The sequence below is a fragment of the uncultured Dysosmobacter sp. genome, from assembly GCF_947631635.1.
Lineage (GTDB): Bacteria > Bacillota > Clostridia > Oscillospirales > Oscillospiraceae > Oscillibacter.
Genome location: NZ_CANRMB010000001.1, coordinates 1 through 57,671, shown reverse-complemented (window position 1 = coordinate 57,671; position 57,671 = coordinate 1). Strand labels below are relative to the sequence as shown.

At 55.5% G+C, this 57,671-nt stretch carries 49 protein-coding genes (1 of these 49 running past the window's edge); 15 read left to right on the top strand and 34 right to left on the bottom strand.

Annotated elements, in window-relative coordinates; translation table 11 throughout:
• The 18 genes from Q0Z71_RS00245 to Q0Z71_RS00160 form a co-directional block, all read right to left on the bottom strand.
• Positions 1-1,270 carry the 5' portion of a molybdopterin-dependent oxidoreductase gene (locus tag Q0Z71_RS00245; RefSeq protein WP_298016479.1) on the bottom strand. It extends 1,049 nt beyond the left edge of the window, so the window shows 1,270 of its 2,319 coding nt (coding positions 1-1,270); the start codon lies at positions 1,268-1,270; the stop codon falls past the left edge of the window.
• Positions 1,271-1,648: 378 nt separating this feature from the next.
• Positions 1,649-2,110, bottom strand: coding sequence for a 3-hydroxyacyl-ACP dehydratase FabZ family protein (locus Q0Z71_RS00240; RefSeq protein ID WP_298016477.1), 462 nt, complete (start codon positions 2,108-2,110; stop codon positions 1,649-1,651).
• A gap of 15 nt (positions 2,111-2,125) precedes the next feature.
• Entirely contained in the window at positions 2,126-4,147 is a 2,022-nt protein-coding gene (locus tag Q0Z71_RS00235; protein ID WP_298016475.1) for an FAD-dependent oxidoreductase, read from the bottom strand.
• A gap of 66 nt (positions 4,148-4,213) precedes the next feature.
• The gene (locus Q0Z71_RS00230) at positions 4,214-4,648 is read right to left on the bottom strand and encodes a PaaI family thioesterase (protein WP_298016473.1); all 435 of its coding nucleotides are present in this window, start codon (positions 4,646-4,648) and stop codon (positions 4,214-4,216) included.
• Positions 4,649-4,979: 331 nt separating this feature from the next.
• Positions 4,980-6,152, bottom strand: a complete 1,173-nt coding sequence (locus tag Q0Z71_RS00225; RefSeq protein WP_298016471.1) for a thiolase family protein — start codon at positions 6,150-6,152, stop codon at positions 4,980-4,982.
• Between the two features lie 77 nt (positions 6,153-6,229).
• Positions 6,230-7,573 (bottom strand): butyryl-CoA:acetate CoA-transferase, encoded by a 1,344-nt coding sequence (locus tag Q0Z71_RS00220; protein WP_298016468.1) that lies wholly within the window; start codon positions 7,571-7,573, stop codon positions 6,230-6,232.
• A gap of 27 nt (positions 7,574-7,600) precedes the next feature.
• Positions 7,601-8,680, bottom strand: coding sequence for an NADH:flavin oxidoreductase (locus tag Q0Z71_RS00215; protein WP_298016465.1), 1,080 nt, complete (start codon positions 8,678-8,680; stop codon positions 7,601-7,603).
• Between the two features lie 231 nt (positions 8,681-8,911).
• Positions 8,912-9,784, bottom strand: a complete 873-nt coding sequence (locus Q0Z71_RS00210; protein ID WP_298017287.1) for a FadR/GntR family transcriptional regulator — start codon at positions 9,782-9,784, stop codon at positions 8,912-8,914.
• A gap of 105 nt (positions 9,785-9,889) precedes the next feature.
• Complete coding sequence (locus tag Q0Z71_RS00205; protein ID WP_298016462.1) at positions 9,890-11,164, bottom strand: TRAP transporter large permease; 1,275 nt, start codon at positions 11,162-11,164, stop codon at positions 9,890-9,892.
• Positions 11,161-11,670: a TRAP transporter small permease gene (locus Q0Z71_RS00200; RefSeq protein ID WP_298016459.1), complete on the bottom strand. Its 510-nt coding sequence runs from the start codon at positions 11,668-11,670 to the stop codon at positions 11,161-11,163. Before Q0Z71_RS00200 ends, Q0Z71_RS00205 begins: the two co-directional genes overlap by 4 nt.
• A 100-nt stretch (positions 11,671-11,770) precedes the next feature.
• Positions 11,771-12,835: a TRAP transporter substrate-binding protein gene (locus tag Q0Z71_RS00195; RefSeq protein ID WP_298016455.1), complete on the bottom strand. Its 1,065-nt coding sequence runs from the start codon at positions 12,833-12,835 to the stop codon at positions 11,771-11,773.
• A gap of 244 nt (positions 12,836-13,079) precedes the next feature.
• Positions 13,080-13,856 (bottom strand): enoyl-CoA hydratase/isomerase family protein, encoded by a 777-nt coding sequence (locus tag Q0Z71_RS00190; protein ID WP_298016453.1) that lies wholly within the window; start codon positions 13,854-13,856, stop codon positions 13,080-13,082.
• A gap of 40 nt (positions 13,857-13,896) precedes the next feature.
• On the bottom strand, positions 13,897-14,667 hold the full coding sequence (locus Q0Z71_RS00185) for a 2-keto-4-pentenoate hydratase (RefSeq protein WP_298016451.1): 771 nt from the start codon (positions 14,665-14,667) through the stop codon (positions 13,897-13,899).
• Between the two features lie 18 nt (positions 14,668-14,685).
• Positions 14,686-15,954 carry a LeuA family protein gene (locus Q0Z71_RS00180; protein ID WP_298016448.1) on the bottom strand — a complete coding sequence of 423 codons (1,269 nt, stop codon included), beginning with the start codon at positions 15,952-15,954 and terminating at the stop codon, positions 14,686-14,688.
• Between the two features lie 14 nt (positions 15,955-15,968).
• Positions 15,969-16,952 (bottom strand): electron transfer flavoprotein subunit alpha/FixB family protein, encoded by a 984-nt coding sequence (locus Q0Z71_RS00175; protein WP_298016444.1) that lies wholly within the window; start codon positions 16,950-16,952, stop codon positions 15,969-15,971.
• A gap of 17 nt (positions 16,953-16,969) precedes the next feature.
• Complete coding sequence (locus tag Q0Z71_RS00170) at positions 16,970-17,746, bottom strand: electron transfer flavoprotein subunit beta/FixA family protein (protein ID WP_298016441.1); 777 nt, start codon at positions 17,744-17,746, stop codon at positions 16,970-16,972.
• Between the two features lie 16 nt (positions 17,747-17,762).
• On the bottom strand, positions 17,763-19,193 hold the full coding sequence (locus tag Q0Z71_RS00165) for an FAD-binding oxidoreductase (protein ID WP_298016438.1): 1,431 nt from the start codon (positions 19,191-19,193) through the stop codon (positions 17,763-17,765).
• A gap of 202 nt (positions 19,194-19,395) precedes the next feature.
• Entirely contained in the window at positions 19,396-20,532 is a 1,137-nt protein-coding gene (locus tag Q0Z71_RS00160; RefSeq protein WP_298016435.1) for an acyl-CoA dehydrogenase family protein, read from the bottom strand.
• A gap of 466 nt (positions 20,533-20,998) precedes the next feature.
• On the opposite strand from Q0Z71_RS00160, the gene Q0Z71_RS00155 reads away from it, so the two are divergent.
• The 8 genes from Q0Z71_RS00155 to Q0Z71_RS00120 all read left to right on the top strand — a co-directional run bounded on the left by Q0Z71_RS00155 (position 20,999) and on the right by Q0Z71_RS00120 (position 30,912).
• Positions 20,999-21,829: a cysteine hydrolase family protein gene (locus Q0Z71_RS00155; protein WP_298016432.1), complete on the top strand. Its 831-nt coding sequence runs from the start codon at positions 20,999-21,001 to the stop codon at positions 21,827-21,829.
• 614 nt (positions 21,830-22,443) lie between these two features.
• Positions 22,444-23,712, top strand: coding sequence for a DUF3798 domain-containing protein (locus Q0Z71_RS00150; RefSeq protein WP_298016429.1), 1,269 nt, complete (start codon positions 22,444-22,446; stop codon positions 23,710-23,712).
• 136 nt (positions 23,713-23,848) lie between these two features.
• Positions 23,849-25,444: a sugar ABC transporter ATP-binding protein gene (locus Q0Z71_RS00145; protein ID WP_298016427.1), complete on the top strand. Its 1,596-nt coding sequence runs from the start codon at positions 23,849-23,851 to the stop codon at positions 25,442-25,444.
• Positions 25,445-25,567: 123 nt separating this feature from the next.
• Positions 25,568-26,650: an ABC transporter permease subunit gene (locus Q0Z71_RS00140; RefSeq protein WP_298016424.1), complete on the top strand. Its 1,083-nt coding sequence runs from the start codon at positions 25,568-25,570 to the stop codon at positions 26,648-26,650.
• Positions 26,647-27,774, top strand: a complete 1,128-nt coding sequence (locus tag Q0Z71_RS00135; RefSeq protein WP_298016421.1) for an ABC transporter permease — start codon at positions 26,647-26,649, stop codon at positions 27,772-27,774. The genes Q0Z71_RS00140 and Q0Z71_RS00135 overlap by 4 nt, the downstream gene beginning before the upstream one ends.
• A complete protein-coding gene (locus tag Q0Z71_RS00130) occupies positions 27,771-28,283 on the top strand; it encodes a DUF6672 family protein (RefSeq protein ID WP_298016417.1) in 513 nt (170 codons plus the stop codon). The genes Q0Z71_RS00135 and Q0Z71_RS00130 overlap by 4 nt, the downstream gene beginning before the upstream one ends.
• A gap of 389 nt (positions 28,284-28,672) precedes the next feature.
• The gene (locus Q0Z71_RS00125) at positions 28,673-30,136 is read left to right on the top strand and encodes an aminoacyl-histidine dipeptidase (protein ID WP_298016415.1); all 1,464 of its coding nucleotides are present in this window, start codon (positions 28,673-28,675) and stop codon (positions 30,134-30,136) included.
• Positions 30,137-30,771: 635 nt separating this feature from the next.
• The gene (locus tag Q0Z71_RS00120; RefSeq protein WP_298016412.1) at positions 30,772-30,912 is read left to right on the top strand and encodes a phage tail assembly chaperone; all 141 of its coding nucleotides are present in this window, start codon (positions 30,772-30,774) and stop codon (positions 30,910-30,912) included.
• Positions 30,913-31,916: 1,004 nt separating this feature from the next.
• Here the strand turns inward: Q0Z71_RS00120 and Q0Z71_RS00115 are convergent.
• Entirely contained in the window at positions 31,917-34,124 is a 2,208-nt protein-coding gene (locus Q0Z71_RS00115) for an extracellular solute-binding protein (RefSeq protein ID WP_298016409.1), read from the bottom strand.
• A 255-nt stretch (positions 34,125-34,379) separates the two neighbouring features.
• Here Q0Z71_RS00115 and Q0Z71_RS00110 point away from each other — a divergent pair, with 255 nt between their 5' ends.
• The 4 genes from Q0Z71_RS00110 to Q0Z71_RS00095 all read left to right on the top strand — a co-directional run bounded on the left by Q0Z71_RS00110 (position 34,380) and on the right by Q0Z71_RS00095 (position 39,253).
• Positions 34,380-35,456 carry an ABC transporter substrate-binding protein gene (locus Q0Z71_RS00110; RefSeq protein WP_298016406.1) on the top strand — a complete coding sequence of 359 codons (1,077 nt, stop codon included), beginning with the start codon at positions 34,380-34,382 and terminating at the stop codon, positions 35,454-35,456.
• A 102-nt stretch (positions 35,457-35,558) separates the two neighbouring features.
• Complete coding sequence (locus Q0Z71_RS00105) at positions 35,559-37,208, top strand: iron ABC transporter permease (RefSeq protein WP_298016403.1); 1,650 nt, start codon at positions 35,559-35,561, stop codon at positions 37,206-37,208.
• A gap of 16 nt (positions 37,209-37,224) precedes the next feature.
• Positions 37,225-38,313: an ABC transporter ATP-binding protein gene (locus Q0Z71_RS00100; protein WP_298016400.1), complete on the top strand. Its 1,089-nt coding sequence runs from the start codon at positions 37,225-37,227 to the stop codon at positions 38,311-38,313.
• On the top strand, positions 38,300-39,253 hold the full coding sequence (locus Q0Z71_RS00095) for a ComEC/Rec2 family competence protein (protein ID WP_298016397.1): 954 nt from the start codon (positions 38,300-38,302) through the stop codon (positions 39,251-39,253). Before Q0Z71_RS00100 ends, Q0Z71_RS00095 begins: the two co-directional genes overlap by 14 nt.
• Positions 39,254-39,551: 298 nt before the next feature.
• Here the strand turns inward: Q0Z71_RS00095 and Q0Z71_RS00090 are convergent, their stop codons facing one another.
• The 9 genes from Q0Z71_RS00090 to Q0Z71_RS00050 form a co-directional block, all read right to left on the bottom strand.
• A complete protein-coding gene (locus Q0Z71_RS00090; protein ID WP_298016394.1) occupies positions 39,552-40,607 on the bottom strand; it encodes a hypothetical protein in 1,056 nt (351 codons plus the stop codon).
• A complete protein-coding gene (locus tag Q0Z71_RS00085) occupies positions 40,604-41,326 on the bottom strand; it encodes a glucosamine-6-phosphate deaminase (protein WP_298016391.1) in 723 nt (240 codons plus the stop codon). Before Q0Z71_RS00085 ends, Q0Z71_RS00090 begins: the two co-directional genes overlap by 4 nt.
• 12 nt (positions 41,327-41,338) lie before the next feature.
• Positions 41,339-42,238: a sugar phosphate isomerase/epimerase gene (locus Q0Z71_RS00080; protein ID WP_298016388.1), complete on the bottom strand. Its 900-nt coding sequence runs from the start codon at positions 42,236-42,238 to the stop codon at positions 41,339-41,341.
• Positions 42,235-43,332, bottom strand: a complete 1,098-nt coding sequence (locus Q0Z71_RS00075) for a Gfo/Idh/MocA family protein (protein ID WP_298016385.1) — start codon at positions 43,330-43,332, stop codon at positions 42,235-42,237. Before Q0Z71_RS00075 ends, Q0Z71_RS00080 begins: the two co-directional genes overlap by 4 nt.
• 2 nt (positions 43,333-43,334) lie before the next feature.
• Entirely contained in the window at positions 43,335-44,018 is a 684-nt protein-coding gene (locus Q0Z71_RS00070; RefSeq protein ID WP_298016382.1) for a YesL family protein, read from the bottom strand.
• Positions 44,019-44,035: 17 nt separating this feature from the next.
• Positions 44,036-45,139, bottom strand: a complete 1,104-nt coding sequence (gene ugpC / locus Q0Z71_RS00065; protein ID WP_298016379.1) for an ABC transporter ATP-binding protein — start codon at positions 45,137-45,139, stop codon at positions 44,036-44,038.
• 16 nt (positions 45,140-45,155) lie between these two features.
• Complete coding sequence (locus Q0Z71_RS00060; protein WP_298016376.1) at positions 45,156-46,001, bottom strand: carbohydrate ABC transporter permease; 846 nt, start codon at positions 45,999-46,001, stop codon at positions 45,156-45,158.
• A 15-nt stretch (positions 46,002-46,016) separates the two neighbouring features.
• Positions 46,017-46,898, bottom strand: a complete 882-nt coding sequence (locus Q0Z71_RS00055) for a carbohydrate ABC transporter permease (protein ID WP_298016373.1) — start codon at positions 46,896-46,898, stop codon at positions 46,017-46,019.
• A 93-nt stretch (positions 46,899-46,991) separates the two neighbouring features.
• Positions 46,992-48,305 carry an ABC transporter substrate-binding protein gene (locus Q0Z71_RS00050; protein ID WP_298016370.1) on the bottom strand — a complete coding sequence of 438 codons (1,314 nt, stop codon included), beginning with the start codon at positions 48,303-48,305 and terminating at the stop codon, positions 46,992-46,994.
• 295 nt (positions 48,306-48,600) lie between these two features.
• On the opposite strand from Q0Z71_RS00050, the gene Q0Z71_RS00045 reads away from it, so the two are divergent.
• Entirely contained in the window at positions 48,601-50,325 is a 1,725-nt protein-coding gene (locus Q0Z71_RS00045) for a sensor histidine kinase (protein WP_298016367.1), read from the top strand.
• Between the two features lie 4 nt (positions 50,326-50,329).
• Positions 50,330-51,889: a response regulator gene (locus Q0Z71_RS00040; protein ID WP_298016364.1), complete on the top strand. Its 1,560-nt coding sequence runs from the start codon at positions 50,330-50,332 to the stop codon at positions 51,887-51,889.
• 452 nt (positions 51,890-52,341) lie between these two features.
• Here Q0Z71_RS00040 and Q0Z71_RS00035 read toward each other — a convergent pair whose 3' ends face one another.
• The 6 genes from Q0Z71_RS00035 to Q0Z71_RS00010 form a co-directional block, all read right to left on the bottom strand.
• Positions 52,342-53,739 carry a YfcC family protein gene (locus Q0Z71_RS00035; RefSeq protein ID WP_298016361.1) on the bottom strand — a complete coding sequence of 466 codons (1,398 nt, stop codon included), beginning with the start codon at positions 53,737-53,739 and terminating at the stop codon, positions 52,342-52,344.
• A gap of 164 nt (positions 53,740-53,903) precedes the next feature.
• Positions 53,904-54,356, bottom strand: a complete 453-nt coding sequence (locus Q0Z71_RS00030; RefSeq protein WP_298016358.1) for a hypothetical protein — start codon at positions 54,354-54,356, stop codon at positions 53,904-53,906.
• A gap of 130 nt (positions 54,357-54,486) precedes the next feature.
• Positions 54,487-55,014, bottom strand: a complete 528-nt coding sequence (locus Q0Z71_RS00025) for a molybdopterin-binding protein (RefSeq protein WP_298017284.1) — start codon at positions 55,012-55,014, stop codon at positions 54,487-54,489.
• On the bottom strand, positions 55,014-55,376 hold the full coding sequence (locus Q0Z71_RS00020; RefSeq protein ID WP_298016355.1) for a hypothetical protein: 363 nt from the start codon (positions 55,374-55,376) through the stop codon (positions 55,014-55,016). Before Q0Z71_RS00020 ends, Q0Z71_RS00025 begins: the two co-directional genes overlap by 1 nt.
• Entirely contained in the window at positions 55,373-56,401 is a 1,029-nt protein-coding gene (locus Q0Z71_RS00015) for a hypothetical protein (RefSeq protein ID WP_298016352.1), read from the bottom strand. The genes Q0Z71_RS00020 and Q0Z71_RS00015 overlap by 4 nt, the downstream gene beginning before the upstream one ends.
• Before the next feature lie 15 nt (positions 56,402-56,416).
• Positions 56,417-56,806, bottom strand: coding sequence for a hypothetical protein (locus tag Q0Z71_RS00010; protein WP_298016349.1), 390 nt, complete (start codon positions 56,804-56,806; stop codon positions 56,417-56,419).
• A 190-nt stretch (positions 56,807-56,996) separates the two neighbouring features.
• Between Q0Z71_RS00010 and Q0Z71_RS00005 the strand changes: the two genes are divergently transcribed.
• Positions 56,997-57,614, top strand: coding sequence for a MerR family transcriptional regulator (locus Q0Z71_RS00005; protein ID WP_298016346.1), 618 nt, complete (start codon positions 56,997-56,999; stop codon positions 57,612-57,614).
• The last annotated feature ends 57 nt before the right edge of the window (positions 57,615-57,671 follow it).

The window sequence follows — 57,671 nt, the reverse complement described above, 5'->3', positions numbered from 1 at the left end:
CTGCATATTTCATGCTCTCCACCCATGTATGGTCGATCGCCACATAGAGTTCCAATGCTTCCAGAGCCTTCTCCATCATTTTGGAGCCGGAATAGCTTCTTGCAACATTGGTCGTGCAGGAGAACACCATTCTGATCCTGTCCTCATTGTCACCCAGGACTTCATCCGGGAATACGCCCGCCGGGAACGTACCCAGCACCGGGAAACGGCCTTTAACCGGTGTTTTCCAGATCTGCGGATCATATTCATTTACGGTTTTTCCCCGGGGATATACGATCTCGCAGGGGGTATTGCCGCCTTCAACAAGGAACATTCCACATACGATCATCAGCAGATAGCAGAGATAGCTGCTCGCTGTACTGTGTCTGCCAAAATACAGGCCCAGGTCTTGATGGATCCCCCACTTCTTTGTTGTGAGAATCCTGGCGAATTCCGTCAGCTGTGCTCTGGGAACTCCACAAACCTTCAGGCATGCATCAATGTCTACCTGTTCAAACCATTTTTTAGCCTTATCCCAGTCTGCCGCATATCTGTCCAGGAAATCCCTGTTTTCCCAACCGTTCTCCACAATAAGTGCGATCAATGCGCGGAGCATCAGCGTATCAGAACCCGGTTTCGGCATAATGTGCATATCGGACATACGTGCCGTTTCAGAAAGTCTCGGGTCAACTGTGATCACCATCTTATCCGGATTTTCCGAAAATTCACGAATGATCTCCCGCGCATCAATGATCTGGTGCGACACATAGGCATTTCCGCCCCAGAAAATCATCACATCAGTCTTTTTGTCATCCGGCTCAAACATATGCCCCTGGTCGCCGATCAAACGTCCAAGGCTCCACCAGGCGCCCATAAATTCCACGCCGATCGCATTAAAAGAATACTGCGTTCCGATGCCCGCCCGCAGCGCGCCGCCCGTAATGGAGGGCGTCTGAAGGCCGGCGGTTCCGCTGAAAACCGCAACGGAACGGGGGCCATGTTCATCCACAATCTGATGGGTCCGCTCTGCGATTTCCCGATAAGCCTGCTCCCAGCTGATCCTTTCAAATTTGTCGCCCACCCTTTTCATGGGGTATTCAATACGATCCGGCTGGTCAACAAAATACTTTGCAGACCGGCCTTTTCTGCAGCAGTAACCATGGCTTCTCGGACTGTCTTTATCGGGTCTCACATTTACGATATGCCCATCCTCGACCTGCACTTCAATGCCGCAGCTCACCGCGCAGAATGAACATTGTGTCTTTTTCCATTCCAGATTTTTATCCTCCATATTTCTCTCCCTTCCTTCACAGGCTATAGAATCAATAATCACATAATCAACAAAAGCCCAACCGTCTCAAAGAAGGAGCCTCTGTGTTAAGTCAGCAGTTTAGAAAAAAGGCCGGGAGCCGTTGTGAACGGCTCCCGGCCACTGAAAAACCCGGTTGCCAGGATGAGAACCTAATTTTACGAAAAGGAAAGAGGCGAAGTTAGATGGTACAATATGAAAGGAAATGTATAACCGGGTTATTCAAACAATTTGTAAACCTCTTAAAAATCCAACTGAGGTCATCAGGGTTTTATATCTGCATTTAGGTATTCTTTATTTCCATGATGCCGAAAGCATGCTTTCAGCATCATTTTTATCCAGGAGAGTTCTTTCCGTTTTTCAGCGCATTGCAATGGTCACAGTTCCCGAAGCAACTATAACATCCTCGCATTTCACCTGAGATTGAAACGTCAAAATTCCTTTTTCCTGGTTCTCTTTCTCTAAGGTCGAGTAAATGCGGAGCGTGCTTCCCGGCAAAACTTTCTTTACAAGGCGCACATGATCAATTCCAAAAAACAACGGCGTCTTTTGATAATACCGGTCCATATCGGCCGCCAGGATGCTGGACGCCTGTCCCATGCATTCGACGGTGTACACCCCTGGTAAAATGGGGTTCCCCGGAAAATGCCCTTTGAAAATCTCACGGCCCGGGTCTACATAAAAGCTTGCCGCAATGCTCTTTTCAGGGACCAGCTCCTCAACAGAGTCAATCAGCCGCATAGGGTCCCGGTGGGGAAGCATCTCCTCAACATAGTCTTTTCCGCGTATCACTGGAAGGTTCCTTTCTTCACGTTTTCTCATGCTGTCTCTCAAAACTCACAGTACTTCACTTAATCTATCCGCCTCATGGATCGCTTTCATGATATTGCCCGGACTCTCTGCATTGCCGATGCAGTATACAGATACTCCCCGATCACGCAGCGTATTATATAGTTCCGCATTGGAGCGATAGCCCACAGCCATGACGATCGTATCACAAGGAAGGACCTGCTGCTTTTCGCCGCCTGCCGGATCCTGGCTCTTCACCACAACACCGTTCTCCTCGATGCCGACAATGCTGGTTCGCGCATACTGCGCCACCTGCAGGCGCTTCAAATCTTTCATAACAGGCCAGCCGCAGCCAAAGTCAAATCCGCCCCCGATTTTTTCCATATCAACGATGCTGATATGGCGGCTCGAGTGATCCAGCAATCCCTGCATGGTTTCAAAAGATTCGGCCTGATGAATTCCCAGATAGAACAGCTTTTCCTTTGTCAGGGCGCCCTCTTGCGCCAAATAGTCTGCCGTTTCACAGCCAACAGAGCTTCCGCCAATAACGACAACATGTTTGCCGGCAATAACCCGCTTTGAGAGAATATCCTCCGCGGTGCAAATCGTGATCTTGCTGTTCCCCTGCAAATTCAACGTGCGAATGGTGGAACCAGTGGCCACCACGACCGCATCAAATTTGCCATGTTCAATCTCTGCCGCATCGGCGTTCTTATTGAGTTCAACTTTAACACCGGCATTGTACAGCACATGGTTAAAATATGCTGCCAACTTCAAAAAGGTCTGCTTTGCAGGAGGTGCGGCCACAAGGGAGATCCTGCCGCACAATTTGTCAGATGCCTCCCACAGGCAAACATCGTGGCCCCGTTTTGCTGCCCGAAGTGCAAACTCACAACCGGCCGGGCCGCCGCCAACCACCAACAAATGCTTTTTCTCCTGCGCCGGTCGGTTCTCCTCGCCCAGATATTCACGGCCCACATAGCTGTTCATCAAGCACTTGCAGGGCTTGTGCGCAAACACATTTGCAAGGCACCCCTGATTGCACGCCATGCAGGGGCGCACATCCTCTTCCTGATGATGTTGAACCTTATTGGGCCATGCGGGGTCCGCCAACAGCGGCCGCATCAAGCCGATCAAATCAGCCTGCCCCAGCGCCAATGTGGTCTCCGCTTCCACGGGGTTTGCGTGCCGGTTGGCTGAGAGTACCGGGATCGAGACTTCGTTCTTAATATTTGCAGCCAGATATGTAAAGCCGCCCTCGGGGAGATCGCCCGTCAACTGCGGGATTTTTGTTTCATGCCAGCCGCCCGTGACATCCAGCAGATCGATCCCCGCCTCCTGCAGCTTTTTACAGAATGCAATACACTCAACATTCGTGTTGCCGCCGGAAACGAATTCATTTCCGCCCACGCGCATAGCCAGAGGATAGTCATCCCCCACAGCCCTGCGGACTGCCGCCACCATCTCCAGGGGGAAGCGCATTCTGTTTTCAAGCGTGCCGCCGTATTCATCCTCGCGGTGGTTCGTAACGGGGGATAAAAACTGACTGATCAGATATCCGGAGGCGGCGGTCATTTCGATACAGTCAAATCCCGCCTGCTTTGCCCGCACTGCTGCGGCAGCAGTACAGTCGCATACATACTGAATATCTGCCTTTGTCATTTCTCTCGGCATATCGCCGGAGATCTTCGCCATGGATGCCGAGGGTGCAATAATGGAATCGTCACCGTCCACAAATGCAGAGCGTCCATAGCGGCCGGTCTGCAGGAACTCAATGCCCACCTTGGCGCCTCTTTTGTGGATGCCATCAACCAGAGTCTGATATTTTTCAGTATACTCGTCCTTATCGATCCGGAGCATATGATCGTAGCCAACATAGCGGTCGGTTGCCACACCGCCAATCATCAGCAAGCCCGCGCCGCCCTCGGCGCGTTTCCAATAAAACTGATTGATTTTATCGTTTGGACTGCCATCATCCGAATAAACCAAATGCACCGCAGTCATAACCACTCTGTTTTTGAGCTCCATTCCACCAATGTTGATGGGCTGGAACAATCTGGTGTATTCCATTTGTTGCACCCTTCCTTCTCTTTGCCGCTTCTGCCGCATCTTTCGTGATCCAAGTTCTGATTCGCTTTACTGCGACTTCATTTCCTTGATCCTATCCTCAATCTTCCGCCCCGTGTTGAACAGCGTGGAGCTTCCGTTGCCCAGAAGGTTTCCGTGCTGATCTTTAATATCGATGTTAAAGACGCACATCCTTCCGCCCTCTTTGATCATTTTTGCCTCTGCAAAGATCGTGTCCCCCACGCGGGCGCTTTTGAAATAGTTATAACTCGTCGCGCAGGTAACGGCAGTATTTCCCAAAGACGCCATCGCTGTTCCCGCGCAGGAGTCTGCAATTGAAAGATACACTCCCCCATGCGGGATTCCGGTGCTATTGAGATCATCCTCCAAAATGGTCTTTTTGAGGACCGCATAGCCCCGGCGTATCTCCTCCACCTCAAAGCCCAGCTTTACGCCAAAGGCATTGTCATCACTGCAGTACTTCCAAAGCTGCTTTAAATCCATCGCTTGCTTGCCTTCCCACTTCTATCACCCGACAGCTGCAGATACAGCCATCAGGCCAATCATCGTTTATCCGATACCAGGGTTCCACCCATTTTCAAAGGATCAGCCCCATGGTGCTTTTACAGCCGGCACAGCGGAAAAGGAACCTGATCATTCTTTTCCATGCAGCGCTGCACACGATATATGCGGCCCTCTGTGCCTGACTTTATAGGAAACGCACACGCGCCTTGCACGCCGGCGGGCCATTGGCCCGCCGGTTGAAAAGGAGCCTGTGCTCCTTTTCAACCGCGTTGACTATATCATCTCATGTGCACTCTTCCCGCAGCGGGATTCAGCACATCTCGTAAATGCCGGCTGCGCCCTGGCCGCCGCCGATGCACATGGTGACCAGCGCATATTTGCCGCCGGTGCGGCTCAACTCGTTCAGCGCTTTGCAGGTCAGGATCGCGCCCGTCGCACCCAGCGGATGCCCCAGCGCCATTGCGCCGCCATTGGGATTCACCTTGTCCATATTCATCTTCAACGTACGGATGCAAGGAATCGCCTGCGCGGCAAAGGCCTCGTTGATCTCAATCACGTCCATGTCATCCACGGTCAAGCCCGTCAGCTCCATCACCTTGGGCACCGCATACATGGGGCCGGTGCCCATATATGCAGGATCGCAGCCTGCAACGGCAAATCCGATAAACTTTGCGATCGGCTTAATTCCCAGTTCTTTGGCCTTGTTTACAGACATCAGCACCACAAAAGAGGCACCGTCGCTGGTCTGAGAAGAAGTTGCGGCAGTCACCACGCCGTCTTCCTTGAAGCAGGGCTTCAGCTTTGCCAGGATCTCCTTCGTGGTCCCCTTGCGAATCCCCTGATCCTTGTCAAAAACGATAGGATTGCCATCTTCATCAACACCGGGCAGCGGGATGATCTCATTGTCAAACTTCCCGGCTTCCTGAGCCGCAGCTGCCTTTTCATGGCTTCTCACGGCCATCTCTTCCATCTCGTCTCTGGTGATATGATATCTCTCAGCGACATTTTCAGCGGTCATGCCCATGGAAATATACTGATTGGGGTCATTCTCAACGATGGACTGTGCGTAATAAGGCGTCCGGTCATAGGTCAAAGGCACGGCCGTCATAGACTCAAGGCCACCTGCAACGACGATATTGGAAAGACCGGATTCGATTTCGGCGGCGCCAATTGCAATCGCCTGCAGTCCGGAAGAGCAGAAACGGTTGATGCTCATTGCGGGAACGCTGTAAGGAACACCTGCCGCATTCGTCACCATTCGTGCGGGGTTATAACCCTGCTTCATATCCTGGTTGGCGCAGCCCATCACCACATCATCGATCAATGCAGGGTCGAGCTGAGGCAGTTTGGTCTCCAGGATCCCCTTCAGAACGCCGGCGCCCAGATCCAGAGGATGCGTCTCGCGGAGAGCGCCCTTCTTGCCTGCGCGGCCAATCGCAGAGCGGCCATAGGCCACAACAACAACATTTTCAAGTCTAGCCATTTTATTTTCTCCTTTTATACTTTTGGACCGACGGGGTTCCCCGCCCCGTCTTCGTTTCATGTTTTTTTAATTTGAACTTATCGGCGGTTGCTTCTCCGCCAGATCCGCATGGCTTCTGCATTCCGGATCAGTTCTTCGCGGAATTGGGGATGCGCAATGGAAATGATGCGCTCCGCCCGCTCCCAGGTGGAGCAGCCCTTCAGGTTCACCATCCCCTGCTCCGTAACCAAATAATGCAAATTGGCTCTTGTGCAGGTAATGGCCGAACCAGGGGCCAGGGTGGGCTTAATTCTTGATTCAAGCTCTCCTTTTTTGTTCATAAACGCGGAGGACATACAGATAAAGCTCTTTCCGCCCTTTGACAAAAACGCTCCCAAAACGAAGTCCATCTGACCGCCGCATCCGGAAATATGGCGGATGCCTGCACTCTCTGCATTGATCTGGCCCATCAGATCAATATCGATGGCATTATTGACGGAAATAAAGTTATCCAGCTGCGCGATCACGCTGACATCATTCACATAGTCAACCGCCGCAATATTGCAGCTCGGATTTCCGTCCAGATATTGATACAGCCGCTCCGAACCTGCGCCAAAGGTGTAGGTCTGCAGATTTTTGTCAATATTCTTCTTGCTGCCGTTAATCTTCCCGGCTTCCACCAGGTCCACAAAGGAATCCACATACATCTCGCTGTGAATGCCCAGATCCTTCAAGTCTGTTTTTGCGATCAGCGAACCGACTGCGTTGGGCATTCCCCCGATGCCAAGCTGCAAACAGGCTCCGTTGGGGATCTCCGGTACGATCAGATTTGCCACCGCAATATCCACTTCATTGGGCTCTTTGGAGGGCATATTTGCCAGAGGCAGATTGCTGCCCTCCACAATATAGTCCACCTCAGAAATATGGACCCTTTCGTCGTAGCTGCCCAAGCAGCGGGGCATCTTCTGATTGACCTCAACAATAACCACATCTGCACGGTCGCAGACCGCTTTCAAATGCGATGCGTTCGGTCCGAAATTGAAATACCCTTCTTCATCCATTGGAGTGACCTGCAGCATAGCCACCGCGATCGGGTCCAGGCAAGTGCGGTAGGATTTGGGCATTTCAGAATAACGCATCGACATATAATAGACCGCGCCAGTTGCGGCCATCTTTCGGTCGACCGCTGTCATATGCCAGGAGTTCCAAGTGAAATGCTCTTTCACATTGGGAACCGACATGATTGCGGGAGCCTCCAGCAAAATCGCTCCGCGCACATTCACATCGCTCAGTTCTTCATATCTTGCTGCAAGAGCCTGATCCAGCACTCTGGGAGTGCCGGTGCAGAAGCCGTAATCAATCCAATCTCCGGATTTGACGACCTTGACTGCCTCCTCTGCCGAACGCAGTTTTTCTGCGTACATCTTTTCAAAATCATTCATGTGCTTACTCCGCTTCCAGGGGGGCCCTTATTTTTCAGCAGCGCTGTTCAGGAGCAGATAGCAGCCATGCTTGGAAGATGCAAAGCATCTTGAGCAGGCAACGCACGCCGCCTTTTTCCGATCGCCCGCCTCCCAGCGCTTGGGCAGTCCCGGCTCACGGATCAAAGCGCGGCACATGGAAATCGCCGCAATATTCCCTCCATTCAGCACTTCCTCGATCTTTTCGATGGAACGGTAGCCGCCAACGCTGATGATGGCCGTGTTGATCTTCTGCGCCAGCCGGTTGGCCATGGGGGCGTTATACGCCTCGTCCTGCCGGCTGCCCTGCGTGGAGTTGGAGGTCTTATCAATGGCAATCCCGCAGCTCACTTCGATGGCGTCAATGCCTCTGCGGGCCAACTCCTCGCAATTTTTCGTAAACTCTTCCTCAGATACACCGCCGGGCGCGATATCGTCGCCATTGATCTTGACCAAAATGGGATAATCTGCGCCAACCTGCCGGCGAATCTCATCATATACTTCAAACAGGATCTTTGCGCGGCCCTCGCCGCCGTATTCGTCAGTTCTCTTGTTGTAAATGGGGCTCAAAAATTCGCTCAGCAAATAACCGTGGGCAGCGTGGATCTGCACGCCATCCGCACCGGCCTCCTTGCACTTCAGGGCTGCGGCGCCGTATGCCTTGACAAGGTCTGCGATCTCCTCCTTCGTGATCTCGCGGACAGGCGGCGTTCTATCCGGAATACTCGAGGGGCCGAATGCCACGTCGGCGCCATCCAGCTCCCTGGACTTCACTCCGCAATGTCCCAGCTGAACAACGATTTTGCTGCCATGCTCATGTACGCGCTCTGCGATTTTTGCAAACGCATCGGAAAACTCAGGGGCGTAGATTTTTGTCATGCCGGAATTCACACAGGAATTGGGGGCGACTCCCATCATGCCTGTAATGATCAGGCCAACACCGCCAACAGACAGCTCTTCATAGATATCCCCCAGCGCAGGTGTGATGCAGCCGTCCTTTGCCCCGCCAACTTCCATCGTCGCGCTGCGAACCAGGCGGTTTTTAATTGTCAGATTTCCCAGAGACACTGTTTCAAAGATTTTCTTCATACGGACGCTCCCTTCTTTGCTTTCCGCTCTTTAACGCTCAATATTTTTGTTTCTGCTGCATGACGCCCCTAAATTGGGTCAACCAATTTGAGCGGCCTTAAAATTGCCATTGCTTTGGTGGATAACACGATCTGCCTATGTCGTTATTCTTTTCTCAAATCTCAAATTGGCTCAACCAATAAACCGAGAAAAAAGCGCAGCAGCAATTTAGTTGCATTTGCTCCTCCATGCTCAGAGGAACTGATAGACCATATCAAAATGCGCCTGCATGGCCTTCTGTCCGGCATCGAGATCTCTGTCCCGCATTGCATCAATGATCTCTTGATGGATGCCGATCTCTTGAAGCCTCAATCGCGCGACTTCGTCGCTGCCAAAACCAGCGCCCTTCCAGACTTCGTTCCAGACGTCATGCACATACTCTCTCATCACCAGCGAAAGCGCCTCGATATTGGTCTGAAGGAGTTTATTGCCCGAGGACACCGCGAGGATCCGGTGAAATTCCTCATCCGCCTCATTCAGCGCTTTCCCGTCGATTATATATCCGTCCTCATCAACTGCACTCCACATTTTTTCTACACACCGCTGCAAAGCTTCCATCTGCCGCTCCGTCCGGTTTTGGGTGGCCAGCATCACCCCGCCTTTTTCCATCACACAGCGGTAGTTTGTAATATCCAGATTGGTGACGTTGCAGAGCTTCGACGTCAGGAAAAGAGTTTCCGCTTCAACGTTATAAAATCTCTCAGAAATATAATTTCCAGAGCCCTGCCTGCATTCAACGACTCCAATCAGGGAAAGGGCTCTCAGCGATTCCCGCACGGAATTTCTGGAGAGGCCAAACATCTTTGCCAGCTCTCTCTCAGGCAGCAGCGCATCGCCGATCTTCAGCTGCCGTGCTGCGATCATTTGTCTGATGTAATTGTAGATAATTTCGTGTGCGCTTTCTCTCATGCGTCCCTCCATGCTGTTGAAAACATTGTCGGCTCGTTCAGCAATTTTCTCAGCAACACCAGCACATTCATCTGCAGGAAGTAGTAATAGGTATATTTTATACCGCCCCCCCTTTCTTTGCAATCTAAATTTGAGGCGGTCCGGCTTTTTTGCCACTTCATACAACAGAGGATCTCGGAGACGACATGTAAGTTGGGGGTCCTGCCTGCGTGCAAATGCGAACCTCCGCACCGGTACCCAGGCAGGATCATGATAAAACCATTAAAGCAAACGAACCAAACCCATGCTGATCGGCTCCACAAAGGTAACCAGCAGCAGCACAATGACCATACTGATAATCAGGCCCCAGATGCGCTTTGTGATCTTTTCAATGGACAAACCGCACATGGAGGATGCAACGAACAGGTTCACGCCAAAGGGCGGCGTTACGAAGCCGATCGCCAGAGCGATGGTCATGATAATGCCGAAATGGACGGGATCATACCCGATTGCAGTGGCAATGGGAACGAAAACAGGCGCCAAAATCAAGCAGGCGGAGATGTTGTCGACAAAGCATCCCACGATCAGCAGGATGCCGAGGATCACCAGCATGATCAAAACTCCGGAGCTGAATGTGGACGTGATCAGCTTTGCCAGCTTTACAGGGATCTGCTCGGTCGCCAAATAGGCGGAGAATGCCGCAGACAGGGCCATTGCCAGGCCAATCTGGCCCAGTTGATCGACCGTGCTCCGGATACTGTTGACAACCACATCCATGGTAAGCTCTTTATAGACGAACTTGCCGACGATCACCGCGTACACAATGGCCACCACAGCAGCTTCCGTGGGAGTGAACACACCGGCATAAATACCGCCGAGGATAATGACGGGAGTCATCAATGCGAAGAAGGATTCTTTAAATGCCTTAAGGAGGTGCTTATCAGCCTTCTCAGAACCCCGATAGCCGTGTTTCTTGGAAACGAAATAGTTGACAATGATCAATCCCACGCCGATCAGGATGCCGGGAACGATACCGGCGGTAAACAGGTCGCCGATCGACGCATTAACCGCTACGCCATAAATAACAAAGGGAATGCTGGGCGGAATAATAACGCCGATGGTGCCCGCGCACGCCGTAAGGGCCGCAGAATAGCCGCCGTCATAGTCGCGCTTCACCATTTCCGGATACATCATACCGCCGATCGCGGAAACCGTTGCGGGGCCGGAACCGGAAATTGCCGCGAAAAACATACAGGCCACAGTGGTGACAACGCCCATGCCGCCTGTGAACCGTCCCACCAGCTGGTCAAAGAAGTCCACGATCCGGCGGGAAATGCCGCCAAGCGCCATCAGGTTGCCGGCGAGAACGAAGAAGGGAATCGCCAGCAGCGTAAAGGAGTTCAGTCCATTAAATACATACTGGACGATCGCCATCAGAGAGCCGGAGCCTGACTGCAAAATCACGAGCGCCGTAGACAGGCCCAATGCCACGCCGATCGGCAGGCTCAGTGCAATGAACACAATCATCAGCACGCAAAGAAGAATAATAGATGTCATTTCACTTCACCGTCCTCTCTCTTTGCCGCCATCCCTTTTACACCCCTGACAAGATCCTCCAGCAGACGGATGGACATCAGCAGCGCGCCAACAGGGATCGCCGCATAGACATACTGCATCGGGAGCTGCAGAGCCGCCGATTTCTGCTGGAAGTGGGCGATCTGCATAACGACGTCCATGCCGTATTTCGTGATCAGCAGGCCAAAGACGAAAAAAATCACATCCACAATCAGATTCAGAACCTTGGCCGCGTTTCCTTTTACCAGACCGAAAACCAGTGTGATGCGAAGATGAGATTTCTTTTTTGCCGCAAGGGAAATTCCAAGCCAGACCTGCCAGATAAACATATATCTCGCCAATTCCTCACTCCAGGAAAGGGAGTTGTTGAAGATATAGCGCATGCAGACCTGAATGAAAATGATCACAACAGAGATCGTCAAACTGGGAATCAAAATGATTTCTTCTAAATTATCCCATATGGATTTTAAGGAAATTTTCTCTTTCAATGCCGTCTCCTCCTGTGTTGGCAGATGGGTCTCCCCATCTGCCAACACATTTGTAATTCTCATGGAACGAGTAGGGAGCAAATGCGTTCCCCTGTTATCCTCAGGCGCCGTAATCCTCGTTAACAGTCTTGGCAGCGGCGACCAGATCGGGGTCCATATCCTTGGTCAGCTCGGGCCACACAGCGGTGCAGGCCTCGACCCACTGCTGCTTTTCTTCCTCGGTCAGCTCAATCACCTGGGTGCCAGCGGCCTTGATATCCTCAACCATGGCGGCCTCCATCTCGGCCTGCAGCTGTCTCTCCATCTCGGTGTACTTTACCAGGCCCTCGTCAACGACCTTCTGCAGCTCGGGATCCAGGGAATCGTACCAGGTGCGGCTCACCACGGTGGCGCCGGCAGAGTAGCAATAGCCAACCAGCGTGTAATACTTCAGAACCTCGGGCAGACCCGCAGTCACAGACAGGATGACGCCGTTGTCCTGGCCGTCAACAGTGCCCTGAGACAGACCGGTATACAGCTCAGAGAAAGACATGGGAGTGGGGTTCGCCCCCAGGGCCTTCATGGTGGTCATGTAAGTAGGAGTCTCCATCACGCGGATCTTCAGGCCCTTCATATCGGCAGGGGTGCGGATCTCGCGGACATTGTTGGAGATATCACGCCAGCCGTTGTCGGCAAGGGCGCACACCAGACCGACCTCATACAGCTCGTCTTTGATCATCTGGCCGAACTCGCCGTCCAGGGCGGCGTGGCAGGTATCAAGGTCCTTGAACAGGAAGGGCAGGTCCAGAATCTGGACGGCCTTGCAGAAGCTGCCCAGAGTCGGCGCATCAAAAATGCCGCACTCCAGGGTGCCCATCTGGCACTGCTCAGCGGTAGAACGTGCATCGCCCAAGGTGGAGTTGTAATACAGCTCAACCTCGATACGGCCATTGGACGCTTCCTCAATATAGGGCTTCAGGGCTTGCGCCATTGCGATACCGCCCTGAGAATTCTCCTGAACGATAGCGCCGACGCGCATGATGATCTTATCTTCGCTGCTCTGGGCCGGCTCAGTGGTCTGGGTGTCATCTGTGGACGCAGGGGGTTCTTCGCTGGACTTATCGCCGCAGCTGCACAGAGACAACACCATCAGGAAGCTCAATACCATGCAAAATAACTTCTTCATTTTTTTATCCCCTTATCATTTGTAAAATTCGGTTATTTTTCTGTGTATCCGCTCATTTTATCCTTATCGTAAGGGCCTGTTTTTTTATCCAAATCCAAAATCGGTTTTACAAAACCTATCACTTGAAAAGTGGTTTACACTTTTCAAGTGGCACAGCGCATATGCGCTGTGATTGACTAAATTTTAACATTTGGCTTTTTCCCATCAACACAGCAGAAATATACTGTGTTCAGAAGCATACCGCTTATTTTCCCTGAAAGACAGGGGGGCGCTTGTCGAAAAATGCCTGCATGCCCTCGTGCTTGTCCTCCGTCGCAAAGCACAGGCCCCACATTCTTCTCTCATACATCAGGCCGGAATCCAGCCCCATGCATGCAGACTGATAGAGGCAGCTCTTTGCGCCGGCAACACCGATCGGAGAGGTCTTTTTGACACGCTCGACCAGCTCCTCAGCCTTTGCCATCAGCTCTTCGCCGGGGACAACGTGAGAAACGATGCCCAGTTCCAGAGCGCCCTGTGCGTTGACGACCTCACCGGTCAGGATCATCTCTGCGGCGCGGCCCATGCCAATGATGCGGGGTAGACGCTGGGTGCCGCCTGCACCGGGCAGAATGCCCAGCGTGACTTCCGGGAACCCAATCTTGGCCTTTTCGGATGCAATACGAATGTCGCAGGCCAAAGCCACCTCACAGCCTCCGCCCAGGGCAAAGCCGTTGATCGCTGCGATAAAAATCTTAGAGGAAGAGGAGATCTTTCCGCAGGCTTCCATGTTTGCTTCCACATACTTCATGGATTCCTCGGAGCCAATGTCCTTCATATACGCCAAGTCTCCGCCGGCAATGAACGTTTTGCCGACACCGGTTATGACCACCGCGCGCAGAGAAGGATCTGCATTGACCTCATCTAATGTTGCCGAGATATCCTTGATCAGGGGCATCCGCAGAGAGTTTAAGGTCGCAGCATCATTCAGCGTCATGATGGCCCAACCGTCTCTCTTTTCCAATTGAACAAGATCCGCCATTTTATTTACCTCCTTTTTTTGATGTAAAAACCTTCCGGTCTTACACAAATTTCACATCGATATTTCCCAGCTCGCTGAAGCAGACGCTCATGTTGTCGCCGGCCTTTACATCCACAGCAAAGGTCAGTGCGCCAGAGAGGAAAATATCACCGGCGTGCATCTTATCGCCGTGCATGGCCAAGCGGTTTGCCAGCCAGATCATGGCGTTGATGGGATCGCCCATCACCTCAACGCCTGCGCCGGAATTAATCAGCTCGCCATTTCTCATCATGTACATGGCGATGTAACGCAGGTCCAGATTCTCCAGGGGAAGCATCTTGCTGCCCAGCAGGAAGCCGCCGCAGGCCGCATTGTCGGCAATGGTGTCGATGGGCTGGACCGGGAATCCCCATCTGGTGTCCACGAACTCCAGGCAGGCCATAACGCCCGCAGTTGCATCCAGCACGTCATAAGCAGTCACATTGGGGCCTTCCAGATCCTTTTTCAGCAGGAAAGCGATCTCGCCCTCCACCTTGGGAGCAATAAAGCGGGAGGTATCGATGGGCTCGCCCTGCAGGAACATATCGCTGCTGAACAGGTTGCCGTAGTCAGGGCTGGGCATATTGAATCTCTCGCGCATTCCGCGGCTGGTAAAGCCGATCTTCTTGCCCAAAACGCGGTTGCCGCGTCTCACTTTTTCGTCTCTCACCAGCTTCTGGACAGCATAGGATTCTTCCAGTGTGAAATCCTGCTTGAACTCTGCGGTCAGAGGAGTTGCCGTTTCCTGCGCCTCAACCAGCAGGGCGGCAATTCTTTCTTTGTCCATTGTCATAGCAATTTCTCCCTTATCTTATTTTTTTGCCAGAATGTTCTTCATGAGTTCGACCAGCTCTTCCTCGGTCAGCAGGGCCTTGCGAACCTCGCTCTCTTCCTTGACAGCCTTTACAATCTCGCCAATCTGCTCCTTGCTGGCGCTCATGCCGTTTTTCTCCAGATAATACTGCATGGTCACCGAGCCGCTGGCGGCGCCGATCCGATATTCCATATCCTTTCTGCCCACCGCAGCGGGGATAAAGGGATACACACTGTTCTCGTTAAAGCCGACCGCTCTCATCTTCTCAAACAGATGGCTGCCGATGCCGGTCTCGATGCCAAAGCAGTTTTCGCCAAACACGGTCTTATTCACATTGGGACGGACACCCGTGATGTCGCTGATCACGCGGCCGGTCTGTGCCAACTTATCCAGCTTGATATTCGTCTTTACCTTTCCGCCCAGCAAAATGCCCAGTGTGGTCGCAACATCCTCAGTAGCAACGTTGCCGGTGCGCTCGCCCAGCGCATTCATGGAAGAATGAATGACCTTGGCGCCGTTCTTAATGGCCATCAGAGAGGAAGCGATGCCGGTGCCGAAGTCGTTGTGGACATGGATCTCGATCTGAGTCTTGGGGAACCAGTTGTGGAATTTGCGAACCGCATAGCCGATTGCATCAGGGGTCGCAACAGCGGTCGTATCCACCAGCGTGATCGCATCTGCACCGGCGTCCACAGCTGCCTGATGCGCCTTGCGGCTGAACTCCAGAGGAGCGCGGGTAAAGTCCCATCCCATGAAGTTGACCCAGAGGCCCTCCTTCTTTGCGGCGGCGACGCTCTCGCTGATGCGGCGCAGCAGGGCATCCTGATCCAGGCCATATGCATACTTGCAGGTGTAGGGGTTCAGGTTGTGCTCGATAATGATGTCTCTTGCACCGCAAGCGACAGACAGCTCAATGTCCTTGGGGTTGGCGCGTGCAAAGGGAACGACCTTGGCAGTCAGTCCCATGTTGACAGCCTTCTTGATCGCTTCGCAGTGTTCCTCAGAAATAATGGGCATACCGATCTCGATACGATCGACACCCAGCTCATCCAGCTGCTTTGCAATGCGCAGGCGCTCTGCCAGCGTATAGGAAACACCGGGGGTCTGCTCGCCGTCACGCAGCGTGCAGTCATGGATCTGGATCTCCTCGGGATAGTCCTTCAGGTTTTCCTCCAGGAAATTCAGCGGAGAAACCCATGCCCGGTTTTCATCGTAATAGGGCTGCCCCTCCAACGGATAATTATCAAACTCCTCAAACTTTTTCATGCTGTTACATCTCCTTACTTTGATTGCATACGTTTGATCTCATCTATCATCACTGTCAACGCCTGTTTCGCGTCAGCAACAATGCCAACATTTGCCACATTAAAAATTGCCGCATCCTCATCGCGGTTGACCGCAACGATATAATCCGCGCCGGAGATGCCCGCCAAGTGCTGTACTGCGCCGGATACGCCAAACGCAATATAAATGCGGGGCGCCACGCTCTTGCCGCTCTGACCGATCAGGTTATTTCTTGCCACCCAGCCGGCTTCAACAGCAGGGCGGGTACCGCCCACTACGCCGCCAAGCAGATCAGCCAGCTCCTGCAGCGCTTTGCAGTCTTCCTCGCTGCCCATTCCGCGGCCGGCACAGACCACAATGTCAGCCTCTTCGATCTTGGCGTCTTCACTCATGGTCGTGATCATCTCCAGGACCTGAGTCTTCAAGGCCTGATCCTCTGCCTGATATTCCTTTACAAGCGTTTCACCAGTCCGGGCGGCATCCGGTTCGCATTTCTTAAACGCATTCGGTCTTACGGTTGCGAATACACACGCCGTCTGCGCAGTTTCTTTTTGAATGACGGAGCCGCTGTATGCAAACCGCTTCCAATACAGGTTTTCTCCCTCAACGGCTACATCTATCACGTCAGACACATAATCCGCGCAGGACATCTCCGCAGCTCTCGCGGCCAATTCTTTGCCCTCTCCAGTGCTGCCAAGCAGCACAATTTGGGGAGACAGCTCGCCAAGAACGGCATGCAGCGCCTGCACATAGGCATCCGCAGAAAATTCCGCAAGCCGGCCGCCTTTCACCAGCACCACACGGTCCGCGCCGTATGCAATGAGGGTGGAGGCCAGATCTGCTTCCTCTGCGCCCAAAACCAGCGCAGAAACCTTTCCTTCGCCATCGGTCAGCTTCGCTGCAAGCGCAAGCGCTTCCAAAGAAACGTTGGACGGTGCATGATTGACAAGCTGCACACATACACATACATCTTTTTTCATTCCATGCCCCTCCTCACTTACAGGACTTTATCCTCAACCATGATTGCAATGGCCTTCTGGACGCTGCATGCTACGTCCTCTTCCATAATCTTCTGGCCGCCTTCCTTCTGCGGAAGCACCTCAAAGCTGCGTGCGGCAGCGTTTTCAGTGACTTGATAGCTGTCCAGCGTCCAATCCTCAATTGGCATTTTCCGCGCCGCCATCTTGCTCTTCAAGGTGGGATAGCGGGGATCATAGTTGGGCTTGGAGACTGTAATAACGCAGGGTCTCTCAACCTTCAATACGCGGCTGCCGTTCTCCGTCTCCTGCTCAACCTTAAAACCGTCTTCAAAGGCCTCCATAGAAACGGCGCCGGTGACCAGCGCATATCCCAGCTTTTCCGCCAGCCGCGCGCCCACTTGTCCAGACATGGTGTCCGTAGACTCCAGGCCGCACAAAATGGCGTCAAACTTCCTGCCGTCCTCCAGCTGCTTGGAAATCGTCTGATAAAGGATCTCACTCATCGCCTTGGCATTCGTATGCTCACAAGCGGCGTTCCAAACCCTTGCAGCCTTATCCGCACCAACGCTCAAGCAGCTGCGCAGTGCCGAAACAGCAGTCTCGCCGCCTACGGTGAGCACCGTAATTTCGCCCTCGCCCTGTTTTTCGCGAACCCGTGTGATCATCTCCAACGCATAGGTATCAAAGGCATTGACCGTCAGATCAATGCTTTGGAGGTCGGGGGAACCGTCTGCATCCAGAGTTACCAGCACAGAGTCGTCGGGTACCTGTTTTACACATACTAAGTAATTCATGGATATTTCCTCTTCTTTAGTCCAGCGCAAAGCAAACCTTGCCGGGATTCAAAATCAAATTGGGGTCAAAGACCTGCTTAATGCCCTGCATCAGTTCGATGCACTCCTCGCCGACCTGCGCCGGCAGGTACTTTGCACGCTCAAAGCCAATGCCATGCTCGCCGCTGATCACGCCGCCGATTTCCTTGCATCTTGCATAAGCCTTTTCAGTAACTCGTTCGATCCGCTCGTCAAACTCCTCATTGCTCAGGGAATCATCGTAATAGCCAATATGCAGGTTGCCGTCACCGGCATGGCCGAAGCAGCTGAAATGAATCTTCTCTTCATCGGCGAGTCCCCGCAGGAACACCATATAGTCGGCCAACTCGCTGATGGGAATCGTGATGTCAAAGGAACAGGTCCGCTTCACAAGGGATACATGGGCTTCCTGCAGACTGTCCCGGGCACTCCACATTTCCTTTTTCAGCGCCGGGGTATCTGCCACCAAAATATCAGCGGAGCCGCTGTCCTGCAGGATCTCTGCCGCCCGTTCGACCTCAAGTTCCAGCTCGTCATCCGTCCGGCCCTCAAAGGTCATCAGCAGATAGACCTCACACTCCACGCCGTCTACGACCTTAGGAAAGACCTCCTTGCCCAGATATGCAGCAGATTTATCAGCAGATACCCTGTCGATAAATTCCGCCGCCTCCAGATTTAATCCGGCGCGGATCATACGAGGCACGCAGCGGAGACCGTCTCCCTCTTTTCCGAAAGGCGCCAACAGGCTGATGGTCTTCTTAGGAGCCGCCACGACCTTCAGCGTCAGCTCTGTAATAATGCCCAGCGTGCCCTCAGACCCGATCATCAAATGCATCAGGCTATAACCGGAGCTGTTCTTCACCACAGGAGCGCCAAACTTCGTGATCTTTCCTGTCGGCAGCACAACCGTGATCTCGCGGATATAATCTCTCGTGGTGCCGTACTTCACGGCGCGCATACCGCCGGCATTCGTGTTGGCGTTGCCGCCCAATGTTGCAAACTTCTGACCGGGATCGGGCGGATACATCAGGCCGCGGCTCGTGCAGTCCTCCGCCAGCGTTGCCAGCAGAACGCCGGCCTGTACGCGGACGATCATATTGGTCTCATCATAGCCAAGGATCTTGTTCATCTTTTCCGTTGTGATCACAACGCCGCCCATCAGGGGCCAGGCGCCGCCTGATAAGCCGGTTCCTGCGCCGCGGGGCGTCACAGGAATGTGATTTTCATTGCAGATCTTCATCACTGCGGCAACTTCTTCCGTGGACCGCGCCTCTACTACCACATCGGGCTTTTTCGGCACAGTTTCCACCCGCATGGTCTCATCGTGCGCATAGTCCTCGTTGACCGCGTCGCCGACCAATACATGACCTGGTGCAGCATCTTTGATCTGCTGTATGATTTCTTCCGTCACAGCATTATATTTCGTCATCTTTCAAATCTCACTTTCAAATATTAAGGTGGGGCCTTTCCATGCAAGGCATCCTCTTGTCAGATCCTGAAGCAGCGCGCTTCCATCCGACCCATTTCGCCGCAGTCTCCAGGCCGCCCCCTCAATTTGGTTCAACCAATTTGAGCAACTAAAACCATTTTGATATCTCTTGCGGACCGGTTCAATTTATCCTCAAACCGTCTCAGCGGCCTATCACAGCTCCGGCAACCACCATTCTGCAAATCTCGCAAGTACCCTCATATATCTGGAAGATCTTTGCGTCCCGCAGCAGCTTTTCGACAGGATACTCGTGAATATATCCATACCCGCCGAAAATCTGAATGGCCTCGCTGGCCGCGAACATCGCGCCATCGGCAGCAAACGCCTTTGCCATTGCCGCCTCCTTGCTGTAAGGCATTCCGCGATCCATCAGCGCCGCACAATGCGCCGCCATCTGGCGAGATGTTTCCGCCTTAATGGCCATGTCTGCAATCTTAAAGCTCAGGGCCTGATTCTTGATCAGCGGCTTGCCGAATGCGATGCGCTCCTTTGCATAGGCCACAGACTCATCAATGCTTCTCTGGATAATGCCGGCGGCAGCACAAGCGCACAGCACTCTGCCATGATCCAGGGTCTTCATTGCGATTTTGAAGCCCTCTCCCTCTTTGCCAATCAAGTTTTCTGCGGGGATGCGGCAGTTGTCCAGCACCACATCACAGGTATTGGATGTGCGGATGCCCAGTTTATTTTCCTCCGCTCCAGTGGACAGACCGGGCGTGCCCGCTTCAACGAAGAATGCGCTCATGCCGGAAACGCCTACGCCCTTCTTTGTCATAGCCGTAACAACATAGAAGCCCGCAACGCCGCCATTTGTGATGAAGCACTTTCTGCCGTTCAGCACATAGGAATCACCATCGCGCACCGCAACCGTCTTGCCGGCGCCAGCGTCAGAACCGGCATCGGACTCTGTCAGTGCAAACGCGCCGAACTTTTTCTCTTCCAGGATCTTGCAGGCGCGGTGCTTCAGCTCTTCACTGCCCGAAATCAAAATCGCATTCAGTGCCAGACTGCTGGCATTGAACGACGTTGCAAAGCCGGCATCCGCAGCAGCCATCAGTTCAACCAGGGCCAGGTTGGTGGTGCGGTTCAGTTCCAATCCGCCGTAGGCTTCAGGCACCTCCATCATGTGCAGGCCCATGTCCATGGCCATGTCATAGATCTTACTGGGCCACTCTCCGGTTTTGTCAAATTCCTTGCATTGCTCCTTGACTTCCTTCTCGCAGAACTCTTTTACAGATTCATAGAGGTCACGATCTTCTTCAGGAAATAAATACGCCATTTATATACCCTCCGTATAACATATAATTTGATTTCCACAACACATTGCTTCGTGTCGGCTTGGACTTTTTCTCCTGTCGTCTTATCGCTCAAAACGCCATTCCACGCAGAAGCATCAAGTCAGTCTTTCAACCCGCTCAAATTGGCTCAACCATTTTCTGGAATAAAAAACACGACTGGCCAAAGTCATGCAATTCGATGCTTGATACTACCAAAAACCCTCGCAATTTTAAAGGGTCTTGCTTTGTAATGCGCCAAAAATGGTTCAACCAATTTCAAAAAACAAAAAGCTTTCGTTTGTCTGCATTATACAACGGCCTTTCCACAAATTCCATATATTAATTTGATAAATTTTTCATGAATTATTTGTTGAAATCCTCAAAAAAGGCATTTATATGCCACATATCCACTTTATTCTCATTGATCACTCACTGCAGGAAAGCACCCTCTTTTAAAGACAAACGGATATGCGTCGCACCTCCCCACAGCATATTTTCCATAAAAAATTCTTTTCTTTTAAAAATTTTTCGTTTATACTGGCCTCACAAATACCAACGCAAAGTGCCGATTGTTTGCGGCACAGAAAGGATTTTCACATGAAACCAAATCCTACCCGTTCTGCCCTGGTGCTGATTGATATGGAAAACGGCTTTGTGGAGCCGAAGGGCGGTCATTGCATCCATTACGCCCGCTCTACGATCCCTGCCTGTGCCCAGGCTTTGAGCCTGGCGCGCAGTAAAGGGATCCCCATTTTCTTTGTCAAGCGCATTTATCGTCCGGATGGCAGCGATGTGGAACTCTCCCGCTATGCTGCCTGGAAAGCCGGCGGCCGTGCCTGCGGCCCTGCCAGTCAGGGTTTTAACAGCGCCCAGGCCCCTGCCGCTCTCCGTCCCCAACCGGGCGACTATACCATCATCAAGCCCCGCTGGAGCGCCTTCTTCCAGACTGAATTGGACCTCATCCTGCGCCGGCTGGACATCCGTACTGTCATCCTGGCCGGCACGACCACTCCAAACTGTATTCGCACCTCCTGTTATGACGCGATTGCCCTGGAGTACAACGCCGTGGTGCTGACGGAGTGCTGTTCCTCTCAGACGGAGGAAATTCAGCGTGTCAACTTGGCGGATATGCAGCGGATTGGCGCTATCCTCTTAGATAACCAGGCTTTTTCTGCCTATGACGAGTTCACCGTTCCAGATACCTCTGCTGCCATCCGCGCCGAAATGGAATCTGCAGACATCATTCCAGAGCCTTTTGAAACTTTCGGCAATTCTGTCGGTTGGGTCGACCGCTGGTGATCTTGCGCAAAACCGCATCCATCAAGCGGCATTTATGGGCCGCGGAAAAGCTATACCGTTTGCGGAGCTGCCAGCCTGGATCGTTTGGTCTGGCCGTATTTTTGCAGCAGCGCGTTCATCGCAGCGATCCGTCCCCCAATTCAGCCGCATGCCGCCCCTCCGATATCGGAGCGGAAAATCAGGTCTTTGCTGGCCCTGTAATTGTCTATGAAAATATATGGACGCGGAATATTGTCACCAATCCCCTCTGCTCCAGATGGCCGCTCCATGAAGCCGCGGCATCTTCGGACAGTTGCTCACAGCCGAAAATCCGGAGGGAAAAACCAGCATCAACGAATTTCGGGCGCTGCTCTTGAAAAAAATTATCCCACACATTTTTGGCTTATCCGGTTCCACTGTATGGGCTTTCGCGGGTATATACGGCCCGCCGAAAGTTGGAAATGACTCAATATATTTGCAGCTTACCATTGGTATTTGGGGAAATAAGGTTGACAAAGCCGGAATATTTGTTAAAATAAATAGAGTTCAAAAGGCGTACGCCTTTCATGGTTTGTGTACAAACCATGATGGTATACTGTGTGCGCCGGACAAAACAAAAATTTTGGAGGTTTGCAATGAAGAAGTTTCTTAGCATGCTGCTGGCACTCGTAATGCTCCTTGCATTGGCGGGCTGCGGCGGCAACAGCGATCCCGCTCCGGCACAGAACGAGGGCGGCAATGACGCTGAACAGGTTCAGAATGAAGAAGCTCCCAGCATGGAGGACGGCATCGGCGACTACCACATCGGCATTGTCACCGGCTCTGTTTCCCAGTCCGAGGATGACCGCCGCGGCGCCGAGGCTTTCCAGGCCAAGTACGGCGAGGATAAGGTCACCCTGGCCATCTATCCCGACAACTTCACTGAGGAACTGGAGACCACGATCCAGACCATCGTCAACATGTCCGATGATCCTCTGATGAAGGCCATCATCGTCAACCAGTCTGTTCCCGGCACCACTGAGGCTTTCCGTCAGATCAAGGAGCGCCGCCCCGACATCATCTGCATCGCCGGCGAGGCCCACGAGGATCTGCCGGAGATCGGTTCCGCTGCCGACCTGGTCTGCAACAACGACTTCGTCTCCCGCGGCTACCTCATCATCCGTACCGCCCACGAGCTGGGCGCCGATACCTTTGTCCATATCTCCTTCCCCCGCCACATGGCCTATGAGACCATGAGCCGCCGCGTGGCTGTCATGCAGGAGGCCTGCAAGGAATTCGGCATGAACTTTGTGCTGGAAACCGCTCCCGATCCCACCTCTGACGTGGGTATCCCCGGCGCTCAGGCCTATATCCTGGAGAACGTTCCCGCGTGGGTCGAGAAGTACGGCAAGAACGCCGCTTACTTCTGCACCAACGACGCCCACACCGAGCCCCTGCTGAAGCAGCTGGTCGAGTACGGCGGCTACTTCATCGAGGCCGACCTGCCCTCTCCTCTGATGGGCTATCCCGGCGCTCTGGGCCTGGATCTGACCGAGGAGGCCGGTGACTTCTCCGCTATCCTGGCCAAGGTCGAGTCCGCTCTGGTGGAAAAGGGCTGCGCCGACCGCTTTGGCACTTGGGCCTACTCCTATGGCTACACCCTGTCCGCCGGCCTTGCTGAGCACGCCAAGAACGTCATCAACGGCGTCAGTGAGATCACCGATATGGACGACGTCGCCGCCGCCCTGCAGGTCTATTCTCCCGAGGCGGAGTGGAACGGCTCCGGCTACACCAACGCCACCACCGGCGTCAAGAGCGACAACGTATTCCTCATCTATCAGGATACCTATATCATGGGCGATCCCGGTCACTACATGGGCAACGCCGAGGTGGAAGTGCCTGAGAAGTATTTCACCGTCAGCTAACGGAACACCAGTGTTTTTCACTGAACGGGGAGGAGGACCTGTCCTCCTCCCCGTTCTGATTAGAGGACTTCCCAGGGGCACCTGGCCTTTTCAGACGGCCCTGGGCGCAGTGAATAAATGAGATTAGGGTGGATGTATGACAACTAACACTAGCCCCTTGCTGCAAATGCAAAATATCAAAAAGGACTTCTTTGGAAACCAGGTCCTCACCGACATCAATTTCACGTTGGGCGAGGGCGAGGTTCTGGGCCTGTGCGGTGAGAACGGCGCGGGCAAGAGCACCCTGATGAAGATCCTCTTCGGCATGGACGTCATTCGGGAGACCGGAGGCTATGGCGGCGACGTCCTGATCAACGGTCAAAAGGTGGAGTTCAACACCCCCTTTGACGCGCTGAAGGCGGGCATCGGCATGGTACACCAGGAATTTTCCCTGATCCCCGGCTTCACCGCCACGGAAAATATCCTGTTGAACCGGGAGCCCCAGAAGAAGAACGTAGTTTCAGAGGTGTTCGGCGAACGGCTGAACACGCTGGATTATAAGGAGATGGACCGGCGCTCCGCTGAGGCCATCGAGAAAATGGGCGTGGAGATCGACTCGAAAATGGTCATCAGTGACATGCCTGTTGGTCACAAGCAGTTTACGGAGATCGCCCGTGAACTGAGCAAGGACCAGTTGAAGCTCCTCATTTTGGATGAGCCCACCGCCGTACTGACGGAGAAGGAGGCGGAGGCCCTGCTGTCCTCCATTCGGAATATGGCAGCCCAGGGCATCTCCGTGATCTTTATCACCCACCGCCTCCATGAGATCCTTGCCGTGTGCGACAAGGTGGTGGTCATGCGGGACGGCTATGTGGTCAAGGACGTTCCCGCCGCGGAGACCAGCGTGGAGGAGATCACCCGGTGGATGGTGGGCCGTGATGTGCAGAGCGCCGCCGTCTCGGCTGGAGAGGTTCGGAGCCACGAGGACGCCAAGACCATCCTGTCTATCAAGAACCTCTGGGTGGACATGCCCGGTGAGACGGTGCGAAACGTGAGCCTCGATGTGAAGGAAGGAGAGATCCTGGGCATCGGCGGTCTGGCGGGCCAGGGCAAGCTGGGGATCCCCAACGGCGTCATGGGCCTGTACGAGGCCGGCGGAAGAGTGGAGTTCGACGGGAAGGAGATCCCGCTGAACAACCCCCGGCGGTGTTTGGACAGCTCTCTGGCCTTTGTTTCAGAGGACCGGCGAGGCGTGGGCCTGCTTTTGGACGAGAGCCTGGAGTGGAACATCGCCTTCCCCGCCATGCAGATCCAGAACAAGTTTTTGAAAAATCTGTTGGGCGGCGTCATCAAATGGCGGGATGAAAGAGCCATCCACCAGGTGACCCAGAAGTATATCGACGAATTGCAGATCAAGTGCACAAGCTCCAAGCAGAAGGCAAAGGAGCTCTCCGGCGGCAACCAGCAGAAGGTGTGTCTGGCCAAGGCCTTTGCCCTGGAGCCGAAGTTTCTCTTTGTCTCTGAGCCTACCCGCGGCATCGACGTGGGCGCCAAAGCCCTGGTGCTGGACGCGCTGAAGCGGTTCAACCGGGACAGCGGCGTCACTGTGGTCATGATCTCCTCCGAGCTGGAGGAGCTGCGTCAGACCTGCGACCGGATCGCCATTGTCTCCGGCGGGCAGGTCGCCGGCATCCTGCCCGCAGCGGCATCCTCGGAGGAGTTCGGTATGCTGATGATCAGCAAGGTCGTGTAAGGGAGGTGGATCGTAATGAGTAATAAGAAAAAAGACTATAATCTGAACAGTCCGTCCAAATTCACTGATGAAATGAAGACGATTCCGCCTGCGCGCCGGCTTACGGCGCAGGAAAAGACGCAGATGTCCCCGCTGCAGGCAATGGTGGCCTCCTACGGTCTGCCCCGGCTCCTCATCACGGGCTTCCTGCTGGTGCTGTTTATTCTGACGCCCTTCGTGGACGTGGACCTGGTCACCCAGATCACCAATATCATCAACCGTTTCAGCTGGAACGCAGTGCTGGTGCTGGCCATGGTGCCCATGATCCACTCCGGCTGCGGGCTGAACTTCGGTCTGCCCCTGGCCATCATCTGCGGACTGCTGGGCAGTACGCTGTCCATCCAGTTCGGCTTCACCGGCCCCCTGAGCTTTGTGGCGGCGGTGGTCATCGCCACCCCCTTCGCGATCCTCCTGGGCGGCGGCTACGGGCTTCTGCTCAACCGCATCAAGGGCGGCGAGATGATGATCGCCACCTATGTGGGCTTTTCGGTCATGTCCTTCTTCTGCATGATGTGGCTGCTGCTGCCCTATTCCGCCCCCACGATGGTGTATGGCCTGTCGGCCAGCGGCCTGCGGCCTACCATCTCCCTGGACGGCTTTTACAACCAGGTGCTGGCCGGCTTCCTGGAGATAGACTTTGGTGAGATCGCAGGCAAGCTGGGCATCAGCCTGGGTGCGCTGGAGAAGCTGGTGATCCCCACCGGCTCCCTGCTGGTCTTTGTGCTGCTGGCTTTCCTGATGTGGGCATTCCTGCACACCAAGACCGGCACCGCCATGACGGCGGTGGGCTCCAATCCCACCTTTGCCCGGGCTGCCGGCATCAACGTGGACCGGACCCGGATGCTGTCCGTCATCATGTCCACCTGGCTGGGCGCCATAGGCATTCTGATCTACCAGCAGGGCTTCGGCTTCATCCAGCTGTATAATGCCCCCAATAACCTGACTATGCCGACTGTGGCCGCCATTCTCATCGGCGGCGCCTCGGTGAACAAGGCGTCCATCAGCAATGTCATCATCGGCACGATCCTCTTCCAGGGCATCGTGACCATGACGCCCACGGTGATGAACTCTGCGATTCACATGGACATGAGCGAGGTCATCCGGATCATTGTCTCCCAGGGCATGATCCTCTACGCGCTGACCAGAAAGGTGAAGGGATCCAAATGAAAAAGAAGAACATCCCTGCCGGCAAGAAGGCGCTTGAATTGGTGCGCGGCAATGCCGTGCCCATTATGTTTGTCATCATCTGCGCGATTTTCATTCCCATGGCGGGCTTCTCCCCCAGCTATCTGCTCAACGAGATCATCACCCGTATGGGCCGGAACCTGTTCCTGGTGCTCTGCCTGCTGTTCCCCATCATGGCGGGCATGGGATTGAACTTTGCCATGACCCTGGGGGCCATGGGCGCGGAAATCGCCGTCATCCTGGTGGCGGACTGGCAGATTTGGGGCATCCCCGGCGTGGTGCTGTCCATGATCCTGTCCATTCCCTTCTCCGCCCTGCTGGGCTTCATCTGCGGCACGCTTCAGAACATGGCCAAGGGCCGTGAGATGATCACCAGCTATATCATCAACTTCTTTATCAACGGCTGGTATCAGCTGATCGTGCTGTATATCATGGGTTCCATCATTCCCATCATCCACGCCAGCATCATGCTGCCCCGCGGCTACGGCATCCGAAACACAGTGAGCCTGCTGAACATGCGTCAGTGTCTGGATGACCTGCTGGCCGTCCGCATCGGCGGTGTGAAGATCCCCGTGTTCACCTTTATCCTGGTGGGCCTGATGTGCCTGTTCATCATCTGGTTCCGGCGGACCAAGCTGGGTCAGGACATGCGGGCCGTGGGCCAGGACATGGACGTGGCCCGTGACGCAGGCATCAACGTGGACCGGACCCGGATCATCTCGGTCGTCATGTCCACGGTGTGCGCCGGCTTCGGCATGGTCATCTATCTGCAGAACATCGGCAATCTGCCCACCTACACCGGACACTCCCAGATCGGCATGTTCTGCATCGCCGCGCTTCTGGTGGGCGGAGCGTCAGTGGAAAAGGCATCCATCGGCAACGCTTTCCTGGGCGTGATCCTGTTCCATCTGATGTTCATCGTAGCCCCCGGCGCGGGTGCGTTCATCACCGGCGACTCCATGGTGGGCGAGTATTTCCGTGTGTTCCTGTCCTACGGCGTCATCGCCCTTGCCCTCATCATGTATGAGGCCAAGAAGCGCATGGCCAAGAGCAAGGCAGGCCGGGAGCTGGCCGAGGCCCAGAAAGAAAAGGAGGCCGCGGAATGAAATCAAAACGAAGGATTGCTTTTTCACTCCTGCTGGTGCTGATCCTGGTGGGGATCGCCGCCTGCATGATGGTCATTGGCCGGGGCCACACCGTCTACTTTGACAACAAGACGCTGGAGGACTATAACGGCCAGGAGTACAAGGCCGCCCACAAGGTGGTGGTCACGGTCAAGGGCGAGGAAGTTGCCAAGCTGGGCAAACGCGAGCGCGGCATGGCCGTCTGGATCGGCCAGAACTTCAAAATGACCCTGGAGGTCACCCAGGAGAAGGGCGATGAGCCGGAGGTCCGGACGATCAGCCTGAAGCTGCCCTACAGCGTGGACGGCATCGTGGTAAACCTGCCTGCTCTTTTGGCCGGGCTGCCTGAGGACGCCTGGTTCTCTGAGTTTGTTCCCGTTGAGACGGAGAGCGTGGACGAAGAAGTTCCCGGCACCGGTGACGAGTTCGGGCTTGACGGCGGCCTGGGTCTTGAAGGCGACCTGGGCACCGGAGACATTCCGGTTGGCTAACCAGAGGACCGCCCCGCCGATGGCGGGGCGGTCCGTTTTTTGTATAAATGAAAACCACGGGCTAAGCCCGTGGTTCTAAAAAGGCTAAGCCTATGCGGAGAAAAATGAGAAGAAAAGAGACCAAAGAAAGCAACCAGGTTGAGTACAAGCACGAATATAGACATTGGAACTAAATGAAAAGAACCCAAGCAAGAAAAAGTCTCGGAGAGACGAAAAAGACTGCACCCCACCGCCGATAAAAATCGGCAGCAGGGCACAGATGCAGTAGAAATAAAATTCGAAAGCCTTTAGGCTTTGCCAGTAAAAGCCCCTTATAGGGGCGAGTGCAGGCCACCCGTTATACGGGTGGTCCTGACTCAGATTCACTTCAATGAAGGAGAAAGTGCAATATGGCTGTTTTATCGGGCTTGGAACCCAAAATGGTATTTGAGTACTTTGAAAAGCTTTGCTCGGTCCCCCATGGCAGCGGCAATACAAAGCAGATCAGCGATATGTGTGTGGAATTTGCCAAGGAACTGGGCCTTCCATGGCGGCAGGACGCGGTCAACAATGTGGTCATCTGGAAGGATGCCAGCCCCGGCTGCGAGGGCGCGGACCCCATCATCCTCCAGGGCCACATCGACATGGTGTGCGTCAAGACGGAGGACTGCGCCAAGGATATGGCGAAGGAGGGCCTGGACCTGGTCACCGACGGGACCTGGGTGTGGGCGGATAAGACCTCTCTGGGCGGAGATAACGGTATCGCCGTGGCGATGATCCTGGCCATCCTGGCTGACGACTCGCTGCCCCATCCGCCGCTGGAGGCGGTCTTTACCGTGGACGAGGAGGTAGGCATGGACGGGGCCTTTGCCCTGGACTGCTCCGACTTGAAGGGACGGAAGCTGGTCAACCTGGACTCGGAGGAGGAGGGCGTCTTTACCGTCTCTTGCGCCGGCGGCGTGCGGCTGGACTGCTTCCTGCCCGGCGAGCAGGTTCCGCTGCAAGGGGAGACCGGGTATACCGTCACTCTGGGAGGCCTGCTGGGCGGGCACTCCGGCGCGGAGATCGACAAGGGCCGGGCCTCCGCCAACCAGGTGATGGGCCGGGTGCTATACAGCGCCATGGAACGGATCGCGGGACTGCGGCTGGCGGGTATCCGGGGCGGCAGGTTCGACAACGTGATCTGCTCCGGCAATCAGGCCGTGGCTGCCGTGCCCGCGGAGCGGGCACGGGAGTTTGAGGCTTTCATCCGGGAATTCGACGGCGTGCTGAAAAATGAGTACGCGGGCTGTGATGATGGAATCACCCTGACCTGTAACCAGGCCGCTGTGGACAGCGCACTTTCCAAAGAGGCGACGGCGAATATCCTCCGTACGCTGCTGGCGGTCCCACAGGGGGTTCAGGCGATGAATGTGGATTTCCCCGGCCTGGTACAGACCTCCCTGAATCTGGGGGTGATGGACCTGAAAGAGGACGGGCTTCATTTCACCATCTCCGTCCGCTCCTGCATCGCCTCTCAGAAGGCGATGATCGTCCAGCGCCTGCGGGCCATCCTGGCACTGGGCGGCGGAACGCTGGCGGAGCGGGCCGACTATCCCGGCTGGCAGTACAACCGGAGTTCTGCCCTGCGGGAGGATATTCTAGCGGCATACCGGAGGGTGAGCGGCAAAGAGGGCAAGATCGAGGCTACCCACGGAGGGCTGGAGTGCGGCTTGTTTATAGAGAAACTGCCGGGACTGGACGCAGTGTCCCTGGGCCCGGAGATCCGCGATGTCCATTCCGTCCAGGAACGGCTGAACGCGGCTTCCGCCCAGCGGGTATATGCCGTGGTATGCGAGCTACTGAAACAGGAGGCGGCTGCGGGCGGTATTTGAAACGCGGCGATATATACCCGGATAAAAATGCGGTCAAGCCGTTGAACGCTCAAGGCGGTGAAGCCGTTGGTACGCGACGGCTTCCGGACAAAAATATACAAATTGACGCTAAGTGACGCACCAAAGCCCTGAGGCCGTAAGGCCCCAGGGCTTATCTTTATATGAATTCTTTCACTGTGCTCTGCTGTATAGATTCAGGTTCCTCTACTGGTGCCTCTATTTTGGAAGGTTCCGTTTCTGAGGCGACCGTTTCTGCAGGTGTTTCCTGCGGGGGTGGGTCTGCAGGCTGACCGCCTCTGCCACACGCCGATGCCATCAGAAGTATTGTGATTGCCAGCATGATCATGATATTCTTTTCATAACGCATCCTCCATTTCTCTATTGCTGTCTTGGTACCGGTAACACTGAGACCGCACTTTTTTATTTGTTCCGGAAATCCACAACAATTACACGATCTCACAGATCGGCGCGTCCGCCCGGAGGTAAGTCCGAACCAGGAACCGGATATTCTCCAATTCCGCACAGTCCATCTCGTTGACTACGCAGATGATGTCCAGCAGCTCCAGAGCGCACCTGCGTTCCAGCGCTTTGTAGTATAGAATGGCAGCCTTGTCTCCCTGAAGGATCCCCGGCTGATGGAGGCGTATGAAGCCCCCATACCGGCGGAGGCAGTGAAGAAGCTTCTGCTGCCCGGCGAGATCGTGGACCTTTCCAACGCTGCGGAGCAGTTGACCGGCTACCACCGGAAGACCATCCATGAAGTAAAAAACGGCTGAGGGACGGCGGCGGCGCGGAATTGGGCCTGCTGTACTGCTTGTGCTCCGCCCGTGCGCTGGCGTCCTATGAGGCCACCGCGCGGGCGGAGCATCTGAAAGGTTTAACGAACCACCAGAAAGTCAAAGCCGCGAGGACCAGGGCAAAAAAATAAAGCCGTTTGACAAAGCAGCTTTATTTCATATTTAAGCCAATGCGCCAACAAACATACAAATAATTGCGGGAATCAAGATTCCTACACACAGCCAGAAGTTGCGATCCAATTGTTCAAAGGGCTTAACACCGTCGAGATATTCGAATTTATGGTCAGAAAACCACCGGAAGCCAAATATGCAGCCAACAAACGCAAGAAGAAGTCCTAACCAAAACATGAGAATCACCTCAGATTTATTGTATGTCACGTGGAAAGTGTTGTCAAGGTGACGGAAATACCTGAAACATCGCTTGTTATAGGATTACAATAGATATTGGACAGATAAACAAAAAGAGATGAAGGATAGAGCCCCATCGGTTAAAGTTGAATTGCCAGACGCCAACTTGACGAGAGGAGGTCATATCCTTCATGAGCAAGCGTATAACACAGGATATGGCATATAGGCAATCATTGATGAAGTACGCTGAGAAATACGGCGTGAGCTGCACCAGCCGGCCACCCAGGATCTTTGTTTATAAAAGCCAACAATTCCCTGACCTGGCCCGCATTGCGGCGCGAATCAGCAGGCGGGCGCAGCGTGCCCACCTGCTTTTATCCTGTACGATTTTCGACGGGCACGTTCACCCCTCTTCTTTGTTATGATGTATCATTTTGGCCGTCTGTTTCTCGAACAGACTTCTTCTCTTTGCCCTCGGCCATCCGGCCGTTGAAAGTAGGTATGGGCTTCTGGCCGCAAAAAAGCGTTTGGCTGCCGCAAGCGGCAGCCAAACGCTCTTCTTGCCCCACCCTCGAGTGGGGCCTTCTTTGCAGCAATATACGCTCTGTGGCTGTGAGCCTCCCTGAAATGAACGATCATAGGGAGCTGTTGAGCGGGTCGCACCGGAAATAAGCGGCGCAGTTTTCCTGCGCCTGCCGGAGCGCCTCTTCCGCCGGACAGACGCGCAGGACCGCTTTTTGGATTTGGGACGCCAAGATGTTCTCCAATTGCAGCTCACTGAAGTTGCTGTAATAGACGCTGTTGCCCCGCCGTTCAGCGCTGGGAAAGCTTTTGCGGGCCGTGGACAGCCACGGATATATCTCATTGATGTCCCGGTTGCTGTATGCGGATCTGCAGGGCGACAGCCCTCCCAGCATAGTGAATACGGGAGCAACCAGGTCGGAATACAGCCAGGATAAAAATGCGTAGGCGGTTTTGGGATAAGCGCAGTCCCGGGTGATGCCCACCACGCCGCCGCCGAGCAGCGGTCTCCCCCCGGGGACGGGTGCATATCCCAGCTTTCCAGCAATGCTGGACATCTTGAGATTCAGAATATGCGACGCATAGTTGATGAACACCACCGTCATGGCAGCGGAGCCGTCCGCAAAACCCTCCAGCGCGTTTTTCCAGAAGTCATATACGGTCCTGTCGGAATACGTATAGGTCTCCTGGTAGTTTCGCAGCGCACGCAGAGCCTCCGGGGTATCGATGGTGATGCGGCCCTGACGGTCCAGCAAACTGCCGCCCTCCTCATACAGCCGCGGCATAAACTCACTGGGACTGACCGACACATTGCCCACGGCTACCGTGGAACCAAACTGTACGGGAGACGACGGATTGTGGCTGCGGGTAAAAAAGCTGGCGATCTGATTATACTCCGCGAAGGTCTTTGGGACATCCAACTCCTTTCGAACCATTTCATAGTACATCCGCTTATAAGTGGGATCTGTGAACAGGTCCCGCCGGTAAAACATCAGCTGTGTGCTGGGGTCATAGGGCACGCAATAGCGGACTCCCCGAGACAGCGTATAATTCTCGCCCAGCTCTGGGATCGTCTGCGCCAGAAGGCCATCCCAATCAAAGGGGAGCTGATCCAGCGGGCAAAAAATGCGTTCCGCCAGTTCGTCCATCCAGGCCACGTCTATCCGGATCATATCGTACCGGCTGTGGGCCGGAGTCTGCACCACATCGTATACATCCCGCAGGGATGGGAGCACCGTCATTTCCAGATGGATGCCGGTGCTTTTTTCCAGATAGGGAAGCAGATGAGATAGGGCGGTGGTGGAGGGCGACGCCACCGTCAGCATGCGGAGGCACTGCTCTGTCAACGCCGGGGCCGCGGCAGGCAGCCGAAAGCCGTTGTTTGAAAGGGAGAGCGCCGGCGGCAGCGGCGCTTTGCCCTCCAGACGATTCAGCAGCAGCTTCACGATCTTATGCGCCAGCCGCTTGTGATCCAATTCGTACACCAGAGCGGAGGGATCCGTCAGGGCGGTCCTGGAGGCTACCGTGATCATCGGCGGCAGGGGATGGTGGCTTGCATAAGCGCAGGCGGACCGCAGAGCGGCCTCCCGCTGCCGGTCTGTGCAGACAAGATAATCATATGCCGTGTCCGGGTCAAAAAATTCAAACGCCCGCAGCTCGACCTGATGGTTCGGGCAGTCCAACGCTGTCACGGTCGGGTCGTTTTTGGCATAGACCGATTGAAAGCCCTGGAGAAACAAGCCCGCGTCCGGTGACGCCGGGGGTTCTGTAAAGATGCCGATCCGCTTTGCGCCTCGTCCGTGAATATAACGGGCGATCTCCCTCCCCGCCCCTGCGGGGTCAAAGCCAGCGTACATCACATCCTCATAAGCCGGTCCGCTTCTCTGCAAAAAAACGATGGGGATATCCGCGGCTTCCTTGCGATAGTGGGCTACTGCGTCCGGCAGGCAGGAACTGCTGATGACCGCGCTGACCCGCGCCGTCAGCGCGTCCGCCAGCATCGCCGTCTCCGTCGTCTCCATAGAGCGTGTAGAATACAGCTGTACGGTGTAGCCTCTCTGAACGAACTCACTCTGGAACACCTCATACATGGCGGCATACTGCTGGTCTTCAATACCGGGCAGCAATACGGCGATGGCCCGATCCCGGCCACCCTGCCGCAGGCTCTGGGCCTTGCCGTTGACTTTATAGCCCAGTTTTTCCGCAGCCTGCCACACCAGCCGGATCTTTTCCACGCTGACATTTCCCCGGCCGTTGATCACATTGGAAACCGTTCCGTGGGAGACGCCAGCCTCCCGGGCAATATCCTTGATCGTAGGCATACGGAGGCCTCCTCTCTCATTCTATGGTATTATGATACAATGTTCCGTCCAACTTCGCAAGGAAAAAGCTCGCAAAGCGGAGCTGTGAAAATTGCATAAAGTTTGTGTAAAATAAATGTATGGTTTGCAAAAAGTTGAGTGGATATGGTTAATTTTACGAAAAATAAATTGACACGTTCCAAAAATGATGATACGGTAAGAACAAGAGGAGATCACATCCTCAATATTTTGCCTGATGAAAAGGAGATGTATCACATGAAGAAGTTCCTCAGCCTGGCTCTTGCACTCATGATGATTCTGTCCTTGGCCGCCTGCGGCGGCAAGGAGGAGCCCGCTCCCGAAAAAGAACCCGAGCAGACTGAACAGCCCAGCGAGGAGACCAAGACCGGCGGCAAGCTGGTGGTCTATTCCGCGCTGAACGAGGACAACACCATCGCCATCGCGGATCAGTTCAAAAAGGACACCGGCATTGAGATCGAATACATCTCTCTGGGCGGCGGCGATGCCGTAGCCCGCGTGCAGGCTGAGATGGGCAATCCCAAAGCCGACGTTTTGGTGGGCGGCTCCGTGGACCTGTACGGCTCCCTTGCGGAGGCCGGCGCCTTTGAGGCCTATGACTCTCCCAACAACGACGATCTGGACACCCGCTTTAACGATCCCAACCATTTCTGGCAGGGCTGGTACATGGGCGTGCTGAGCATCATCATCAATGAGGACCGCTTTGAAAAAGAGCTGGCCCCCAAGGGCGTCAAGATGCCCGAGACATGGGACGACCTGCTGGATCCCAACTACAAGAATGTCTTTGTGTGGGCCAATCCCACCACAGCCGGTGGCGCTTACATCGCCACTGCCTGTCAGATCTTCCGCCTGGGTGAGGATGCCGCCTGGGACTACCTGAAGGAGCTGGACAAAAACGTCCACCACTACTATAAGGGTGCCGGCGATGTCATCAGCCCGGTCGCCACGGGTGAGTTCATCGCTTCCATCGCCTGGGGTCATGACAGCTTCAAAACCCAGAAGGAGGGCTATCCCCTGAAGCTCATCATCCCCAAGCAGACCGCTTATGAGATCGGCGGCTCCGCCATCGTCAAGGGCGGCCCCAACACAGAAAACGCCAAGGTGTTCATCGACTGGCTGCTGACGAAGGAAGCCCAGGAGCTGAGCGTCGCCACCTCTTACCGGTATCCCGTCCGCGATGATGTGGCCGCCCCCGAGGGCCTGCCCGCTCTGAACGAGGTGGACCTGGTGGACTATGACCGTGACCAGGCCGCTTCCATGAAAGAAGCCGTTCTTGAGAAGTTTGACGCTGAGATCACTTCAAACCGCGCCTGATATCCCCGACCACTTCTATTTTTACAAGAAGGCGCCTGCCTGCTGTACAGGCAGGCGCCTTCTTCCTCAATCACCTGATTACCTGCGGAAGGAGTGAAGCCCATGGCTGCCGGAACCTCTGTCCGGGAATCTCTGAAAGAGATGAAGCGGCTGAAGAACGAGCCGCTGCTCCTGCTGGCCATTATCGTTATCATCTTATTTGTCGGTTTCTTTGTCGTCTATCCTGTGATCAAAGTCATCCTTTTCCCCGGCGCGGAAGATTATATGCAGCTCTTCCACAAGGCCCGCTGGTTCAAGGCTGTGAAAAACAGCCTGTTTATGACCTTGATCTCCACTATCTCCTGCACAGCGGTGGCATTTCTGTTCGCCTATGTCATCGCCCGTCTGGATGTTCCCTGCAAAAAGCTGTTTCGCTTTGTGACCCTGCTCCCCATCGTTTCCCCGCCCTTTATCGTGGCGCTCAGCTATATCCTGCTCTTTGGCGTTCAGGGCATCGTCACCAAGCAGCTTTTGGGACTTCAGGTGGATATCTACGGCCGTCTCGGTCTTTGGATCGTGCAGACCGTCACCTTCTTTCCCTATGCCTACTCCGTCATTTATGGCGTGATCCGCTCCATCTCCACCAACCTGGAGTATGCGGCTTACAATATGGGCGCTACCCGCTGGCAGGTGTTCCGGGACGTGTTTTGGCCGCTGTGCCGCCCCGGCGTGGCCGGCGGCGCGCTGGTGGCGGCCATCAATGTGCTGACCGACTTCGGCAACCCGCAGATGATCGGCGGCGATCTGGCCCTGCTCCCCACAGAGGCGTATATGCAGATCTCCGGCTGGTACGATATGAAAACCGCTTCCGTGCTGGCGGTGGCGCTACTGATCCCCGCCGTGGTGCTGTTTTTGGTACAGCGGTTCTGGGTCGGCCGGCGCTCCTATGTCACCATCACCGGCAAGGAGATCTCCTTGAATCCCTTCCCGGTCCCCAAGTGGGTCAAGTGGACGCTGTTCGGCCTTACAATGTTCATTTCCCTGTTTATCCTGCTGGTCTACGGCACGCTCTGCTACGGTGCCTTCACCAAGGCCTGGGGATATGACTGGACGCTGACCATGGAAAATATCCAGTACGTGTTCCAGAAGGGCCATCAGATCTGGAACTCGATCCGCTATGCCTTCTGTGCCTCCCTGGGCGCCGCGTTTTTGGCCATGGTGCTGGCGTACATCGTACAAAAAAAGCAGGTCGGTGTCAACAAGCTGTTGGACTTCCTTGGCATCCTGCCAGGAGCCATTCCCGGTATGTTCCTGGGCATCGGCTTCGTCATGGCGTTCAACACGCCTCCGCTGGAGCTGACGGGCACCTCCATCATCATGATCCTGGCACTGTTATTCTGGAACATCCCCACCTGTTACAGCTCCGCCACGGCTGGCCTGCAGCAGATCGGCGCCTCCGTGGAGGACGCGGCTTTGAACCTAGGTGCCAACAGCTTCCGATCTTTCAAGGATGTGATCATCCCGCTACTGAAGGCCCCCTTTATGTCCAGCTTCGTGTTGTCGTTCCTGCGGTCCGTCACCTGCTTGAGCGTTGTGATCTTCCTGTACGCGCCGGCCACCACAGTGGGAACAGTTTCCGTTATGGTGCTGGTCCAGAGCGGCCAGTGGGGCGAGGCCGCGGCCTTTACCCTTGTATTGATCACTATTGCGTTCACAGTCTTGAAATTGGCCCAGTGGATCCTCGGCAAGCAGGGCATTGAGTTGGAATTGTAAGGAGGCGCAGAGCATCATGGCTTATATCGAATTTAAAAATGTTGTCAAACGGTTCGGTGATTTCACCGCGCTGGACCATGTGTCGCTGGAGATTCCCAAGGGCGCCTTTGTGACGCTGCTGGGACCTTCCGGCTGCGGCAAAACAACTTTGATGCGCCAGCTGGCCGGTTTCTCCGAGCCGGAGGAGGGAGATGTGCTGGTGGACGGCAAGCGGATGAATGGTCTGCCGCCCTTCAAGCGCAACACGCCCCTGGTCTTTCAGGAATATGCCCTGTTCCCACACATGACCGTCTATGAAAACATCTCTTACGGTTTGAAATTGGTCAAAGCCCCCAAAGGGGAGATCGACCGCCGCGTGTCGGAAATGCTGGAGATGTTCAATCTGGTGGGGCTGGAAAAGCGCTTTCCCCGTGAGATGTCCGGCGGTCAGCAGCAGCGGGTCGCTTTCGCCCGGGCGCTGGTAATGGGCCAAGAGATCCTGCTTCTGGACGAGCCTCTTTCCAATCTGGACGCCAAGCTGCGGGTAGATGTCCGCACAGAGCTTCGGCAGATCCAGCGCAAGCTGGGGATTACCGCCATCTACGTCACCCATGATCAGGACGAGGCGCTCTCCATGTCCGATATCATCGCGGTTATGCGGCAGGGGCGGATCGAACAGATCGGCACGCCCTGGGAGATCTATTTCCGGCCCGCCAACCGCTTTGTGGCGGACTTCGTGGGTACCGTTAATTTCCTGGACGCAAACGTTCTGGCGACCGACGAACATGTGCTGACAGTCTCCCACTGCGGCATGGAACTGCGTGTACCGACAGAGGTTTCCGCCTCCGCCGGTGAGGAGATCACCCTGGTCGTTCGCCCCGAGTGTATCCACCTGGCAGCTGAGAACGAGACACTTCCCGAAGGCGCAGTGCTGAACGGTACCATCGAAAACTACAGCTTCCTTGGCCGCATGATCCGCTACTGGGTCCGTGTCTGTGAGGAAACATTTATCATTGATGACGCAAACGTGGATTTGTCCGGTGCCCGTTCCGGTGATGTGAAACTGTGTCTGGACACGCATAAGCTCCACATTCTAAAGGACGGTGGCGCCCATGCTGACTGTTGATTTTATCAATGTCGGTTACGGCGACGCGATCCTGACCCGGGATCTGGACGCAGATTTTTCCATGCTTGTGGACTGCGGTGATGTGACCACCGGAAATCCCGGGCCGGAGTCCGCGCGGATCACAGCGGCGGATTTCCTGGAGCAAGCAGGGATTCAGCGCCTGGATCTTCTGGTACTGACGCATCTTCACCGTGACCACAGCGGCGGATTGACAGAGCTGCTGAAAAAGGTCCATGTCCGGGAATTCTGGACCAACTACCTGCCCCCCCGCACAGATTGGGGCAAAACGGTCCGCGTCCCCTCTGATTTTTCCGCCGGAGCGCGCTGCCTCTTGGAGTCTATGAATATCTACCTGAATGCCCTGTGCAGCATGGAGCAGTCCGGAACGAGGATTCAGCTGAAAAGCGTTAGGAATGAGATGTGCGGATTGAGCCATGCTTTGCGGGCAGAGATTTATCTGGAAGATCCCACGCTGCATCAGCGTCAGGCCGAAATCTGGCGGAATGTTCTGGAGGGCTGCGCCGATAACGCGGAGCTGGATGAGCTGGACCGCTTTATCAACAATACAAGCATCCGTCTGCGGCTCTTCTATGGTGAAAAGACCATCGAATTGCCGGGAGACGTATATGCCGACTGTTGGGAACAGCATCAGATATCCCCCTGCACCATCGTCAAATTACCGCACCATGGCCACCGGGATTCCGTCACGCCCCGGCTGCTGGATATGCTGGCTCCCAAGCATGTCGTCATCTCCGTCTCCAACACCCGTACAGACGATTGCCCCGCCGCGTCCGTCCTGGACACTGTACAGAAGCGGAACTGCCATCTGTACATCACAGATGCGGTGGAGCGTCCGAATTTTGTGGAATGCCGGCATCGCGCCGTGCATTTCTCCATCGATTCAGCTGGACAAATTGAACCTCCATGTGCTGCCCATTGACAGGAATCAGTTCCTATCATAGTGTTCAGAACCGGCAGCACGCAGTCATGATATGTGTGAATTTGTCATTGCACCTGGGCACCGCGGGCTACAGCTGACAGATAAAGGGATAAAACTATGCAGCCTCCTATTATAATAGAGTCAAAAAATCAAGAGGCCGGAACAGCATCCGGCCTCCTGATTTTGCGTTTATCCTTTAAAATTAGAAAAATCGAACGCCGCAAAGTAGTCCCCTGCCTGGACCTGGTTTCATGCCCGCATTGCCGGAGCAGCCACTGAATATGGAATTGACGGCCGATCACAGCTCAGAAAGCTGCGGGGTGCGGCCCTCTGAGACGTAAAAATGTGCAAATGTGTTGGCAAATTCCACACGCTCCAGGTCCGGAAAGTCCATGACCGCGGCAAAACAGGAGGCCGCGTTAAAATGGTCTCCCGCACCGGTGGAGATGCGGGGATGGGCCACAAAATCCGTGGGAAGGCGGACAGTCCCCCGCGGAGTGACCAGGGCAGTATCGCGGATCGTGTGGACGATGACCTCGTCGACGGCGTATGTGTCGCGCAGCGCCGACGCAATGGCGGCAGGATCTGTGATATCCGGGGAAAGCAGTTGGCGGGCAGCTGCCAGGGCTTCATTTTCATTCAGGCTGAGGATCCCCGTCCGAAGCGTGGAAAACGCACCGATCAGCCGGAGGACCGCATCCAGCTCCCCTGCCGAACGGCGGGATACATCGCAGAGGTCGAAAAAGGCAAATCGTGTTTTGTCCGGAGACGCCGCACGCACCACCTCCAGGACTTTTTCCCAAAGCCTGTGGGCGAAAGACAGCTCGCTCCAATTCAGCAGCGCGATCAGATCAGCGTCCTGAAATAAACCGGGAGCCTGGCCGTCAGTTGCCTGCAAAACAATTTCCCATGGGTCCCCCGGCAGCTCGCAGTCCGCGGAGAGCAGAACTTTTCCATCGTTGAACTCCATACAGGTGGACTGCCCCGGCGGGGCAAAGGGATACAGTTTACATGGCATGGAGGCAAAGAGCGGGTCTGGCGCGCCGGGGTCGCCCAGCATGCCGATGCAGGATACATCCAATCCCATTTGTCCAGCGGCCCGGGACAAAAAGGGCAGGTTGCCGCCCAGCTGCCGCCCCTGGGAGCGCAGCTCCACGGAACAGCTCTTTTCCGCCTTCGCGGCAAGATATTCCCCAAACTCCCGAATGGTCTCAAAGGGCTGCGGGGGGATATTCGGCGCCGGGGCCTGACGGAGCGGCCGCACGATGGTGTCGGCAAATCCGTCAAATCCCACGGTCAGGCGCTTTTGGCCGATCTCGCCTGCCCGCTCCCGCAGCCGCTCCCGCCAGCTCACAGCTTGGCCGCGGCCGCTTCATCGGCCACGACATAGCAGTTTGGATGCTTTTGCAGTACAGAAGCCGGGACCCGGTTGCTGACCTCTCCGCACAGCGCCCGGCGAAGGATCTCCGCCTTATGGGAGCCGTTGGCGATCAAAATGACCGTTTTGGCCGCCATGATCTGGCGGATCCCCTGTGAAATCCCGTATTCCGGGTGGAACTTTTCTCCGAAGTACTTGTGCATGACCTGCTTGGTGGTCTCGGAGAGCGGGATGATGTGGGCGTTCAGGTCCAGATCCACACCGTCCTCGTTAAAACCCAGATGTCCGTTCATGCCGATCCCCAGCACCGATACGGTCAAGGGGCCGTACTGCGCGATATAGCTGTCCAGAGCGGCCCGCTCCGCCTCGATATCAGCGGCGGCGCCGTCGATCAGATGGACGCCGGCGAAACGCTTTTGCAGGCGGCCCAGCAGCTCCGTGCGGTTGAACCGTCCGCAGGAGCCCTCGTCCAGGCCGGACAGCCCGACCCACTCGTCCAACGAGACATAGTGAGCACCGGAGATATCCACCTTTCCCGCATTCACCAGGTCGGCGAAGGCGTGTACCATGCCCAGCGGCGTATCGCCGCCCGGGAAGCTCACCAGGCCCGTCGGATCGGCCTGGATACACGCCGCCGCAAGTTCAGCCGCCCTGCGGCTCATTTCCTCATAATCTTTACAGACGATCAGGTTCAAGGGATTCCCTCCTCAGTCGATCATATGGATCTCTCTCAAATAGTTCAGATTCCGCTTGGCGGAGGCAAATGCCTGGGCTGTGGTTGCCCGGGGCATGTCGGATTCCACCACGGCGATGCCGGAGAAGCCGATGTCATCCAGGACCTGCCTGACCTGGGTGAAATCGATGATGCCGTCGGGCAGATCGCACATGACATTGATGTCAAAAGCGGTGTCCGAATCGATGTGCTCCTCCATAACCTTTCGATACACAGCGCCGTCCACCTGCTTGAAGTGCAGATACGCGATGCGGCCGGCAAAGCGGCGCATGAAATCCGGAGCAGAGGGATCGCCCTGCCGTCCGTTTCCATTGTCGTAGGCATGGTGGCCGGTATCAAAGCACAGATCCAGGCCGGTGAAATCCAGCAGGCGGATGATCTCGCTCTCGTACTCGATCATGGTTTTGATGTGGGGGTGATAGACGACTTCGATCCCGAATTCCTGCCGGGTGTATTCGCCCATCTCCCGGATCTTTGTCAAAAAGGCGGTCCATTCCGCCGCGGACAGCGTCTGCTTTTTCTCGCTGTACAGGCCCACGTCGGATTCATCCATGGTGACCAGGTATTTCACTCCCAGACTGGTCAGACGCTTGCAGAGCGCCTGGACGCGGGGGCGGAAATCGGCGAAGGAGGCGCCCTGGTCAAAGGCGTAGCAGGCTGTGCCGGCGCAGACCTCCAGCCCCCGGCGGGCCAGCTCCTCCCGCAGGCGGCCTTCGTCCGTGGGAAGATAGCCGTCCGGCCCCAGCTCCAGGGCCTGATAGCCAGCCTCGGCCGCCTGGTCCAAAAACACCTCCCAGGGGGTCCCGGAGGGCGTGCCGTCGGCATACCATACGCCCCAGGAACAGGGGGCGGTGGCGATCTTGATGCGGCTCACTTCGCTTCCTCCTTCTGACGGGCCATCACCCGGATGATCTCCTGGAACAGCTCCAGGTCAGCCACGGCGTCCTCCAGATTGGTCTTGGGCTGCTCGCCGGTTTGGATGCACTGGGCAAAGAGCTTGAGCTCTGTGTGGAAGGCATCGCGGAAATCCGGACCGTAGGTGGTGGTGCGGGTGTCGGTACCGGTGGATTCCGTCACCTGCACGAAGGCGGGCTGATAGCGCAGATAGGGGGTCTCATATTTGACCAGCACCTTTCGCGTTTTCTGGAACACCTCAATCGCGGCGTCAAACTGCACGATATCCTGATTGTTCACCAGCTCATAGGTGCCCAGGAAGCCGCCGGCAAATTCCATAACAATGACGACGTGCTGCCCATCGGCAGCCGTGGTGACGGAGTGGATCTTGGTGGGAACGCCGAACAGCTCCCGCACCGCCGCGAAGGAGTGGCAGCCCAGACCCGTCATCATCTGATAGGTGGTCCGCATCTCATCGGTGGCATCGGCGCCGATGGCGCGGTCCAGATGGGCGCGGCGGCGCTCACGGCCCTCCTGGATGACCTCGGCAGGCACATCCTTGGGATAGAATACCGGGCGCGTCTGACCGATGAAAAAGGGCGCTTCCAGAATGATATCCCGGAAACGGAGGTATTCCGTCTTCATGGGGGTCTCCGTCAGGATCTCCTTGGCCTTGAGATAGGGTCCGGCATAGCGCCGCATGTAGCCCACCATCACGATCTGCTGGGGATAGTTCTTTTTCAGCTCGATCAGTTCACGCAGCTCCTCCAGGCAGAGGGTGACGGGCTTTTCCACAAAAACGTGCTTGCCGGCCCGCAGGGCGCGGGCGGCATACTCCCCATGATACTGGTCGGGAGAGAGGATCATCACCGCGTCGATGTCCGCCTGGTCGATCAGGTCCACCGCGCTGGCATACGCCTGGGGGATGTGATACTTGTTCTGGATATAGGCCACCAGGGATGGGGCCACGTCGGAGACAGCGGTCACTGTATAGGTGTCGCAGAGGTCCTGCAGGATGGGGAGGTGCATACACTGGGAGACCTCACCCAAACCGATGATGCCAATTTTGATCATAATTATGAAACTCCTTTCGTGCTTTTGGATACGATCAGGCGGCGGATATCCGACCAGGCGGCAAAGCTTGTGAAAAAACTGCTCATTCCAAAGGGGATCAGCAGCACCAGAGGCAGGGACAGCGGGAAAAACCACAGGCCCGACGCCAGCAGAACCGCTTCCGTCAGGAAGGCGGGAAGGCTGTGGTGCAGACAGCCGAAGGCCAGCGCGGCGGCGTTGCGGACGGCGGCGGCAGCCGGGACGTCGATGGTGACCAGCATGGGCCACAGATAGCTGAAGAACAGCCCTCCGGCCACCAGGACCGCGCAGACCGCTCCTGTCAGCGGAATGCTGGCATGCACGGCGTCCGTGGACAGCGCCGCAAGGCACAGCCCCAGCCAAAACAGCTCCGCCAGACCAGCGGCGGTGCTGCGGGGAAGATCCTGCCGGAACGCCCGGAAGAAATCGGGCCACACGTCATTGGGAACGTCCCGCACCATGTTCATGGTGCAGCGCGACAAGGCGGCCCGGGCGGCGCCGAAGGTCACCAGCGGCAGCGCGCAGACCAGAAACAGCAGATTGACCTTGATGATCTGCCAGAATTCCCGCACCAGGATCTCCAGCAGCAGGGCCAGCCCGCGCTTCGGCGGCGCATCCTTGTCGATCCCGGGCCCTTCTTTTAGATAGCTTGGCTGAAACAGTGTCATCCGGCGCCATTCCTTTCTCAGTTGAGGATCGCCTGCTGGGACTCCTGGTCAAACAGGTGCATCTTTTTGCAGTCTACCGCCAGCCGCAGAAGGCTGCCGGCCGGTGCGTGGATGTGGGAGGGCGCACGGACATTCAGCTGTGTGCCGGCGCATACGCCGTGGAAATAGGTGTCGGCGCCCATCAGCTCGGCGATATCGACCTGCATCTCCACGATGCAGTCTCCATCGGCCAGAAGCGCGCCCTCGGCGTGGAAGTCCTCCGGGCGGATGCCGAGGGTCACATTCTTGCCGTCATAACCCTCCAGCGCCGCCTGTTTTTCCGGGGAGACCGGCAGCTCATAGGGCCCTAGCGCCACGACGTATTTCCCATCCCGCAGGCGGACCTGAGCGTCCATGAAGTTCATCTGGGGAGAGCCGATGAAGCCGGCCACAAACAGGTTGCAGGGGGCGTCATACAGGTTCTGGGGGGTATCCACCTGCTGGATGACGCCCTCTTTCATGACCACGATGCGGTCGCCCATGGTCATGGCCTCCGTCTGGTCATGAGTGACATAGACAAAGGTGGTCTGAAGGCGTTTATGGAGCTTGGTGATCTCCGTGCGCATCTGCGTCCGCAGCTTGGCGTCCAGGTTGGACAGCGGCTCATCCAGCAAAAAGACCTTGGGGTCCCGCACCATGGCGCGGCCCAGGGCCACGCGCTGGCGCTGGCCGCCGGAAAGCGCCCGGGGCTTGCGGTTGAGCAGGTGCTCGATATCCAGGATACGGGCGGCCTCATGGACCTTCTGGTCAATAAGGGCCTTGTCTGTTTTCCGCAGCTTCAGCGCGAAGGCCATGTTTTTGTAGACCGTCATATGCGGATACAGGGCGTAGTTCTGGAACACCATGGCGATGTCCCGCTCCTTGGGGACCACCTCGTTCACCAGCCGGTCGCCGATGTACAGCTCGCCGCCGGATACCTCCTCCAAACCGGCGATCATGCGCAGAGTCGTGGATTTTCCGCAGCCGGAGGGACCGACCAGTACGATGAATTCCCGGTCCTGGATCTCCAGATTCAGGTCCTCGATCACCTTGACGCCGCCGGGATAGACCTTTTGAATATGTTTCAAAGTAATACTTGCCATTGGTACGCTTCCTTTCTTATTCCTTGACCGAACCGGCGGTCAGGCTGGACACCACCTGCTCCTGGAACACCGCGAATACGATGATGGAGGGGATCACGGCAATGGTGACCGCGGCAAACATGGCGGGATAGTCAAAGCTGAATTGAGCGGTGAAATAAGACAGCGACAGCGGGAGCGTGCGTGCGTCCTGGCCGCTGGTCAGCACCAGGGCAAAGGTGAACTCGTTCCAGGACTGCAAAAACGCCAGCACGGCCGCGGAGGTGAGCCCGCCCTTGGCGCAGGGCAGCATGATCTGGAAAAAGGTGCGGACAAACCCGGCGCCGTCCACATAGGCGGCCTCCTCCAGCGCCCGCGGGATAGACAGGAAGGTCCCCCGCAGGATCAGCAGGCTCATGGGCAGGTTCAGGGCTGTGTAGACCAGGATCAGGCCCGTCTTGGTGTCGTAAAGTCCCAGCGCCTGGATGACGCTGTACACCGGATGCAGCAGGGCCGTCATGGGGATGACCATGGCCAGCGACAGGATGAAGTACAGCACGTCCCGCCCGCGGAAGCGGCAGCGGGCAAACACATAGGCCGCCATGGCCAAAAACAGCACATTCAGCACGGTGGAGACCGTGGTGATGATGATGCTGTGTCCAAAATAATTGAGGATGGGAGAAATGGTCAGGGCGTTGCGGTAGCCGGTGAGGCTGGGGGTCTTGGGCAGCGCCACGCCGTTGGAGAGGATCTCCGCGTTGGTCTTGAAGGAGGACATGATGACCCAGATGATGGGGAACAGCGCCACAAAGACGCACAGGGCCAGGAACAGATATTTCAGCACGCACAGCACGCGCTCTTTGGTCGTCATTTGCATATGGCTCATATACTGTCCCTCCCTTTAATAATCTTCGTCATTGACCTTCAGGGCTTTGTTGATGACGGTCATGGCGACAACGCCGATGACCACGATGAACACACCGATGGTATTGGCGTAGCCGTAGTTGTTCTCCCCTTTATACACGCCGTACAGCAGCAGCGGCAGGTTGGTGGTGGTTTTGCCGGGGCCGCCGTTGGTGGTGATGTAGATCAGGTCGAACATCTGCAGCATGTATGTGGCGGCCATAACCATGGTGGTGCCGATGATCTTTTTCAGCAGCGGCAGCACCACGAAAAGGTCTGTCTGGAAGGGCGTCGCGCCGTCCACCTTTGCGGCCTCCAGCACGGATTCGTCGATGGAGAGGGCCTGGGCCAGCACCAGCGTGGTGGTGTAGCCGGCGAACAGGACCCAGATCAGCGTGACGGAGGGAAATGCGGTGGAGGAGTCCATCAGCCAGTTGTGGGTGAGGTGCTCCAGTCCCACGGCCTTGAGAACGGAGTTGATAATGCCGAACTGGGGATTGAAAATATTCAGGAAGATCATGCCGATCGCGGCGTTGGAGATGATGTTGGGGATCATATAGGCCGTGCGGACAAACTTCCAGCCTTTGGGCTTTTTATAGAGGATCAGGGCGATGAAGGTGCCCAGCGCCACATGGGCGATGCACTGGATGAAGATCCAGATCACGGTGTTGAACAGGGCCTTGGCGAAATCCGGATCGTGAAACAGACGGACATAGTTGTCAAAACCGATAAATGTCATTCCCTGCCCGGTCAGGCGGTAATCAAACAGCGATGTGACAAATACCATGACCAGAGGCACTGCGTAGATCAGCAGAAAGAGGATGACAGCCGGAAGTAAAAATATGGGGATCCATCCTTTTTTGATTTTCAAGGCGGTCACATTCCTTTCCGATGCGGCAGCGGCATCGTTGGTGGGAAAGGGACTGTCGAAGCGGCTCCGACAGTCCCTTTTTCAATAGCGGGTCCGAAATATTCAGTTTTTGGCGGCAGCGTCGGTCAGCGCCTGGCAGAAAGCGGCGGCGTCCAGCTCACCGGAGGCCAGACGGGGCAGCTCCTGGCTGACCACGTCCAGCAGGTTGGAGTACATGGTGGCCTGCATGTTGTCGGAGCGGACAGTGGCCTCGGAAGCCTGGCTCAGGAATTCCACCAGCAGCGGATAGGTGGCGGCGGCATCGGCGCTGATCTCCACGGAGCTGGAGGCGGGCACCATGCCCTGCATCTCCAGGCCAAGCTGCTGGGCGTGGGCAGAGGTGAAGAATTTCACCATGGCGATGGCGGCTTCCTCCAGCTTGGGATCATCCTGCTTGGTGACAAAGTACCCCTGGATGGGCGCGTCATACACAAAGTTGTCGGGATAGATGGCGGAGCCGACCTTGTCGGCGAAATCCGCGGTGGTCTTGGAGGTATCAGAGAAATCACCGATCATCCAGGGACCATTGGCGATCATAGCGGCCTGGCCGGAGAGGAAGTTGTTGGCCGCGTGCTCATACTTGCCGCCGATGGCATCCAGCGTGGTGTAATCCTGAAGCATCTTTTGGACCTTCTCCACAGCCGCGACCATCTCGTCGAAGTTGTAGTCATCGGGGTTCATGGTCTGCATGAAGGCAAGGCCGTTTTCGCTGGCGGTCGCCACCATAGCGCCCCACCAGAGCTGGGTGACCCAGGCGGAGTCAGCGGTATCCAGCGCCAGCGGCGTGATGCCGGCGGCCTTCAGGGTCTCGCACTGCTGGAAGAATTCATCCCAGGTCTTGGCGGGAGCCTCAATACCGGCCTGGGCGAAGAGGTCCTTGTTGTAGAAGTAACCCACCACGGAGCCCTCCACGGAGGAGGCGTAGATCTTGCCGTCGCGGCTGTTGGTGGTCAGCGCGGCGTCGGAATACAGCGCCTTCCACTCAGGATCAGCGTTGACGATGTCCGTCAGGTCCACCACCAGGTCCTTGGCCAGAGCCAGGTCCAGCAGGTTGTAGCCAGCGCCGTACACCACGGGGGGCAGGTCGCCGGTGCCGAGCTGCACCTTGATCTTGTCCACATAGTTGGCGTCGCCGGGGATCTCCTCCAGCTTGATCTGATATTTGCCGGCGTATTCCTCGTTGAACTCCTTCACCAGCTGCGCCACCACAGGGGCCGCAGTGTTCACGCCGCACTGGAAGGTGGGGTAGTTGATGGTGATGACACCGTCATCAGATGTACCGGCGGCAGGCTCCTCGGTCTTTTTGCCGCCGCACCCGGTGAGCAGGCCCAGGCACATCACACCGAGCAGCAGGATCGCAAGCGCTCTTCTTTTCATGGGGAATATCCTCCTCTTTATTTTGGGGAACCGGCCGCTGCGGACAGCTCCCCTGTTGGTGATTTCCATTATAAATTTGCTCTTTCTTTCAGGCAATTGAACATTTTGATGTGAAATGGGATTATTTCACTCTCTTTGGCAGCATGGAAAACCTCGCCGATAAAAAACAGACTTTTTTTGCACTGTTACTGGGGCGGTTTTGACTTTTTGGAAAAAAAAGGCGGGAAATGGAGTGCGGAAGTATTTCCTTATCAGCATAAACATGATAAAGTGGAGCCAGTAAGGAGGGATCGGTGTGAAGAGAAAAAAGCTGTCTCTGACCGCATGCGCGCTGTGCCTCTGCTGCATGCTGATCCTTTTTCCGGTCATATGCTCCATCGTTTATTTCAGCACCGCGGTGGCCGACCGTATGGAACGCAACGCGCAGGAAACGGTATCCTTTTATTTGGAGCAGATCGCGGGAGACACCTCGGCAACTCTTTCCACACTGCGAAACTGCATCTATTATCTCATGAGCGACAGCAGTGCGCAAAGCCTCATGCGGGACCCCGTCAACACGCCGTCCAGCCAGCGCCTGGCAGTGGAAGAGGGACTGAACCGGGCCTTCTTCGTGGGCAGCCAATTGGAGCAGAGCACTGTGACGGGGCTTTATCTGATCAGCGACGCATGCTACTTCCCCATTCTGCGGAGCGGGATCTATGCAGGGACGGCTGCCCGGGTCATGCGGGTCTATGAGACGCTTGGAGATAAAAACTCCGCCAGAGACCTGTACAAGCTCCCCGAATATCCGGATTACTGCTACATGATCGTCGACTATTTTGATCTGGACAACATGGCGCCGCTTGGAAAGATCATCATTGAACTGCAGGTGGACGGCCTGGCGGACACCGCCGCTTTAAATACCATTTACCAGCAGGCAGCGGTGCTGCTCACCACGGCCGGCCAGCCGCTCAGTGAGACAGAGGATCTGTTTGCGCAGGCCATTGGGGCGGGAAGCGGCTATCTGAAGCTCGGAAACCGGCGTTATTATCACGCAAGGCAGGCGCTGCTGCCCACCCACGCCGCCATAGACATCTTTATTCCTCACAGTGAGATCGTTGAGACCAGCCGCGAGACCATGAAGGTGTATATATTCTTCTCCATGGTCGTCCTGGCATTGACCCTGGCACTGGGAGTCGCTGCCATCTACCTGTTTTACAAGCCGCTGCGGCAGATGCTGCAAAAGCTGGACCGCCTGGCCACAGGAGACCTTTCCGTCCGCATGGAGGAATCCCCCTATGTGGAGACGGAGGGGATGACGAATGCCTTCAATAACATGGCGGATAATCTGGAGGCGCTGTTCGGAGAGGTCTATGAGCAGGGCGTTCTGCTGCGGGATGCGGAGTTTCGGCTGTTGGAGTCGCAGATCCGCCCCCACTTTATCTTCAATGTGCTGGAGCTGATCAACATCCGCTGCATGGAGGCCGGCGAGACCGGCATCTGCCGCATGGTGACCAATCTTGCTCAGCTGCTGCGGGTCAACATCAGTCACAAGCACGAGCAGACCATCACGTTCCAAGAGGAACTGCGCTATGTCCGGTATTATCTGGAGCTACAAAAAGAGCGCTTTGGCGATAGTCTGAATTATTCCATCGACTTGGAGGACCCGGAGATCCTGCGCTATTATCTGCCTAAGCTGACCATACAGCCGCTGGTGGAAAACAGCATTGTCCACGGTCTGGAGCCAAAACGCGGCGGGGGCACCGTACGTCTGAGTATCTGGGAGGAGGAACGGGCAGTCTGCGTGCGCGTTTCCGATGACGGCGTCGGTTTTGACGCAACACAGATCGATTTTGAGCAGACGCACCGGACAGAGCTGGACGCCAAGCACAATCAGGTGGCTGTGGCGAATATTGCCCGACGCATCCAGCTGCTGTATGGAAAGGAATACGGACTCCACATCCAGTCTGAGCCGGGAAAGGGCACCGACATCACCATCACGCTGCCTGCGGATATCAGCGAGCGTGGGAAGAGGGAGTGAGTCAATGTTCAAGGTCATGATCGTGGATAACGAGACGGCGATCCGCAAAGGGTTGGTCTATTGCATCCGCTGGGACGCCATTGGGTGCAGCATAGCGGCACAGGCAGTGGACGGTGTGGACGCGCTGGAACAGTTTCCCGTCGTTCAGCCGGATATCGTGATCAGCGATATTCGGATGCCGGGGATGGACGGCCTGGAGCTGGCGCGTCATATCCGGCAGGAGCATCCCCAGACCAAGGTCATTATCATGACGGGTTTTCCGGACTTTGAGTATGCCCAACGGGCCATTGAATACTGTGTGGTGGACTTTGTCTTAAAGCCCACATCGGTGGACAGCCTGGTAAAGGCCATTGAAAAGGCAAAGGCGCTGATCGCCAAGGAGCAGAGCAGTCAGGAGCTGGCCAGAAAGCTGGCCAGCGAATCCCAGCAGAATCTGCTGTTGGAGCGCGGGATGCTGCTGCATGATCTGATCCACCGGGTTGACCTGTCTTATTTATATGTGCTCAACCGTATGGCACAATTGGATATGGACCTGGCCTCCTACCATGTGCTGCGGATGGATATCGTCCCCGTTGATCAGTCCAACAGCCAGGGGAACGACTGCCTGCCTTATCTCCGGCAGTCCCAGGAGGTCCTGCGGGACTGTCTGACGGAGTGCGAGGTGTACTTTGCACCGCGGGGCGACCAGATGTGCTATGTGGTGGTCTGCGCATCTGACGCAGCGTCGTTGATGACAAGGTGCCTGGAAGCCACAGATATCATTGGCAGTATGTCCCGCTTTTTCCTGTTCGTCGGCATCAGCCAGCACTGGGATAACCCCCTGCGCATGGCAGACGCGGCGGATCAGGCGGATCAGGCCGCCCAATTTGCAAGGTATACGATGGAGCAGCCTGTTGTGCGGTTTGACCAGATCCCAGGCATCCCGCCTCAGGCTATCCAGCGTGTAATCCATGACATCGACCGGCTGAAGGACAAGGTGGAGCGGCGCAGCCGGGCGGACAGCCATGAGATCCTGAAAGAGCTTTTTGGTTTTATCCGGCAAAACCGGCTGCCCATTGAGCATGTCAAGAATATCTGCCTGTACATTTATCAGCTTTGTTTCAGCCTGCCTCTTGCCTCTGACGCCGGGGAACTGATGACGATGAGCGGGCTCAAGCAATTAATCAGCTATGACTCCGTGCAGCAGGCCGAGGATGGTATGCAGATGCTTCTTGATCAGGTCTTACAGCAGTCTGACGGGGCATCCGCGGACTCCGCCAATGTGATCCGCTTGGTGAAAGCCTATATCGCGGAGCATTACGCCGAGGATATCTCCTTAAAGACCCTTGCCGGGCTGGTATATCTGAGTCCGGTGTATTTGAGCCGTCTCTTTAGCCGGGAGACAGGAGAGACGATCAGCGCTTATGTGCAGAATGTCCGCATCGAACGGGCAAAATCTCTTTTGCGCACCACAAACCTGAAAATTTATGAGGTGGCAGAGCAGGTTGGTTTCACCGATCCGGTCTATTTTTCCCGCATTTTCAAAAAAGCGACCGGCATTAAGCCCAAAGACTTTCGAAAATAAAAGTCTGTTGATCTAAAGGAATGTAAAAGCCAGTGGAACGCATACGCGCTTTGCGCGTCGGCGGACCATTGGTCCGCCGGTTGAAAAGGAGTAGATACTCCTTTTCAACTGCGTTGACTATATAATACTATTTCCTGATAAAAAACTTTAAAAAGTTTTTTATTGCGGCGCAATGCGCCGCCGTGCCTGCGGCGCGCAGGAAAAGTATTGACAACATCCCTGGCGGCTATGCCGCCGGGGCCGCTTACGCGGCCCTAATAAAACGATTAAATCGTTTTATTAGGGATTAGTATAAGCTGTTTCACTGGAAAAGGCCGGCGGGGCCAGGCAATTGAGCCTGATCCCCGCCGGCCTTGATTTCGATTTCATCGTCATTCACCGTGCGCTTCGCGCACGGCGGGCATTGCCCGCTTGAAAACCAGCTTTACGATTTTTCCAGTTCATGGACGATATCAATATACGCTGCCCACATACACAAGGATCAGGCAGGATACAACGATAAAGACAGCTGTAAACGGCAGGAACCACTTTACCCATCTCTTGAAGGGGATATTGGTAAATGCCAAGGGGGCCAAGCATGCGGTCGGCCAAATCATGTTGCTGTAGCCGTCGCCAAACTGGAAGGCAACAACTGCCGCCTGACGGCTGACGCCCACGAGGTCTGCCAGCGGTGCAATCACCGGCATCGTAGTTGCCGCCTGGGCTGTTCCAGAGGGAACCAGGAAATTGAACAGGAACTGGAACAGGTAGATCATCATCAGCGCGAAGGCGTTGGATGTTCCAGACAGCGCGGTCACAGCCCAGTGCAGGATGGAGTCCAGCGTATTGCCGTCTTCCAGAATAGACAGGATTCCGCCCGCCATTCCCACAACGATGCACGGGACCAAAACCAGCTGGATACCCTCCACAAAGCCCGCAGAAATCTCGTTATAGTCGTCGCCATTGACCACGGCCACAATGATGCCGGTTCCAATCAGATAAGCGGCAATTTTTCCACTGCTGGTCATCTTGAAGAACGCGATCAGGATCACCAGGCCCACAAACTCCGCAATCAGGCAGACCAGAGCGATCTTCCGGCGGCTGGTCAGCTTTGTGACCGGGGCGGCTTCCTGGGCAAGAGCCTCCGATGTATCCCGCAGATCATAGACGATACTCTTGGTGGGGTCCTTGCTGATCTTGCGGCAGTACAGCCAGGTATACACCAGGAGCATGGCCATGAACAGCACCCAGATGAAAAGGCGCATCCCAAGGCCGGAGAAGAGCGGCAGCTCACTGATCTGCTGCGCAACGCCGACGTTCCACATATTCAGGGGGCCGCACATATAGCCGATATTATTTGCCACGGCAACCGCCACAAAGGCGACCACCACATCATATCCCATGGCTACGGTCAAAAGCGCCACCACCGGCGTAAAGGACCAAAAGCTCTGCTGAATGCCGACAAACGCGCCGCCGGCGGAGAACAGGAAACTGATTACGACAACGATCAAAAAAGAAGCCTTCTTCTTGCCCTGCAAAGCAACCTTGATGCCGTCTTCGATGAGCTTGGTGTGGATCAGGATGCCAAAAGCGCCGCCCCATCCCATCACATAGGCGATGACGGAGATATTCTTCACAAAGCCGCCGGGAATTGCCTCCAGCATAGCCATGATACTCACAGGTGTCTGCGCCACGGCCTGATAGGAGTTGGGATCGACCAGGGTCCGGTTCAATTCCTCATTAAAGTAGCGTGTGTACTGTCCCGCCGGAATGATCCACGTTAAGATCATGGCAATAACCATCATGATGAACGTAAATACGATCAGATCCGGTGCTTTTAGTCGCTTTCCAATCTCTTTTCCCTTTTCCATGTTGTTTCCTCCATATTTTTTATTACTCTGATAAAACGGTTTCAGTCTAAATTTATCAGATAAATCCATGCCCTTTACCGGAACCGTTATATCATTGAGCGCAGATGGGGATGTTTCTGTGGTACGAAAATTTTTCTGCAAGATATTTCTCTCTGTTTGAGCACTCAGGTCTCGTGAAAGTCCAAATAGAGATGACGTTTGCCGGCGCCAACTGCGAGAAGTCCAGCGGCGGACGGCCCCATGCCGTCAAAGACACAGAGATACCCAGAGGGCGCACACGCTTTCAGGGCCTTCAAAAGAGGTTCCGGCTCTCCGGCCCTTGCAAGGTCCATAAGCGTCTCAGCGTCTTCACGCGCAGCGGCCGCCGCAAACCCCGGACCGCCAGGGGCCGCATACAGATACAGTCCATTGGGCAGATGCTCCAGCGCGCCAGCGGCATCCTCAGAAGATGCCCCGGGAACGCCGATCACACCGCCGGTCCGCCAGCCATTTGCCGCGAAAACAGCATTCTGCCGCCGGCAAAATAACGTGGCCCCCATGACGGATACGCCGTCATCCGCGAAATCGTCCAGTGCTGCCGCCAGTGCCCGGTCTATGCCAACCAGGTCGTCTTCCATGCAGCGGAAGCCCTCCAGCGTGCGGCACCGGGCAGCGATTCTCTCTGCGTTTCCCGGTTCGCAGAGGCCGCCGACAGACAGTGTGTTATTCCCTGGCAGGGTTATTTTTACAGCAAAGCAGTCCATCGTTTTACCGCTTCTCGGCACTGCCGGCGGGATACTGCGCAAAGACTGCCTCCGCCATGGCGTGGTTGATTTTTTCAAAATCCATACGTTCAGGTTCCGCGGCAAGGAATGCGTTGATCGCCGCCTCCGCCTCAACATAGGGACCGGGAAGATTGATGGCCATCATCCCATTCCGCTTGCCGCACACCAGGCGGCACCAAAGATGCCCATTTTTTCCGTAGATTTCACGGGCACAACCGTTTTGAACAAACTCATCCATTGCGGAGTGGCTGAAGTCTTTCCCCAAGGTGGGAGAAAAGCGATGCCCTCCGCCGCTGCCGCCAATTAAAATCGCCAGATCTGCTCCTGAATCCGCCGCTGCCGTCAGGGCCGCCAGAATGTCCAAGGCTGTATCATTCACGGGAGCCACCCGCAGGACCTCCGCTGTCGGGTATTGACGCAGGATGGAACTCATCACCATGGGACTGTCCAGGTCACGAACAATGCCCGCCCGGATCTCATCTCCTGTCGGAATGATGCGGATTCTCTCCATCAAAACTGTACCCACCTTTCTCTGGCGCAGCCGTAATAAGGCTTGTCCGGAACCTTCTGGATATCCACGTCCACGATCTTTTCGCTGACCGCGAGCGTGCACAGTTCATTGGCAGTCACGCCTTCCACAAGGGAGACCGCTTGCAGCAGCGCTTGTTCATCCCGCCGGATCTGCTCCGGCTCGATCCCATAGACATCCATTTCAATCTGTTGTCCAGTGACGCCGATGACACGGACCAGGGTATGCAGGCGTTCGGAAAGGCGCTGCTCCAAATCCCGGGTATTGAGCCCCTTGATGCTGACGCCGAATATTTTCAAAATGCTCTTGTCGGCCGCGGCAATGATATATTCCTGCCGGTTCATGCCTTGACCTCGGCCCAGCAGGTCTGCACCAGCTCATCGATCGTATGCAGCTGCGGATTGTCCACGCCGGGCAAAATCTCGTCGGCGTGCTCCAGGACTTCCGCCTCCGTGAGCTTCGGCACAGGCGTCTCCAGATACTCCCGGCTGAAACCCACACTCTCCAGCTCCAGCCAGGCCCGGGGCGTGATGTTGTCATAGTCGATCGGCAGATGCATGGCACGGGCAATAGCCAGGTTCACAGGGGAACAGCCGATGTCCCGGCCCGGGACCATCCCGGCTTTGAGCGCCGCGATGACGAAGCCCGCATGTGTGGCCTTGGATGCCACGATGCAGGGGATATCCCGCTTCAGGGTCTTCGCCTGGGCTCCCGAGCCGTGAGCCGTATCTCCGGCGCGGTAGCGGTATGTGGAAAAGACCCGTCCAAATTTCTCCGCCGTCGTCATGCCGATGCCCACCGAGAGGTGCTCACCAGACATACCCGTAAGCAGTTTCCCCTCCCCGGAGGCGATCACATGCTGGCCGATGTATGGCATCAGGATCTCCCCCATGGTCACCAGATGCATCATCTCTGTGCCGGAGTTGTTGTTGCAGGCACGGCCGGTGATAACGACGTTATGCACGGGCACCGGCTTATCCGCAACGTCGGGTCCCCGGAAGAGCCGGCGGCCGGGATAATTGATGTCCCACTGGCGGAGGTGCGGTTCCTTCTGGATCAGCGCCTCGCTGTGCTCGATCTCCGCCATGGGAATGTAGCCAAATTCCGGATGGATCTTTCCGCGGTCGGACGCGGCCATCGCGCGGATCGCGCTGGGGACCATGATGCCGTCGCTGGTCGTGGTAACAGCAGTCAAATCCATGATGTTGATCGCCGTCGGGCCGTCCACATTGTCAGCCACGATTTGGCACGCCTGGGGCATCGTCAGTCCGCATTGCTGGATATCGGCGTAATCCACGATCGCAACATTCAGCGGCAGAATGCCGCCTGCACTGTTCTCCGGGAGCAGTTTGTATTTCAGTTGAGCCATGTTTCCACCCCCCCGTCAAATCTTGCTGTAAACGGTCATCTTCGGCCGTCTGTCGATCACTTCTTCGCAGTCGAACAAATCCAGTTCCTCTGTGGGGACCAGCATGTCGACGGTCTCCACGATCGCCTTTTTGGCTTTTCCGTCCTTGTCATACCCCTTGATGATGACCGTGTGCATGGTTTCCGGCATACGGGGGCGGATCAAGATCTCCATATGGTCCACACCCTCCGAGACCGCCATCTCCTCCACGGCGTTGACGATCCGGCCTGTCCGCAGGGACTGGAGCTTCGCTGACTGTACATTCTCCATTCCCTTGATCTCCAGTTTCATGTCCGGGGTATTCTTCACGGACGCCTCTCGAATCCTTCGTATAAAGTCCGGAAGTTTTGTATGCATCAATCTCATTTTTGCGTATCCTCCTTTGGAAAATATTGGTCGATAATAAAGTTCGTTTCTATAATGGACAAATTTTTCTTTACTTTTTCCGATTTTTCGTTTAAAATGTCAAAAGTATCATCAATTTGTCAATATTGTTATCAGACTTTTTCTAATGTTTTCTCTAATGTTTCTTATATTTCAGAAAGGAATATTCAACATGAAAGAATACTTTACGATTGGTGAAATCTCCACGTTGTTGGGCTTGTCCAGTCACACGCTGCGATATTATGACAAAATCGGTCTTTTGCGCCCCTCCACGATCAACGAAAAAACAGGTTACCGTTATTATGCCTACCACCAGCTCTTTACACTGGAACGCATCCGCCATCTGCAGCTCTTGGGCTTTGATCTGGATGAAATCCACGATATTATCTCGGATTCCTCCACAGATACGCTTCTTCGGCTGTTGGACCGCAGAAAGCGGGAATTGAGCGCGGAACTGGAGCGGCTGTCCATCCTGCGGAGCACAGTGTCCAATTATCTGGACTACTATCGTCACACGGATGACGGCATCCTGCCCGGTGTCCCTTTCAAAACACACTACGGACCGCGCTATCTCTTTGCGGAGCCATACCGCCCTGGTGAATCGGTTTGCTACACCGCCGGCTACCGGCTCATGGTGCGGAAAAGTGAGCCGGACTGCGCACGGCTGGACTTTTTGCGGGAGATCGGCCTGCTTCTGGATTATTCCGCCCTGTTGGACGGCCGTGTCGTCCCTACCCATTACTACATGTTTCTGGAAAAGAAGCCCGAGACTTTAGCTTGTGTGAGATAAAGAAGCAATAGAAGTGTAAAAAATTTTGCCGTTCCCGTCCGGCGTTCCCCAGCGCCG

Coding starts and splice junctions, on each gene's coding strand:
- Q0Z71_RS00185 (WP_298016451.1), bottom strand. CDS start 14,667: ATGACAATGGACAAAGAAAGAATTGCCGCCCTGCTGGTTGAGGCGCAG.
- Q0Z71_RS00150 (WP_298016429.1), top strand. CDS start 22,444: ATGAAGAAGTTTCTTAGCATGCTGCTGGCACTCGTAATGCTCCTTGCA.
- Q0Z71_RS00020 (WP_298016355.1), bottom strand. CDS start 55,376: ATGAACCGGCAGGAATATATCATTGCCGCGGCCGACAAGAGCATTTTG.
- Q0Z71_RS00015 (WP_298016352.1), bottom strand. CDS start 56,401: ATGGCTCAACTGAAATACAAACTGCTCCCGGAGAACAGTGCAGGCGGC.
- Q0Z71_RS00225 (WP_298016471.1), bottom strand. CDS start 6,152: ATGGCTAGACTTGAAAATGTTGTTGTTGTGGCCTATGGCCGCTCTGCG.
- Q0Z71_RS00060 (WP_298016376.1), bottom strand. CDS start 46,001: ATGAGCCATATGCAAATGACGACCAAAGAGCGCGTGCTGTGCGTGCTG.
- Q0Z71_RS00175 (WP_298016444.1), bottom strand. CDS start 16,952: ATGAAAAAAGATGTATGTGTATGTGTGCAGCTTGTCAATCATGCACCG.
- Q0Z71_RS00195 (WP_298016455.1), bottom strand. CDS start 12,835: ATGAAGAAGTTATTTTGCATGGTATTGAGCTTCCTGATGGTGTTGTCT.
- Q0Z71_RS00025 (WP_298017284.1), bottom strand. CDS start 55,014: ATGGAGAGAATCCGCATCATTCCGACAGGAGATGAGATCCGGGCGGGC.
- Q0Z71_RS00240 (WP_298016477.1), bottom strand. CDS start 2,110: ATGAGAAAACGTGAAGAAAGGAACCTTCCAGTGATACGCGGAAAAGAC.
- Q0Z71_RS00135 (WP_298016421.1), top strand. CDS start 26,647: ATGAAAAAGAAGAACATCCCTGCCGGCAAGAAGGCGCTTGAATTGGTG.
- Q0Z71_RS00230 (WP_298016473.1), bottom strand. CDS start 4,648: ATGGATTTAAAGCAGCTTTGGAAGTACTGCAGTGATGACAATGCCTTT.
- Q0Z71_RS00180 (WP_298016448.1), bottom strand. CDS start 15,954: ATGAAAAAGTTTGAGGAGTTTGATAATTATCCGTTGGAGGGGCAGCCC.
- Q0Z71_RS00070 (WP_298016382.1), bottom strand. CDS start 44,018: ATGACACTGTTTCAGCCAAGCTATCTAAAAGAAGGGCCCGGGATCGAC.
- Q0Z71_RS00035 (WP_298016361.1), bottom strand. CDS start 53,739: ATGGAAAAGGGAAAAGAGATTGGAAAGCGACTAAAAGCACCGGATCTG.
- Q0Z71_RS00110 (WP_298016406.1), top strand. CDS start 34,380: ATGAAGAAGTTCCTCAGCCTGGCTCTTGCACTCATGATGATTCTGTCC.
- Q0Z71_RS00050 (WP_298016370.1), bottom strand. CDS start 48,305: ATGAAAAGAAGAGCGCTTGCGATCCTGCTGCTCGGTGTGATGTGCCTG.
- Q0Z71_RS00220 (WP_298016468.1), bottom strand. CDS start 7,573: ATGAATGATTTTGAAAAGATGTACGCAGAAAAACTGCGTTCGGCAGAG.
- Q0Z71_RS00140 (WP_298016424.1), top strand. CDS start 25,568: ATGTCCCCGCTGCAGGCAATGGTGGCCTCCTACGGTCTGCCCCGGCTC.
- Q0Z71_RS00010 (WP_298016349.1), bottom strand. CDS start 56,806: ATGAGATTGATGCATACAAAACTTCCGGACTTTATACGAAGGATTCGA.
- Q0Z71_RS00190 (WP_298016453.1), bottom strand. CDS start 13,856: ATGGCGGATCTTGTTCAATTGGAAAAGAGAGACGGTTGGGCCATCATG.
- Q0Z71_RS00095 (WP_298016397.1), top strand. CDS start 38,300: ATGCTGACTGTTGATTTTATCAATGTCGGTTACGGCGACGCGATCCTG.
- Q0Z71_RS00145 (WP_298016427.1), top strand. CDS start 23,849: ATGACAACTAACACTAGCCCCTTGCTGCAAATGCAAAATATCAAAAAG.
- Q0Z71_RS00005 (WP_298016346.1), top strand. CDS start 56,997: ATGAAAGAATACTTTACGATTGGTGAAATCTCCACGTTGTTGGGCTTG.
- Q0Z71_RS00205 (WP_298016462.1), bottom strand. CDS start 11,164: ATGACATCTATTATTCTTCTTTGCGTGCTGATGATTGTGTTCATTGCA.
- Q0Z71_RS00235 (WP_298016475.1), bottom strand. CDS start 4,147: ATGGAATACACCAGATTGTTCCAGCCCATCAACATTGGTGGAATGGAG.
- Q0Z71_RS00105 (WP_298016403.1), top strand. CDS start 35,559: ATGGCTGCCGGAACCTCTGTCCGGGAATCTCTGAAAGAGATGAAGCGG.
- ugpC (WP_298016379.1), bottom strand. CDS start 45,139: ATGGCAAGTATTACTTTGAAACATATTCAAAAGGTCTATCCCGGCGGC.
- Q0Z71_RS00130 (WP_298016417.1), top strand. CDS start 27,771: ATGAAATCAAAACGAAGGATTGCTTTTTCACTCCTGCTGGTGCTGATC.
- Q0Z71_RS00115 (WP_298016409.1), bottom strand. CDS start 34,124: ATGCCTACGATCAAGGATATTGCCCGGGAGGCTGGCGTCTCCCACGGA.
- Q0Z71_RS00155 (WP_298016432.1), top strand. CDS start 20,999: ATGCGTCGCACCTCCCCACAGCATATTTTCCATAAAAAATTCTTTTCT.
- Q0Z71_RS00215 (WP_298016465.1), bottom strand. CDS start 8,680: ATGAAGAAAATCTTTGAAACAGTGTCTCTGGGAAATCTGACAATTAAA.
- Q0Z71_RS00100 (WP_298016400.1), top strand. CDS start 37,225: ATGGCTTATATCGAATTTAAAAATGTTGTCAAACGGTTCGGTGATTTC.
- Q0Z71_RS00170 (WP_298016441.1), bottom strand. CDS start 17,746: ATGAATTACTTAGTATGTGTAAAACAGGTACCCGACGACTCTGTGCTG.
- Q0Z71_RS00030 (WP_298016358.1), bottom strand. CDS start 54,356: ATGGAAGACGACCTGGTTGGCATAGACCGGGCACTGGCGGCAGCACTG.
- Q0Z71_RS00125 (WP_298016415.1), top strand. CDS start 28,673: ATGGCTGTTTTATCGGGCTTGGAACCCAAAATGGTATTTGAGTACTTT.
- Q0Z71_RS00160 (WP_298016435.1), bottom strand. CDS start 20,532: ATGGCGTATTTATTTCCTGAAGAAGATCGTGACCTCTATGAATCTGTA.
- Q0Z71_RS00120 (WP_298016412.1), top strand. CDS start 30,772: ATGGAGGCGTATGAAGCCCCCATACCGGCGGAGGCAGTGAAGAAGCTT.
- Q0Z71_RS00040 (WP_298016364.1), top strand. CDS start 50,330: ATGTTCAAGGTCATGATCGTGGATAACGAGACGGCGATCCGCAAAGGG.
- Q0Z71_RS00075 (WP_298016385.1), bottom strand. CDS start 43,332: ATGATCAAAATTGGCATCATCGGTTTGGGTGAGGTCTCCCAGTGTATG.
- Q0Z71_RS00165 (WP_298016438.1), bottom strand. CDS start 19,193: ATGACGAAATATAATGCTGTGACGGAAGAAATCATACAGCAGATCAAA.